This window comes from Thermosediminibacter litoriperuensis, from assembly GCF_008124715.1.
Taxonomy (GTDB): domain Bacteria; phylum Bacillota; class Thermosediminibacteria; order Thermosediminibacterales; family Thermosediminibacteraceae; genus Thermosediminibacter; species Thermosediminibacter litoriperuensis.
In genome coordinates this window covers 1-43,130 of record NZ_VNHO01000018.1, presented here as the reverse complement: position 1 = coordinate 43,130, position 43,130 = coordinate 1, and the positions used below count along the sequence as shown (strand labels likewise).

The 43,130-nt window shown below is 50.9% G+C and carries 42 protein-coding genes, 1 tRNA gene, 1 pseudogene and 1 riboswitch; of the genes and pseudogenes, 7 read left to right on the top strand and 37 right to left on the bottom strand.

Translation table 11 applies throughout. The features are described from left to right. Window positions 1–288, top strand: a 288-nt coding sequence (locus tag LZ11_RS08480; RefSeq protein WP_222927228.1) for a transposase, incomplete at its 5' end; no start/stop codon positions are given. A 49-nt stretch (window positions 289–337) separates the two neighbouring features. On the opposite strand, the gene LZ11_RS08475 is transcribed toward LZ11_RS08480, so the two are convergent. The 17 genes from LZ11_RS08475 to ligD all read right to left on the bottom strand — a co-directional run bounded on the left by LZ11_RS08475 (window position 338) and on the right by ligD (window position 15,211). Then, a complete protein-coding gene (locus LZ11_RS08475) occupies window positions 338–1,057 on the bottom strand; it encodes an ABC transporter ATP-binding protein (RefSeq protein ID WP_148867462.1) in 720 nt (239 codons plus the stop codon). Further along, window positions 1,050–1,826, bottom strand: coding sequence for an ABC transporter ATP-binding protein (locus tag LZ11_RS08470; RefSeq protein ID WP_148867461.1), 777 nt, complete (start codon window positions 1,824–1,826; stop codon window positions 1,050–1,052). The genes LZ11_RS08475 and LZ11_RS08470 overlap by 8 nt, the downstream gene beginning before the upstream one ends. Before the next feature lies 1 nt (window position 1,827). Further along, the gene (locus LZ11_RS08465) at window positions 1,828–2,715 is read right to left on the bottom strand and encodes a branched-chain amino acid ABC transporter permease (protein WP_148867460.1); all 888 of its coding nucleotides are present in this window, start codon (window positions 2,713–2,715) and stop codon (window positions 1,828–1,830) included. 12 nt (window positions 2,716–2,727) lie between these two features. Further along, entirely contained in the window at window positions 2,728–3,606 is an 879-nt protein-coding gene (locus LZ11_RS08460) for a branched-chain amino acid ABC transporter permease (RefSeq protein WP_148867459.1), read from the bottom strand. A 63-nt stretch (window positions 3,607–3,669) separates the two neighbouring features. Then, complete coding sequence (locus LZ11_RS08455) at window positions 3,670–4,836, bottom strand: ABC transporter substrate-binding protein (RefSeq protein ID WP_148867458.1); 1,167 nt, start codon at window positions 4,834–4,836, stop codon at window positions 3,670–3,672. A gap of 255 nt (window positions 4,837–5,091) precedes the next feature. Beyond that, on the bottom strand, window positions 5,092–5,586 hold the full coding sequence (locus tag LZ11_RS08450) for an ECF transporter S component (RefSeq protein ID WP_148867457.1): 495 nt from the start codon (window positions 5,584–5,586) through the stop codon (window positions 5,092–5,094). A gap of 95 nt (window positions 5,587–5,681) precedes the next feature. Then, window positions 5,682–6,710, bottom strand: a complete 1,029-nt coding sequence (gene trpS / locus LZ11_RS08445; protein WP_148867456.1) for a tryptophan--tRNA ligase — start codon at window positions 6,708–6,710, stop codon at window positions 5,682–5,684. Window positions 6,711–6,803: 93 nt separating this feature from the next. Then, the gene (locus LZ11_RS08440; protein WP_148867455.1) at window positions 6,804–7,460 is read right to left on the bottom strand and encodes a DNA-3-methyladenine glycosylase family protein; all 657 of its coding nucleotides are present in this window, start codon (window positions 7,458–7,460) and stop codon (window positions 6,804–6,806) included. Then, window positions 7,457–8,479 carry an NADPH dehydrogenase NamA gene (namA, locus tag LZ11_RS08435; protein ID WP_148867454.1) on the bottom strand — a complete coding sequence of 341 codons (1,023 nt, stop codon included), beginning with the start codon at window positions 8,477–8,479 and terminating at the stop codon, window positions 7,457–7,459. The genes LZ11_RS08440 and namA overlap by 4 nt, the downstream gene beginning before the upstream one ends. A gap of 28 nt (window positions 8,480–8,507) precedes the next feature. After that, window positions 8,508–8,840 (bottom strand): ABC transporter permease, encoded by a 333-nt coding sequence (locus tag LZ11_RS08430; RefSeq protein WP_148867453.1) that lies wholly within the window; start codon window positions 8,838–8,840, stop codon window positions 8,508–8,510. Window positions 8,841–8,851: 11 nt separating this feature from the next. Next, the gene (locus LZ11_RS08425) at window positions 8,852–9,076 is read right to left on the bottom strand and encodes an ATP-binding cassette domain-containing protein (RefSeq protein WP_148867452.1); all 225 of its coding nucleotides are present in this window, start codon (window positions 9,074–9,076) and stop codon (window positions 8,852–8,854) included. A gap of 74 nt (window positions 9,077–9,150) precedes the next feature. Further along, window positions 9,151–10,032 (bottom strand): DMT family transporter, encoded by an 882-nt coding sequence (locus LZ11_RS08420; protein WP_148867451.1) that lies wholly within the window; start codon window positions 10,030–10,032, stop codon window positions 9,151–9,153. A gap of 44 nt (window positions 10,033–10,076) precedes the next feature. After that, window positions 10,077–11,486, bottom strand: a complete 1,410-nt coding sequence (locus tag LZ11_RS08415; protein ID WP_148867450.1) for a peptidoglycan D,D-transpeptidase FtsI family protein — start codon at window positions 11,484–11,486, stop codon at window positions 10,077–10,079. Next, window positions 11,470–12,702, bottom strand: coding sequence for an FtsW/RodA/SpoVE family cell cycle protein (locus tag LZ11_RS08410; protein WP_148867449.1), 1,233 nt, complete (start codon window positions 12,700–12,702; stop codon window positions 11,470–11,472). Before LZ11_RS08410 ends, LZ11_RS08415 begins: the two co-directional genes overlap by 17 nt. Continuing rightward, window positions 12,674–13,015 (bottom strand): FHA domain-containing protein, encoded by a 342-nt coding sequence (locus LZ11_RS08405; RefSeq protein WP_246110770.1) that lies wholly within the window; start codon window positions 13,013–13,015, stop codon window positions 12,674–12,676. Before LZ11_RS08405 ends, LZ11_RS08410 begins: the two co-directional genes overlap by 29 nt. A gap of 180 nt (window positions 13,016–13,195) precedes the next feature. After that, complete coding sequence (locus tag LZ11_RS08400; RefSeq protein WP_148867447.1) at window positions 13,196–14,263, bottom strand: FAD-dependent oxidoreductase; 1,068 nt, start codon at window positions 14,261–14,263, stop codon at window positions 13,196–13,198. A 45-nt stretch (window positions 14,264–14,308) separates the two neighbouring features. Then, window positions 14,309–15,211: a non-homologous end-joining DNA ligase gene (gene ligD / locus LZ11_RS08395; protein ID WP_246110769.1), complete on the bottom strand. Its 903-nt coding sequence runs from the start codon at window positions 15,209–15,211 to the stop codon at window positions 14,309–14,311. A gap of 98 nt (window positions 15,212–15,309) precedes the next feature. On the opposite strand from ligD, the gene LZ11_RS08390 reads away from it, so the two are divergent. After that, window positions 15,310–16,236 (top strand): ATP-dependent DNA ligase, encoded by a 927-nt coding sequence (locus LZ11_RS08390; RefSeq protein WP_148867445.1) that lies wholly within the window; start codon window positions 15,310–15,312, stop codon window positions 16,234–16,236. Here LZ11_RS08390 and ku read toward each other — a convergent pair. Beyond that, entirely contained in the window at window positions 16,231–17,055 is an 825-nt protein-coding gene (gene ku, locus LZ11_RS08385; RefSeq protein ID WP_148867444.1) for a non-homologous end joining protein Ku, read from the bottom strand. The genes LZ11_RS08390 and ku overlap by 6 nt on opposite strands. Before the next feature lie 297 nt (window positions 17,056–17,352). Between ku and LZ11_RS08380 the strand changes: the two genes are divergently transcribed. Beyond that, complete coding sequence (locus LZ11_RS08380) at window positions 17,353–18,024, top strand: MtnX-like HAD-IB family phosphatase (RefSeq protein WP_148867443.1); 672 nt, start codon at window positions 17,353–17,355, stop codon at window positions 18,022–18,024. Here LZ11_RS08380 and LZ11_RS08375 read toward each other — a convergent pair. The 11 genes and pseudogenes from LZ11_RS08375 to LZ11_RS08325 form a co-directional block, all read right to left on the bottom strand. After that, a complete protein-coding gene (locus LZ11_RS08375; protein WP_148867442.1) occupies window positions 17,999–18,964 on the bottom strand; it encodes an acyl-CoA dehydratase activase in 966 nt (321 codons plus the stop codon). The genes LZ11_RS08380 and LZ11_RS08375 overlap by 26 nt on opposite strands. Further along, window positions 18,942–20,063 (bottom strand): 2-hydroxyacyl-CoA dehydratase, encoded by a 1,122-nt coding sequence (locus LZ11_RS08370; protein ID WP_148867441.1) that lies wholly within the window; start codon window positions 20,061–20,063, stop codon window positions 18,942–18,944. Before LZ11_RS08370 ends, LZ11_RS08375 begins: the two co-directional genes overlap by 23 nt. Further along, the gene (locus LZ11_RS08365; RefSeq protein ID WP_148867440.1) at window positions 20,060–21,019 is read right to left on the bottom strand and encodes an acyl-CoA dehydratase activase-related protein; all 960 of its coding nucleotides are present in this window, start codon (window positions 21,017–21,019) and stop codon (window positions 20,060–20,062) included. The genes LZ11_RS08370 and LZ11_RS08365 overlap by 4 nt, the downstream gene beginning before the upstream one ends. Before the next feature lie 260 nt (window positions 21,020–21,279). Continuing rightward, window positions 21,280–24,900, bottom strand: a complete 3,621-nt coding sequence (locus tag LZ11_RS12900) for an NAD(P)-binding protein (RefSeq protein WP_148867439.1) — start codon at window positions 24,898–24,900, stop codon at window positions 21,280–21,282. Between the two features lie 19 nt (window positions 24,901–24,919). Continuing rightward, the gene (nuoF, locus tag LZ11_RS08355) at window positions 24,920–26,671 is read right to left on the bottom strand and encodes an NADH-quinone oxidoreductase subunit NuoF (RefSeq protein ID WP_148867438.1); all 1,752 of its coding nucleotides are present in this window, start codon (window positions 26,669–26,671) and stop codon (window positions 24,920–24,922) included. Between the two features lie 18 nt (window positions 26,672–26,689). Beyond that, on the bottom strand, window positions 26,690–27,217 hold the full coding sequence (gene nuoE / locus LZ11_RS08350; protein ID WP_148867437.1) for an NADH-quinone oxidoreductase subunit NuoE: 528 nt from the start codon (window positions 27,215–27,217) through the stop codon (window positions 26,690–26,692). Between the two features lie 247 nt (window positions 27,218–27,464). Further along, window positions 27,465–28,670: pseudogene (locus LZ11_RS08345) on the bottom strand (IS110 family RNA-guided transposase). A gap of 469 nt (window positions 28,671–29,139) precedes the next feature. Continuing rightward, a complete protein-coding gene (locus LZ11_RS08340; protein ID WP_148867436.1) occupies window positions 29,140–30,198 on the bottom strand; it encodes an NADP-dependent isopropanol dehydrogenase in 1,059 nt (352 codons plus the stop codon). Window positions 30,199–30,669: 471 nt separating this feature from the next. Further along, on the bottom strand, window positions 30,670–31,488 hold the full coding sequence (locus LZ11_RS08335; RefSeq protein WP_148867435.1) for an Asp23/Gls24 family envelope stress response protein: 819 nt from the start codon (window positions 31,486–31,488) through the stop codon (window positions 30,670–30,672). Between the two features lie 193 nt (window positions 31,489–31,681). Then, complete coding sequence (locus LZ11_RS08330; protein WP_148867434.1) at window positions 31,682–33,094, bottom strand: stalk domain-containing protein; 1,413 nt, start codon at window positions 33,092–33,094, stop codon at window positions 31,682–31,684. 25 nt (window positions 33,095–33,119) lie between these two features. Then, the gene (locus LZ11_RS08325; RefSeq protein WP_148867433.1) at window positions 33,120–33,692 is read right to left on the bottom strand and encodes a DUF2284 domain-containing protein; all 573 of its coding nucleotides are present in this window, start codon (window positions 33,690–33,692) and stop codon (window positions 33,120–33,122) included. Window positions 33,693–33,875: 183 nt separating this feature from the next. Between LZ11_RS08325 and LZ11_RS08320 the strand changes: the two genes are divergently transcribed. Together LZ11_RS08320 and LZ11_RS08315 are read left to right on the top strand one after the other, a co-directional pair. Next, window positions 33,876–33,953: transfer RNA gene (locus LZ11_RS08320), tRNA-Arg, on the top strand. Window positions 33,954–34,027: 74 nt separating this feature from the next. Then, entirely contained in the window at window positions 34,028–34,678 is a 651-nt protein-coding gene (locus LZ11_RS08315; RefSeq protein ID WP_148867432.1) for a lactate utilization protein, read from the top strand. A 7-nt stretch (window positions 34,679–34,685) separates the two neighbouring features. Here the strand turns inward: LZ11_RS08315 and LZ11_RS08310 are convergent, their stop codons facing one another. Then, window positions 34,686–35,468 carry a prolipoprotein diacylglyceryl transferase gene (locus LZ11_RS08310; protein WP_170240338.1) on the bottom strand — a complete coding sequence of 261 codons (783 nt, stop codon included), beginning with the start codon at window positions 35,466–35,468 and terminating at the stop codon, window positions 34,686–34,688. 136 nt (window positions 35,469–35,604) lie between these two features. Here LZ11_RS08310 and LZ11_RS08305 point away from each other — a divergent pair, with 136 nt between their 5' ends. Next, entirely contained in the window at window positions 35,605–35,793 is a 189-nt protein-coding gene (locus LZ11_RS08305) for an H-type small acid-soluble spore protein (protein WP_170240337.1), read from the top strand. 15 nt (window positions 35,794–35,808) lie between these two features. After that, complete coding sequence (locus tag LZ11_RS08300; protein WP_170240336.1) at window positions 35,809–36,051, top strand: YkoF family thiamine/hydroxymethylpyrimidine-binding protein; 243 nt, start codon at window positions 35,809–35,811, stop codon at window positions 36,049–36,051. Between the two features lie 38 nt (window positions 36,052–36,089). Here the strand turns inward: LZ11_RS08300 and LZ11_RS08295 are convergent, their stop codons facing one another. From LZ11_RS08295 to LZ11_RS13035, 7 genes are all read right to left on the bottom strand, one after another. Next, window positions 36,090–37,736, bottom strand: a complete 1,647-nt coding sequence (locus LZ11_RS08295; protein WP_148867428.1) for a cobalamin B12-binding domain-containing protein — start codon at window positions 37,734–37,736, stop codon at window positions 36,090–36,092. Next, the gene (locus LZ11_RS08290) at window positions 37,736–38,869 is read right to left on the bottom strand and encodes an NAD/NADP-dependent octopine/nopaline dehydrogenase family protein (RefSeq protein WP_170240335.1); all 1,134 of its coding nucleotides are present in this window, start codon (window positions 38,867–38,869) and stop codon (window positions 37,736–37,738) included. The genes LZ11_RS08295 and LZ11_RS08290 overlap by 1 nt, the downstream gene beginning before the upstream one ends. Window positions 38,870–38,961: 92 nt before the next feature. Beyond that, a riboswitch (cyclic di-AMP (ydaO/yuaA leader) is annotated at window positions 38,962–39,133 on the bottom strand. 299 nt (window positions 39,134–39,432) lie between these two features. Continuing rightward, on the bottom strand, window positions 39,433–39,774 hold the full coding sequence (locus LZ11_RS08285) for a PAS domain-containing protein (RefSeq protein WP_148867427.1): 342 nt from the start codon (window positions 39,772–39,774) through the stop codon (window positions 39,433–39,435). 59 nt (window positions 39,775–39,833) lie between these two features. Then, a complete protein-coding gene (locus LZ11_RS08280) occupies window positions 39,834–40,466 on the bottom strand; it encodes a cyclodeaminase/cyclohydrolase family protein (protein ID WP_148867426.1) in 633 nt (210 codons plus the stop codon). Between the two features lie 23 nt (window positions 40,467–40,489). After that, entirely contained in the window at window positions 40,490–41,380 is an 891-nt protein-coding gene (ftcD, locus tag LZ11_RS08275) for a glutamate formimidoyltransferase (protein WP_148867425.1), read from the bottom strand. A 29-nt stretch (window positions 41,381–41,409) separates the two neighbouring features. Further along, window positions 41,410–42,654 (bottom strand): sodium/glutamate symporter, encoded by a 1,245-nt coding sequence (gltS, locus tag LZ11_RS08270; RefSeq protein WP_148867424.1) that lies wholly within the window; start codon window positions 42,652–42,654, stop codon window positions 41,410–41,412. Between the two features lie 214 nt (window positions 42,655–42,868). After that, a partial coding sequence (locus LZ11_RS13035) for a group II intron maturase-specific domain-containing protein (RefSeq protein ID WP_342782609.1) occupies window positions 42,869–43,130 on the bottom strand: 262 nt, incomplete at its 5' end.

Below are 43,130 nucleotides of genomic sequence, written 5' to 3'. Positions count from 1 at the left end.
AGACACACCCAATGGGGTAAAGAACTATACAAAATGCGCGGCCAGACCATCGAGCGGGTATTTGCCGATGCGAAGGAAAAGCATGGCATGCGCTATACAAATCTACGAGGCTTGAGGAAAGTCGGACATTACCTCACGCTTCTTTTCGCATGCATGAATTTAAAAAAGCTGGCTTTATGGAAGAAAAGACGGGGAACGTTTCCGCCAACAGTCCCCGCTTTACATTCGTTTTTCTTAAAAATTTTCTTCGCCTTCAACAAAAAGCCGCTTTTAGGATGCATAACCTAAAAGCGGCTTTGTCTACAAGCTGTAAAGCCCTCAAAGGAGGGCTTTAGTTTTAACTGCGGTTATTCACTTTCACTCCAAGGTAGGATTCCTTTACACCCGGGTCGTTGATGAGGTCGGCAGCTCTGCCGCTTTTCACTACCCTGCCCTGTTCCAGCATATATGCTGAGTCGGCGGTGGAAAGGGCTTTGTAAGCGTTCTGCTCCACCAGCAGGATGGTCTTGCCCAGGTTCTTTATATCTTTGATCACCCGAAATATGGTCTCCACCATTATGGGCGCCAGGCCCAGCGAAGGCTCGTCGAGGAGGATCAGCTCGGGGTTGCTCATCAGCCCCCTGCCTATGGCCAGCATCTGCTGCTCTCCGCCGGAAAGGGTCCCCGCCATCTGCTTTTCCCTTTCCTTCAGGCGCGGGAAGAGTTCGTACACCTTTTCCAGGTCACGCTTTATCCCTTCTTTATCACTCCTCAGGTAGGCTCCCAACATAAGGTTGTCCTTCACCGTAAGGTTCGCGAAGATCAGTCTTCCCTCGGGAACCTGCACTATGCCCCTCTTGACGATGAGGTGTGGCAACCTGGGCAGCGGTTTTCCCTTGAAAAATATGCTTCCTTCCCTGTACCTCACGATTCCCGAAACGGCGTTTAAAAGCGTGGATTTGCCCGCGCCGTTGGCGCCTATTATCGTAACTATTTCCCCTTCGCTCACCGATATGCCGACGCCTTTAAGGGCGTGTATGCCGCCGTAATAAGCGTGAAGGTTCTTGATTTCAAGCACCCGGCATCCCCCCTTCGCCCAGATACGCCTCAATGACCAACGGATCCTGCTGAATCTTTTCGGGAGGCCCTTCGGCCAGTTTTTTGCCGAAATTCAGCACAATTATGTTATCACAGATGCCCATTATCAGGTCCATGTGGTGCTCTATGACGAGTATGGTGCATCCGAACTCATCCCTTATCCGGCGGATTAAATTCATCAGCTGCCGCGTCTCATCGGGGTTCATGCCCGCGGCGGGCTCGTCGAGCAAAAGGAGTTTAGGCTTCAGCGCCAGGGCTCTGGCGATTTCCAGCCTCCGCTGGAGCCCGTAGGGGAGAGAATTGGCCACCTTATCCTTCCACCCGGAGAGCTCCATAAGCTCCAGGAGCCGGCCGGCGAATTCTTTTAGCTCCCTCTCCTGCCGCCTGAATTTTTTCAGCCTCAGAGCCGCGTCAAATATGCCGTAGTCGGCGTTGTGATGGCAGGCGGTCAGCACGTTTTGGTAAACCGTAAGGTTTTTAAAGAGCCTTATGTTCTGGAAGGTCCTGGTTATTCCCATTCCGGCTATTACGTGGGGCTCTTTGTCATGGATCGGGACATTTTGAAAATATATGGCGCCTCTCGTGACCTTGTAAATTCCCGTTATGAGGTTGAATATAGTTGTCTTCCCGGCCCCGTTGGGCCCTATAAGTCCCGATATTGAGCCTTCGTTGACGGTAAAATTCACATCTTTCACGGCGGTAAGGCCACCGAAAGTCTTGGTTAGGTTTTCAAGCCTCAAGAGCTCCATCTTATACCTCCCCGCTTCGGGCGGTCTTTCGATTTCTGCCCGGTATTCCTAAAATTCCGGCTATGCCTTTTAGTGTTATCTCCTTACCGCCCATCAGGCCCTGGGGCCTCGCTATCATGATAAATATAACGGCGGCGCCGTAAATCACGAACCTCCATACCGCAAAGGACCTCAGCATTTCGGGCAGCACCGTTAAAATAAAGGCCGCCAGTACGCTTCCGGAAATGCTGCCGATGCCCCCGAAGATGACCATTATGGTGTACTCGGTGGACTTCTGAAGGCCGAACAGCTTGGGCTGAAGGAAGGTGAGGTAATACCCCAGAAGCCCTCCGGCAATCCCCGCGTATACGGCACTGATAAAAAGGGAAATAACCTTATACCTGTAAGTGTCTATTCCGATGACCTTCGCCGCCAGCTCCTCTTCCCTGACGGCTATCATCGAGCGCCCGTGCCTGGAATTTATTAAAAACATTAAAAATAATATTCCGACGATGTTAAATATTGTTACCGTCACCAGGTCCACCTTCAGCGGTATCCCCGGCCAGCCCCTGGCACCTCCGAAGACCTGCACGTTGTCCAGCACAAGGCGTATGGCCTCCCCGAATCCCAGAGTAGCGATGCAGAAATAGTCGCCCTTCAGTTTCAGAGTCAGCCTGCCTATGAAAAGGCTCACCAGGCCGGCGACCAGGCCACCTGCAACTACGGAAACTGCAAAGGGGAGACCCATCCTTTCGCCGAAATATACGGCGGAGTAGGCACCGATCGCCATAAAGCCCGCGTGTCCGAAGGAAAACAGTCCTGTAAATCCGGTAAGGAGGGAAAGACCCAGGACGGCGATGATGTTTATTCCGGCAAGGATCAGTACACCTTCTATATAAAACCAGTTCAATGCTATCCCTCCTTATGCCTTGTCCTCGACGGATTTACCCATGAGGCCCATGGGTTTGAACACCAGGATCAGTATGAGCAGGCTGAAGGATATCAGGTCCCTGTACTGGGACATGATGTAACCCGACACCATCGTCTCCACTATCCCCAGGATGAAGGAACCTATAACCGCTCCGGGAAGGCTGCCCAGGCCTCCGAAAACGGCCGCGATAAAGGATTTTATCGTTATAAATCCGATCTGGGGGTACACCGTGTACTTCATACCGAAGAGCACGCCGGCAATACCCGCCAGGAATCCGCCGAGTCCGAAGACCGTGAGAATAACTGAATCCGTATTTATGCCCATAAGGGCGCTGGCCCTGGGGTTGAAGGCCGTGGCCTGGATTGCCTTGCCCAGTTTGGTACACTCTATAAAATAAACCAGGGCTATAAGGCTAACGGCAGAAATGAGGAACATCATCATATCGAGCCGGCCCACGTAAATCCCGCCCAGGCTGAAGGGTTCCGCCGGAAAGATCTGCGGGTAGGTTCTGAAAGTGGGGCCGATGGTGGCAATAACGAAGTTCTCTATAAACATGGAAGCTCCCATAGCGGAAATCATGAAGTACAAAAACGGAGCGTTTCTCGCCCTCAAGGGCTTGTAAGCCATCCGTTCCACGAGCACGGCAACGAGCATGGAACATATTCCAGCCCCAATGAACGCCACCCAGAACGGCATTTTAAATAGGGTTATGAAGAAAAAGCCGAAATACGCCCCCAGCATTATGACGCCCCCGTGGGCGAAATTGCTGAAGTTCATTATACTGTAGACCAGGGAATAGCCCACAGCCATGAGGGCGTATACGCTCCCAATAGAAAAGCCGTTAATCAGCTGCTGCAGAATCTGGTTCATAAAATCTCCCCTTATTAATGGAGGGTTCTGCGCATTTTAAGCGCAGAACCCGGATTTGAGTCTTTAATCCGTCACGGCGTACTTCTGCTGGAACTTGTACTTGCCGCCTTCGATCTTAATAATGGCTGCTTCCTTACCTTCAGGATTGTGGGTATCCTTACCTATTTTAATCTTACCGGTAATGCCCTCTATATCGACGGTCTCCAGGGCATCCCTTATGGCTACCGGATCGAAGCTGTTGGCGCGTTTTACAGCGTCGACCAGCACCATGAAAGCGTCATGGGCGAGATACCCGTTCAGCTCCGGCATCTTGCCGTACTTAGCGTTATACCTTTGCTTGAAGTCCTGGACCTCGGGGTCGTCGAAATCCAGGTGATTTACGAAATAGCTGCCCTCAACCGCATCGCCGGCCATCTCCAGCAGAGTATCCGAAGGCCAGCCGTCGCCGCCCATCAGCACGCTCTTTATGCCGAGGTCCCTGGCCTGCTTTGCACTGAGAGCTGCTTCCTTGAAGTAATAGGGCATGAAAATGACTTCGGGGTTCGTGGCCTTTATCTTGGCAAGCTGCGGCCTGAAATCGGTATCCCCGCTTTTGAAGGCTTCTTTGGCGACTATCTGGCCGCCCTTTTCCTCGAAAGTCTTTATGAAGAACTCGGCAAGACCCTGGGAGTACTCGTCAGCTACATCATACAGTACGGCCGCTTTCCGGAATCCCAGCACGTCAAAAGCGTAGCCTGCTGCCACGGCGCCCTGGTAGGGATCTATAAAGCATACCCGGAAATTGAAGGGTTTGACCTTCCCGTCCATAACGGTTACCTTCGGGTTGGTGGCAACCGTGGCTATGTCGGGTACCTTCATCTCTTCAAGGGTTCCCGATATGGCCATAGCTGAACTGCTGGCATTGGGACCTATGATAGCTACAACCTTATCCTGCGAGACCAGCCTTTTTACCGCATTTACGGCTTCCGTAGCGTCGCCGCGGGTGTCATAACCCACTATATGGATTTTTTTACCGAGCAGACCGCCGGAAGCGTTAAGCTCCCCTGCGAGCAACTCCAGGGTATTGAGCTCGCTCTGACCCCATACAGCCGTGTCACCGGTGAGTGAACCGATCCATCCGATCTTCACCACATCACCTCCGGCCGGCCCCTGGCCCTGGTTACTGCACCCGGCGGCAAATACGGTTGCTGTCAGGAGAAGTACAAGAAAAATTATTAACCTTTTCTGCACTGTCGCACCTCCAATAATATTGTTAAATGTTAAAAAATTTATATTTATACCCCGTCTTCCCCCTCCTTCGTTCCGGCAATTAATCGCCTTTGTATAAATATAAATAAATATTAATATTTATGTTTCTGTTTGATTCCGTTAAAGGTGCGTTACTAATATATTATAAATGCATCGCCCCTTACAGTCAACGAAATGTCAATTTTCTGCTAAATGTATTTTGTACACAAAAAGAGCCCTTGCGGGCTCTGTATAAATTTACATTTCTTTTTCCTTCGCAAAACTACGTTGGAGCAAAAAGATTACCGTCAAACCGATCGCCCCTCCCAGCAGGGCTGTGAAAAGCTGGGGGAGCGTAAACGCCTGAACGACCGGCGCGGGCACCCTGATGCCGAACCAATTAAGGATGTATACAACCGAAATCGAAAGCCACGCGTATTTCGCCACGGCGGCCAGCGGTACCCCTATCATGGCGTTCTTTTGGGAAGAATAAAGCCAGACGTATAGGGCGTTGCCCGCCATTATGAAGGGAACCATGGGCGGGAACTTCAGTATGCCCACTAAAAGCGCGATAACGGGAGTCAAAAGACCTATGGTTATACCCGAAAACACGCCCACGGCACCGGATGCGATCACCAGCATGGCGTTCACCAGCGAGCCGGTTATGAGCTGCGGCATCTTGAGGTACTGCACCATAAGAGTCACCGCCAGCAGAAGAGCCGTCCTGGTTAAAAATTTAGTGTCGAATTTCATAAAAATTCCCCCTTCGCTTCAGGTTTTCCCTCACGTCAGGATAGATAGTCCTCACTTTTTAATCTTACATCATTTTGACAGATATTTCTAACAGCCTAAAGACCAGAACCTTTAGGGCCGGTATTTGGGCAAGGAACTAGGCCTATTTTATCGTATACGTTTTTCAAGGTCTCCTGGGCGAGTTCGTTGGCTCTGGATGCTCCATTTTTCATGACTTTTTCCATGTAGTCTTTATTGGCCATCAGCTCGTCGTATTTCTCCCGTATAGGCCTGAGCCTGTCGATCACCGCTTCCGCCACAGCTTTTTTAAAGTAGCCGTAACCCTTTCCCTCAAACTCCCTCTCGATTTCTTTAAAAGACCTGCTGGTCACGGCGGCGTATATGTTCATGAGGTTGCTTATACCGGGTTTTCTCTCTACATCGTATCTTACCTCGGCTTCCGAGTCGGTGACGGCCCTCTTGAACTTTTTCATTATCACATCGGGAGGGTCCAGCACCAGAATATAGCTGTTCTCGTTTTCATCGCTTTTGGACATCTTTTTGGTGGGTTCCTGGAGGCTCATTATCCTGGCGCCGACTTTGGGGATATAGGCCTCGGGTATTTTAAAAATTTCTCCGTATAAATTGTTGAACCTGATTGCTATATCTCTGGTCAGTTCTACGTGCTGTTTCTGGTCTTCGCCCACAGGCACCAGGTCCGTCTGGAAAAGCAGTATGTCGGCGGCCATGAGCACCGGGTAGGTAAAAAGGCCGGCATTTATATTGTCCCGGTGTTTTTTAGCCTTTTCCTTAAACTGGGTCATCCTGCTCAGTTCGCCCATATAGGTGTAACAGTTCAGAATCCATGCAAGTTCCGCGTGGGCGCTGACGTGGGATTGAAAGTACACCACGTTTTTTTCGGGGTCCAGGCCGCAGGCCAGGTACTGGGCCAGGAAAGAATAACCCCTTTCCCGGAATACCTGCGGGTCTTGCCTTACGGTCAGCGCGTGAAGGTCCACGATACAGTATATACAGTCGTATTTATCCTGAAACTCCACCCAGTTTTTTATCGCTCCCAAAAAGTTTCCCAGGGTAACGGAACCGGAAGGCTGGGCACCGCTGAAAATTCTCTTTTTACCGCTCATCTTTACTTCCCATCCCATCCAATGCGTATTTTTATTTATTTTACATCGGAAAGACATATTATACAAGTGCATCCATATAAAGCCACCACTACTTTATTCTCTTACCCCATCTTTTCCATCCACAATCCCCCTGTTTATGGCTTCCCAGAGGTACAGCGACGCCGCCGTCCTGTAGGGCTTCCACCGCTGGCTGCATTCGATGAGAAATTTTTTATCGGGCCAATCGGAAAGCCCATAAAGCCATTTCACGGCCTTCTGAAGCCCCAGGTCCGCAACCGAAAAAACATCGGGCCTTCCCAGGGAAAATATAAGAAACATTTCGGCGGTCCACCGCCCGATCCCCTTTACCCGAACCAGGGCGTCGATCACCTTTTCATCGGTCATGGAGTCAATTTTATTAAGATCCAGAATCCCGGATAAAACCTTTTCCGACAGGTCTTTAATATATTCTATTTTTTTCTTCGACAATCCGGCACTCCTCAGTTCATCTTCTTTTAAACTCAGAATTCTGCCGGGCGTCACCTCGCCGCACAGTTCCTGCAGCCTTCTCCAGATAGTATCCGCGGCCTTCATGGAAAGCTGCTGCCCTACTATGGACTGGACCAGCGACTGGAAATATTCTTCTTCAAGTTCCAGTGAATAATCACCGATCAACTGCACAAGATAAGCCATTTTTTCGTCGGCTTTCGAAAGGGCTTTTAAAGCCGGGTCATCCTTTTTGAATCTTAAAATCTTTTTGTGTGGAATCATTTTTTACTCCTTTCATACTGCTCGGGCCACTCGATATCGTCGCCTAGCTGTTTTGCAGCGTTTAAAGGCCAGTAGGGGTTTCTAAGAAGCTCCCTGCCCAGGTATACCATGTCAGCCCTCTCGTTTTGAAGAATTTCTTCGGCCATTTCGGCCACCGTAATGAGCCCGCCGGCTATTACGGGGAGTCCTGTCACTTTTCTTATGGTCTCCGCAAACCTTACCTGGTATCCGGGGTAGGCGTTTATTTTCGCCGGTACCACCGCCCCGGAGCTGACATCGATTATATCCACTCCTTCACCCTTTACCAGGTTTATGATGTCCGCTAAATCTATATCATGATTCCCGCCCTCCGCATAGTCCTCGGCGGAAACCCTCACCATAAGCGGTTTTTCCTCGGGCCACACTTCCCTTACCGCTTTTATAACTTCTTTGAGAAATCTTGCCCTGTTTTCAATGCTTCCTCCGTATTCGTCGGTTCGCCTGTTGGTAAGCGGGGAGAGATATTCACTTATAAGATAGCCGTGGGCCCCGTGAATCTCTATGAGATCGAACCCGGCTCTGTACGCCCTCAGGGCGGCGGCTTTAAATGCACTTACCACCTCTTTTATGTCCTCTTCAGTCATCTCCCGGGGCACGCCGTAGGTTTCGTCAAAGGCTATGGGGCTCGGGGCTATCAGATCTTCGCCCGGCGCGCTGCACTTTCTTCCGGCATGAGCAAGCTGTATGCCTATCTTTGCTCCGTATTTTTTAACTTCGGCCGCTATCTTCGCGAGCCCTTCTATATGCGAGTCGTTCCATATGCCGAGATCCCTTGCGGATATCCTTCCTCTTCTTTCAACGGCGGTGGCCTCCATGATGATCAAGCCGACCCCGCCGATGGCCCTGGTGGCGTAGTGAATCAAATGCCAGGAGTTTGGAAAGCCCCTATCATCGGAGCTGTACATGCACATCGGCGGCATGACGATCCTGTTTCTCACTTCCATGTCTTTTATTTTTATTTTGGAAAAAAGTCTGGACATAAAATCCCCCTCCTTTTTTGGAAGTTCATCAATGGCTGCCGAGCAGGCCATTTTTCCGGACGAGCCTTGCAAAATACGAGAACACCAGAAGGCCGGCTGTAAGGTAAACCAAAGATGTAAAAGCCAGCATGAACCACAGCTCTGAGGGTACGGATAGCCCCACCATGCTCAACCTCGCGATATGCATGCCCTGGGTAATGGGAAGGCTTCGGGAAATCCAGCCCAGGATTTCCGGTATTGCTTCCGGAGGATACAGCATTCCCGAAATGAAGAATATCAGGGTCTGGAATACGGTCACAGCTCTGTTAACCCTCTTGACGTAAAGGGCAAATCCCGCAAATATGTAGCCGAGCCCGTACATCCCGACGAGGGTCAGCAGCAGTGCGACCAGTTTTTAACCGGCCGGCCGCCGATGAAAATTTCCCCGGAGTCCTGAAGGGTGATGCCGTTGATGATCTTTATCAGAGTGGTTTTGCCGGACCCGTTAGGCCCTAAAAGCCCCACCACCTCACCTTCCATCACCTCCAGGGAGACACCGGCGAGAGCCGTAACGGGCGGATTCTTATAAGTTTTGGTAATGTTGCATACTTTGAGCATCCTCCTCCCCCTCCGTTTAAACGTTTTATTTTACCTCCCTGTAACGGTTCCCCAGGGGTATTATCGACAGACCCTCAAAGGGATTCCGTTTTAACTCCGTAAGCAGGTGTAAGTTCGGTTATCAGTACCCCTGCCAGTATAAGCGCAAAGCCGGCCAGGGCCCTGAACGTTACGGGTTCACCCCAGAAGAGGAAGGAAAACACAGCGGCAAATACCGCCTCCTGGCACATGATGACCGCCGCGTGGGTCGAGGTGGTGTATTTCTGCGCAACGTTTTGGACGAGAAAAGCGCCTGCGGTGCAGCATATAACGGCATAGAGTATCGCAATCCACATTGATAAATCCAGCGTTACGGGCATGGGCTCGGTAACGGCGCCTACAAGGAGCGACAGGATTCCGGTTATACCCGTCTCGAGGATTGCAAGGTTAATTGGATTGCCCTGTCTGGCGTAGTATTCGATGGCCACTATCTGCATGGCAAAAAACAAGGCGCAGAGCAGCGTAAGAAAATCCCCTATATTTATCCTGAACCCGCCTTCCAGAGAAATGACACCCAGCCCGGCAAAAGTGACGGCGGCCCCCAGCACCTGGTACCAGCCGGGGAACTTTTTATTTACAAAGTACGCCAGAAACGGGACCATTACTACATTGCTTCCCGTTATGAAGCCGGACTTGGCCGGGGTGGTATATATCAACCCCACCATCTGGGTTGCAAAGCCGAGAAAGAGGAAAAGTCCTATGATACTCCCTCCGATTATATCCCTATTATCCACTTTTTTTATATTTTCGTTGAAGACAGCTGCAAGGACGAGAAAAGCCAGCAAAAACCTCACGGCAAGGTACATGAAAGGCGTTATCCTCTCAAGGGCGTTTTTCATTACGACAAAGTTGAGCCCCCAGGCCATGGCAGTCAGGAGCAGAGCCCCGTCCGCCAGAAGGCTCTTTTTGATCCTCATTTTTTGCTACCCCCCGGTATCCTGACACTTCTTTTTATATGCATCTACCGCAGACCTTTCAGGTACTGCAGAATTATGTCTCTGGCAATAGGGCCGGCGTTCCTGCCGCCGGAACCCGCGTTTTCCACCACAACCGCCACTGCTATCTTCGGGTCGTGCGCCGGAGCAAACCCTACGAACCAGGCATGGGGTTTGCCGTGAGGGTTTTCGGCACTGCCGGTCTTACCGGCTACCGGTATGCCCTGAATTTTCGCAGGGGTACCCGTCCCGTTTTCCACCACATCTACCATATATTCCCTTATTTTATTCGCCGTTACCCCGTCGATTACCTGTTTCGTAAAGCCCGTCTTTTGAAAATTTTTTACGTACCCTAGAGGAGTAACAGCCTTATGGACGATATACGGCTGTACCATCTTGCCGCCGTTGGCCACCGTGGAAGTTACCAGGGCCATCTGAAGCGGGGTCGCCAGGAGGCGGCCCTGGCCTATGGAATCCTCGGCCAGCTCTACATCGTCGCTCATAAGTGAAAACCCGGGGAATCTGCTCACGGTGACCGGCAGCTCAAAGGGAATTCTTGAATTGAACCCGAACTCCTGGGCTTTGGCAAAAAGCCTTTCTTTTCCCAGTTCAAGTCCTATTTTCACGAAAACCGAGTTGCTGGAGTGCCTGAAGGCCTTCTTAACGTCGTAATTGCCCGGTTCCATACCTTCGTAATCCCTTATGACTCTGCCGTTGACCTTCACGTATCCCGGCGTCTCGTAAGTCTTTTTCTCTATATCCGGTATGCCTTCCAGGGCCGCGGCCAGGGTCACTATTTTAAAGGACGAACCGGGAGGATACAATCCCTGGATGGCCCTGTTGAGCAGGGGGCTTGCCTCGTCCTTAGACAATGCTTCCCACTGCTGTTCGGCAAGACCGGGATTGTAACCCGGCGAGCTCACCATGGCCAGAACCGCGCCAGTATTCGGGTCCAGGGCCACCAGAGCCCCCCGCCTTCCCCGGAAAAGCTCGTACGCCTTTTTCTGAAGGTCGGAGTCTATTGTCAGGTAAACGTCGTTGCCCTTTGAAACTCCCAGAACCTTCTGGCGCAACACCAGCATGGGGTCCTGCTGGGAAATTCCTAAAAGTTCCCCGTTCAGCACTTCTTCCAGCCCGGCCCTCCCCAGCTTTCTGCTGGAATACCCGAGCAGCGGACCGAAAGCCGGGCCCTGGGGGTAAACCCGCCTTTTCACACCATTTTCCTCAACCGTAGCGGCGAGGACTCTTCCCTTAATGTCATACACGGTGCCCCTGGTGATGCTCTCCTCCTGTTCCCAGAGCCTCCGGTTATAAGAGCTTTCTATGAGCTTTTGCCGCTCGTAAACCTGGAAATAGGTGAGGTATCCTAAAAGGCACAGGAAGAGCCCGCAGAACACCGCAAATATCAGCTTGATGTTTCTATGCAGTTTCTCCATCGGTCTCTCCTTCCCTTGCCTGAAGCCACAGACCGTTCAGAATGCCCAGGGATGTAAAGCTCATAACCATAGAACTCCCCCCGTAGCTCATAAAAGGCAATGTAACACCGGTTACCGGTATCAGCTTTATAACACCGCCTATTATGGTAAATATCTGCATCCCGAACATTACCGTGTGCCCCAGGGCTATCAGAGCCGGGTAGCTATCTTTCAACCTGAGGGCTATCCTTATGCCCCTGTACACCAAAAGGAAATACATGAGGATGACGGCGGCGGCCCCGAGAAATCCAAACTCCTCCGTAAAGGCGGAAAAGATAAAGTCCGTCGCCACCGCCGGGATGAAGTCCGGCCGCCCCAGGCCCAGCCCGGTGCCGAAATAGCCGCCTTCCGCTATGGCAAAAAGGGACTGGGCGATCTGATAACCCCTGCCCGGAACATCCTGCCACGGGTTTAACCAGGCTTCAATCCTGACCCTGACGTGGTCGAAAAGGTTGTAGCTCAGAACACCCATGATTCCGGCGGCAAACAGCCCGGCCGCCGTCACATCCAGCCTGGAAGTAGCGGCGAAAATCACGGCCAGGGCCGTTAAGTAAAAAAGCATCGCCCCGCCCAGGTCCCTGGATAAAACCAGAAGACCGACAGCAGCCAGGATTTCGGCCGCGAGCCTGGGGAAATGATTTATTTTGTTTTGTTTCACAACACCGGCCAGATAAAACACGAAGGTGATCTTTGCAAGTTCCGAGGGCTGAAAAGTAAAGCCGCCGAAAGCCAGCCAGTTCCTGGCTCCCCCCTTTTCCACTCCGAACAAAAGGGGTAGTAAAAGCAGCGCTGTAGTAATGCCCCATAAGTAAACGGGGTTCAGTTCGAGCCTGACGAAATACCTTGTAAGAATGCTGCTCAAAATAAAAAATCCGACGCCAAGGGCGAAAAAGGCGACCTGTCTTTTAAAAAGTTCTATGTTGATCCTGCAGAGCATTATGAGGCCCAGCTCCACCAGAAATCCCGCCAGAATGAACAGAAATTTGTCCGAACTGGGGAAAATCCAGCCGGTGAAAAAATAACCGATGAATACTATGCTTAAAAATGTTACGGCACCGTAAAAGGGCACCGGCGATAGGGGCTTTCTGTAGATGGAGAGGAGTAAAAAAGATATAAAACCCACCAGAGCCATCGCGCTCAGCGCCCTGTTATAAGTCGCTTCCACTTTCGAGTCCACGGGCCTCCCTCCTTAAAAAGGTGAAGTTCCTGCCGCCCATCGTTATAACGTCCTTTTCTCTTAAAGCCACCGCCCTTTTTATACGCTTTCCGTTTAAAAATGTGCCGTTGGTGCTTTTAAGATCCTGTATAACCATCCTTCTGCCCTTTTTAAAGATCATGGCGTGCTTGCTGGAAAGATAAGGGTCGTTTATCACTATGTCGGAATCCCCGGCACGACCTATTGTAGTTACAGGCCGGAGGGGATATTCCCTGCCATCGTCGCTTCTGAGGTAATAACCGGTATCCCCTGACGTATTTTTTTCTTCACTCAAGTCAAGCACCATCAACTTTAAAAAATTATATAAAAAATAATATATTAGCCCGATTAATAGAAATTTCAAAATTTGAGCCAGTAGCTCATACACTAAAAACCACCTCTAGTATATTATAACACAATTGAAAAGCGGGCAATCTCATGTGGATAAAAATAACAGCATAAAAAAACCCCGCGGTTACACCGCAGGATTTTCCACCTTGAGGATTTTGGCAATCAGCACGGCCGTAAAGGTATTGAATAGGTTCGGGTTAAGAAACGGCCTGTAAAGCCCCGTTTTTACCAGTGTAGCTATTAGTCCGTCCATCTCTTCAAAACTGTGCTTTTTCCATACGCCCGCCGCCATAGCTTCAATCGTGAGCCTTGGAGACAGCAGCCGGCGGAGATTTTTCTCGTAGTCCGCCCCGCCGGAAGAAAGGCTCCTGGCGGCTTCCATGCCGCTGAGCACAGCCATGTCGATACCGCCGCCGTGCAGAGGGGAAGTGAGACCGGCGGCATCACCTACCAGCAATATATTGTCGTAGACCAGCCGCGGGGCCATCCTGATCGGGCAGATGCCTCCCAGTTCTCTGGTTATACCGTATGCCGAAAGTCCTTCCCTTTCCAGCACCTCGCGCAGCCGCTTCCACAGCGGCAAGGGCTCTCCGCCAAAGCTGCCCACCCCGACGTTGGCCGTCTGCCTGCCTTTGGGAAATATCCAGTAATATCCGTAGAGCCCCGGCAGCAGACCCACTTTCAGGTTATTCCCCAGGTAGGAAAAATCCCCCTCCAGGACGTACTGCACGGTCCTGCCGCAGTTTTGCTTGTAAAAGTCAGCAAATCCGTAAGCCCTGGAAGTAACCGGAGGCGCGCCGCTGGCGTCTATTACGTAGTCGTAATCCATCCTCAGCCCATCCAGATCTTTCGGAGAAACCGGGCTGTTTTCCTCAATGACCACACCCTTTTCCCTGGCAATGCGGGCCAGGTCTTCCTGCCATTCCCTCCTGTCAATCATCCACAGGTTCAGATCTTCGACGTCGATTTCGTAGGTGGCCACTGCTCTCACAATGAGCTTCTCTACCTTGAATCTCACGCCCGCGCCGGGCTTTCCCAATTTTTTCAGCACGTCAAAGAAACCTTCGGCGCACCGGATATCTTCGCCTATCCGGCCCTTCTCGAGGAGCCTTACGTCATGGCCCATGGATGCGGCCTCAGCAGCCGCTGTAAGGCCGCCGGGGCCCCCTCCTATCACCAGAACCCTTGCCAACGCTATCCCACCTTTACATCAAGGTGATGTTCACAAAGGTCCCTCCTACAGCCACCTGTCAATACGCTGTTTCACTTCCAGGACGTCTTTAAACAGGTCTCCCATCTTTTCCAGCCTGCCGGGCATGTTCTTGATGTTGAACATAGAAGGCCTGACCCCGCCTTCAAGTTCATCCCATGTAACCGGCGCCGAAACGGGCGCTCCCGCTATAGGCCTGGGGCTGTAAGGCGCGATCAGCGTTTTGCCCTTTATGTTTTGCAGGTAGTCGAGGTACACCTTGCCCCTGCGCTTTTTTATGCTTCTCTCGGTAGTGGCTTTCTCCGGAAAAGTCCTTTCCAGGACCCTGCAGAAGAATTCGGCAAAAACCCTGACCTCCCGGTAGGTGTACCTAGGCTCTATCGGTACGTATACCTGAATGCCGGTGGCGCCGGAAGTTTTGGGGAATCCCGTAAGCCCCTCAATCTCCAGCAGTTTTTTCAACGCCAGCGCCAGTTGCCGGGCATCTTCGAAATCGGTGTTTTCCATAGGGTCCAGGTCGAACACCACGAAGTCCGGGTATTCTATGGTCCCCACTCTGGAAAGCCAGGGGTGCATCTCAAGACTTGCTTGATTCGCGGCCCAGAGCAGGCTTTTCATATCGTCGATAAGTGCGTAGCGCACAACCTTCCTCCTGCCTCCGGCAAAACTTTCCTCGTCGTAGGTCCTGAGCCACTCGGGAGCGTAATCGGGAATATTTTTCTGGTAAAAAGCCTTGCCGTATATGCCGTCGGGGTACCGGGTGAAAACCATGGGGCGATCCTTGAGGTGGGGCAGCACGTAGGGAGCTATGCGGACATAGTAATCTATGAAATTAGCCTTTGTTATATTGTCCTCGGGCCACATCACTTTTGAAAGGTTGGTCAGCGCAAGTTTTTCGTTTTCTACTATGACAACAGGCAAGAATGCCACACCTACCCGATTATATTATTATATTCAGCTCTTATCCTGAATTTTCCTCCAATGAAAAAATATTTTTTAAACGGGCAGAATATGTACGGTGATGTAAAATGATAAAGCCCGGGATACCCTTCATACCCATGGAGCCGCTGCCTCACCCGAAGCCCTTCGACGACGAAAAATACGGCTTCCAGATAAAGTGGGACGGCACCAGGATAGTAGCCCACTTAAGCGGCGGCGTTGAGCTTTTCAACAGGAAAATGAAAAGGCGCACCGTCCAGTACCCGGAGGTGGCCGGCGCGCTATCGGATGCCCTCGGGGGCACCGAAGCGGTACTGGATGGAGAGATGATAACTTTGATCGGCGGAAAGCCCAACTTCCAACAGTTGATGAGGCGGGACTGGGCCACCGACACGGGCACCATAAACTACCTGGCCTCAAGGATACCGGTCACCTACGTGGTTTTCGATATCCTTTACTTGAAGGGAAAGAGCATCATCGACCTGCCCTTTTCCCGGCGGTACGACATATTAAAGTCCACCCTGAGGTCCTCGGACCCGGTGGTGGTAACCGATACATTCCCAGGCCGGGGAATCGCCCTTTTTGAGATCGCCAGGGAGAGGGGCCTTGAAGGTATAGTAGCCAAAAAGCTGGACAGCGTTTACGAAATCGGAAAAAAGAGCGACAAATGGCTTAAAATCAAAAACCGCCGCGTGATAACCGCCCTGGTGGGCGGCTTTCTGGCCGAAGGGAAACACGTGCGCTCCCTGTTTCTGGGCCAGCTCGTCGAGGGTGACCTCATTTATGTCGGCAGGGCATCCAGCGGTCTTGATGCCGGCACGAGCAGGGTTCTGTACGATTTTCTTTCAAAATCAGCAAAGGAGTCATGCCCCTTTGCCAACCCGCCGCACATCGGAAGGAGGGAAAAGCCCGTATGGGTCCGGCCTTCCGTCGCTGTGGAAGTGGAATTCTCCGATTACACCGAAGAGGGCTGCCTCAGGCATCCGGTCATAAGGCGGGTGGAATTGGGATCATGAGGTGGCCCTCTTTCTTCTGCCGCGGCCGGTAGCTTCCTTCTTGCCCTCCTTTTCCTTTTCCACCATGGCGAGGCTCGCCTTGAGGGCTTCCATGAGGTCCACCACCTTCTCCTCCCTGGGAGCGGGAATCCTGATCTCCTGGCCTTCGACCTTGGCCCTTATTATGTCGAGCAGGGCCTTCCTGTACTCGTCGGTGTATTTTTCGGGCTTGAATTCGGCGGCCAGGGAGTTTATGAGCTGCACCGCCATTTTAATCTCGTTCTCGTGGAGCTTTATGTCCGGCGAGACCGGTATTTCCCCGGCATCCCTCACCTCGTCGGGGTAGAACATGGTCTCCATCACCAGGCGGTTTTCGCCGTAAGGTCTGAGGCACGCCAGGCTCTGTTTCGCCCTTATCATCACTTTTGCTATGGCGATTTTCCCGGTTTCCTTCAAGGCTTTTAAAAGCAGCAGGTAAGCCTTCTGCCCGGTTTCTTCGGGTCCAAGAAAGTAGGAGTGGTCAAAATAAATGGGATCTATTTCCGACAGGTCTACAAAATCTATGATGTCTATAGTACGGGTTGTCTCGTCGGGTATGGCCTCCAGGTCTTTGTCTTCGATTATCACGAACCTTCCCTTTTCGTATTCGTAACCCCGGGCTATCTCATCATCCTCGACTTTCCGGTTGCACGCCGGGCATACCTTTTCGTAGCGTATAGGAGTGCCGCATTCTCTATGGATCTGCCGGAAGCTCACGTTCTTTCGCTCGGTAGCGGCGTACATCTTTACCGGCACGTTTACCAGGCCGAAGCTGATGGAGCCCCTCCACAGAGCGCGCACCGGCATCACCTCCTGTACTAATATCTCTCATTTAGAAATTGATTATCCCTGGAAATCCTTCCAGTAACATATAGTAATATCGCATGTTTTTCGGGAAAAAATAAGAATACCTGCCGATGGTTAGCGAGGTACCGTATCCCAATGGGTATCGATAGTTAGCCGTCGGCAGGCTTTTTTTGATTCTAGGTATGTGGTATAATTCTGATAACGATTTTTATGCGGGCCGGCATTATTTACGGCACAGCAGCCGGCAAGATACCGCCCGAACTGTTAGCTTCCATAAAAAGGAGAATACCTATGAAGATCACCTTTTTTATAGACTTCGACGGGACTATAACCAAAAAGGACACATGCGTAGCGATGACTCAGGCCTTCGCCAGGGGTAACTGGGAAGAGATAGAGCTCCGGTGGCAGAGGGGGGAAATTTCCACCGAAGAGTGCGCCAGGGAAACGTTTAAACTTTTTGACGCAAGCGAAGAAGATCTCAGGAATTTTTTGATTGAAAACATGGAGGTTGATGATTACTTCATACCTTTTTTAGAATTCTGCCGGAAAAGGGGACATGACATTTACATACTAAGCGACGGGTACGATTTTAATATAAAAACAATATTAAAAAAATACGGGATCAAGGATATTCCTTATTTTTCCAACAAACTCATAATCGACGGCCGGAAATTCGATATTGAATGCCAGCACTCTTCCGGGTGGTGCCCGCAGTGCGGCACCTGCAAGGCCGAACTCATCGACAAATTAAAGCCGAGAGACGGGATTTCGGTTTATATAGGCGACGGCTATTCGGATGTATGTGCGGCAAAAAAAGCGGATGTCATTTTTGCAAAAGGGGTTCTGCTTTCCCACTGCCGCAAAAATGACATCCCCGCCATCGCTTATAAAGATTTTTCCGATATAGTAGACTGGGCCCGCTCCGCCGACAGCCCTGTCAAGCCACGTCAAAATCCTCTATAGTCTTCCACCTGTTGCACCTGTCTCCCCAGCGCGCAATTACCTTCCCTTCCATTTTTATGTTTACCACCTCGCAGTGGTTGGAACAGCCCTGACATTCGAAACTGTCCGCGGTGAACTCTATATCGCTGGCCTGAAAGCCCCTGAATTTCGTGTTTTTCACCCCCGCATCTCTGGCCAGCAAGGCGGCGCCGAGGGCCCCCATGACGTGATGGTATTTGGGGACGTATACCTCCATCCCCAGCGCTTCCTCGAAGGCGGCCTTCATGCCGATATTCGCCGCCACCCCGCCCTGGAATACTACCCGGGGCAGTATTTCCTTGCCTTTGCCCACGTTGTTCAGATAGTTCCTGACCAGGGCCTGACACAGCCCCCTTATTATATCCTCAATTTTGTAACCCAGCTGCTGCTTATGGATCATGTCTGATTCAGCAAATACCGCACATCTCCCCGCAATGCGCACCGGATTTTTCGACCTGAGGGCGTATGCGCCGAATTCTTCAATGGGTATCCCCAGCCTGTTGGCCTGCTGGTCCAGGAACGACCCAGTACCGGCGGCGCAGACGGTGTTCATGGCAAAGTCGGTTACGACGCCGTCCCTCAGAATTATTATTTTTGAATCCTGGCCGCCTATCTCTATCACCGTTCGCACGTCGGGAACTTCCTTCTGGGCGGCGATCGCATGGGCGGTTATCTCGTTTTTTACAATGTCGGCGCCCGCTATCACCGCTGCCAGCTGTCGGCCGCTGCCGGTGGTGCCTACACCTCTAATATCCCACTTTCCATTACTTCTGGAATTAAGCAACCGCAGCCCTTCCTGGACCGCCTTTATGGGCTGGCCCTGGGTGCGGATGTAAACCGCATCCTCCACGTCACCATTTTCGTCAAGAATGATCAGGTTTGTGCTGACGGATCCCACGTCAATACCCAGGTAATGTGCCATATACTACATCTCCTTTTCTCTTCTTTCGCTTGGCTGCCAGTAGGTCTACAAAGGCTTCCACGCGGGTCCTCAATCCTTCCTTGCCCGTCTGCTCGTCCAGGGTTACCGGCAGAAACCCTATATCGTATTCGGCGCAGACCTTGGGCAGTATGCTCTTGGCCACGATTTCGGGGATGCAGGTAAAAGGCGAAAGTTGTATCACCCCGTCAAATCCCCTTTTTGCAAAGAGTATGGCGTTTCCCACCGATTCCCGCCCGTGGCCGCCGCACATTTCCTTGAAGTATGGAGCAGCCAGTTTTTTCACATCCCTTTCACCTGGCATTCTAAAAAGGTCCATAACGGCGTTGTAGAAAGTGTAAGATGCCAGAAACATGGATCTTTCCGCATAAACCCCCAGATCTCCCAGCATCTCTTCTATTTCCAGGTTGGCCGCCGGTTCGATGACCACGTATATTTCCCCTACGATGCCTATTTTTATGGGATCTACGTCTTTTTTTTCGATTTTTTCATAGAGAAGCTCGATCTCCCTTTCGATTTCCACAAGATCGCGGTAATTCTGCGCCTTTGCTATCAGTTCAGCGCACTTTTTATACGTCCTGGTGGTTTCCCCTTTTTTAACTTCTAAAGGTCTTATCTTATGAGAGAGTTTTTCCGCCTTATCCAGCAGCTGAAGCTCTTTCCATACAAAGCGGCCCAGCCTGAAGTAATCGGCGATGGACAGCTTCCGGTTTACCAGTTTTTTTATACTGGCGACCAGGTCCCTCAGATGCCTGCCGGGAGGTTCCAGGGTTATCATCTCGAATTCGTAGCCCAGGCTCTTCAATATCTTCTCGTGAAGGGTAGTGTAGAGTCCTGCCCTGCAGGGCCCCACACCTCCGGTGGAAACCAGGGTGTCGGCTCCTGCTTCCAGGGCCTCGATATAGGTGCCCAGTACTATCTTGAAGGGCAGGCACGCGAACTCCGGTGCATATTTGGTGCCCAGGCTCAGCGTTTCCTCAGTAGGCCGTTTGGGCAGCACCACATCGTTGCCCAGTGCCTTCATGAGCTTTTGAAAGGTTATAGTGGCATTCCCTACGTAAGGAAAGGACACTTTTCTCATAACATAGCCGCCTCTTTTACCTTTCTTTTTCTCCTCAACATATCTACAAAGGCTTCCAGCCTGGTGTTAAGGCCTTCCTGCCCGGTGTGCTCGTCGAGGGCGATGGTCAGGTAGGGTATGTTCCTGTCCCTGGCCTCCAGTTCCATTATTTTGTCCACTATAAAGTCAGGGCCGCAGCCGAAAGCGGTTACGTGAATGATGCCGTCGACGCAGCCGGTCTCCAAGAAATGAAAAGCGGTCCGCAAGACGCTGTTGCTGAAGGTCCAAAAAAGCGTCTTTTTAAGCTTCCCCGCGTATTTCTGCTTTACCTTTTCCGGCACCATCTCGGGAGTAATCACATAAGTTCCCATGCCTATCAGCTTCTTTATAAGGTCCAGGCTCAGGTACGGGTCATAGAGCATATACGGGTAACCGACGACCCCCAGTTTGATATCGGCGCTTTTTTTCTGGGTCAGTACGCCCAGGGGCGGAATACCTCCCTGCAGGAACTGGTGTGTGTAGTTTTTCAAACTCATGAGGGCTTTTAGGTAAGCGTTGTAAGCCGTAAAGAACCCCTTCCGGAATTTTCTGCCTACCCTGAGGCAGGTTAAAAAAAGCTCCCTTTTTCTCTTTCCGATATCTATTCTAACTTCCAGCATATTATTCAGGTTTGTTATCGAGCAGGCGACCATGTCGGGCAGTCCCAGAAATTTAGGGCAGAAGGTGGCTTCCCGGTTCACACTCACCAGCCTCGGGACGAAGACGTAATCCACCCGACCCAGCAGATTCCTGACGTGTCCGTGAAAAAGTTTTATGGGCACGCAGGCGTCCGCCACGGCGTCTTCAACGCCGGCATCCATTATCTCTTTCGACGTGGGGTCCGAGACGACCACTTCCAGGCCCAGTTTTTCAAAAAAAGTGTTTACGAAAGGATAGTAAGCGTAGTAGGCCAGGGCTCTCGGTATGCCGATTTTCAATTCAGGTCTCTCCTCGTATGAAAAATTGAATAATATATAATTCAACGACCGGCAGAAAATTCCTTCCGGTATATCCTCTGCCCAATTGTTAAATATTGATGAGTGGAACAATGATTTCTACAAAAGTTATAGCGGCCGTTGATATAAAATATTAACGGGAGCGGGAAGATATTCGCACAAAATAGTATATTCAGCCGGGTTTGCAATTGCTAATTAAGAGCCCGCATCTTAAAGATGCGGGCTCTCAATTATCTTACATATTACCTCGCTATACCGGTCTCCCTCATTTTCCGGGCAAAGGCCCTCTCGACGACATCGGTCGGACCCATGCACCTGAACGCGGGTCCCCCGGCGGACACGGCCAATTTCGCCCTGCCACCTTCGAAATTAAAACCTTCCCTGTATAGCACCGGCGTGCCGAAGGCATCTTTCGTCCCCGCAGGCCAGAATATGCCGCACCTCGTTAATGCCGGCTTTTTTATTCCCCGGTACTCGGGTATCTGCCGTGAGATCGCATCCAGCGCCTCCTCCGGCGATTTGAAGCTGAAAGCACATCCGGTGGCGCTGGCCAGGTCCTGTATCACCTGCCAGTTCTCGCGGCCCGTAACGGCCGGCAGGGCCCTCTCAAACCACTGCACCCTGCGCTCGGCACTGGTGTAGGAGCCCCGGGACTCGGAAAAGGCCGCTGCCGGCAACACTACATCCGCCAGGCGGGCAGTGTCGGTGAGGAACAGGTCCTGGACCGCCAGGAATTCCAGTTTCTCCAGTATGCCGGTTACGGCGGCGTCAGAACCGGCCGGATCTTCACCGAAAATAAACGCTCCTTTTATCCTGCCCTGTTCGATGAGCTTCAGAATCTCTCCGGCGTCCGCCGTCACTCCCATGTCCACGAGGCCCTGGGCGTTGCTCTTCGCCCTGAGCATAATGATACCGTTGCGGGGCCTTCCAATGTGGCCCGTTACGACGGCTATGGAAGCTATAAGCCTTTCGGCGTCGCGAGTAAGCCTCTCGTGGTCGAAAACAACCATGGCGTTCCTAGCCCGGCCGTAGAGGCGCGCTATTTCCCTGATATCGTCGGGCACCGCAGTGTCGGCCAGGGAGGCCTTCAGTTCCTCGAACCCCTCGGCTCTTGCCGCACCGGATGTAAAGCCTTCCTCAATAAGACCCTTCAGCAGGGCTTTAAGGAAGTCCACGCTGTTTTCCGGCCTTACTACTCTGTGGGCCCACTCGTCGGTGATGGAAGGTTCGGGGTTTATGACGACCAGTTGAGTCCCCCTCTTCAACGCCTCTCTTATCTTCAACCCCGCTACGGCGTAATCCTCCATCACCCGACATCCGATCAGCAGCAACAGATCGGTGGAAGTCAGCTCTTCCAGCGAATTGGTGGACGCATCGCAGCCCAGGATATCCTTCAGGCCGCCGGGGGAATTGCCGAAGGAAGCCACATGGGGTGTACCCAGACCCTTTCTTGCAAACTCCACCGCCATAAAAATCTCCTCGTTGGTGAGCCCGGGCGATACGAATACCGCCAGACTTTCCCCGCCGTTCATAGCCCTGATCCCTTGGGCCTTCCTGCCGGCATAGAGCAGGGCTTCTTCCCAGGCAGTCTCAGCAAATTTCCCGTTCTCCCTAACCAGCGGTGATGTCAGCCTTTCTCCGGCGGTAATCGCGCTGAACCCGAAGCGACCCTTCACGCACAGGTGTCCGGCGTCCACAGGGCTCTCCCTGTCGGGAAGCGCTCTCAGAATCATATCTCCCCTTATATCCAGCTTTATGCTGCAGCCGACGCCGCAGAAGGAGCATACCGTATGCTTTTTCTCCGTTGCCACCGGCACGGGCTTTGCCACCGGCGGCTTTTCCTGCAGTGCTCCCGTGGGGCATACGGCCACGCACTGGCCGCAGGATATACAGGAACTGTCCTTTAAGGGCAGCTCGAACTCGGGCCTTATAACCGTGTCGAACCCCCTGTTCACAAATCCCAGGGCGGTAATACCAATGACCTCGTCGCACACCCTCACGCACAGCCCGCACAGGATGCACTTATTAGGATCTCTTACGATAAACGGATGATCTTCCCGGTATTCGTACCTGTTTACTTCACCTTCGAGCTTTTCGGGGTTTACTCCGTACTCGTTGGCGTATTTTATGAGTTTACACTCGAAGAAGTCCTTGCAGCCGCACTCCAGGCAGCGCATGGCTTCTTTCTTTGCGTCTTCCTCGCTGTAGCCCAGTACGAATTCCCTGAAGTTGGTCTTCCTCTCTTCGGGAGACATGTGAGGCATGGGGGCCCGGGGAATCCTTTCCCTGTCGGCGAAATCGGCTTCGGTCAGGTCATCGCGCTTCACTACATAGGGCTCCCTGTACGGGATGACGTTTCCTTCCAGATGGCTCATAATCACTTCCGCGGCTTTCTTGCCGTCGGCCACGGCCTCGATGGCTATCCCGGGGCCTTCGTTGACGGCGTCGCCGCCGGCGAATACCCCCGGTATACTGGTGGCAAACGTGCCTTCGTCGGCGGAAATGGTCCTCTTTCTGGTGAGGTCGACGCCTTCCAGGCCTTCGGGGTTTACCTCCTGCCCTATTGCAGCTATAACCGTATCAACCTCCAGTATCTCCTCCTCGCCGGGGATAGGTTCCGGCTTTCTCCTGCCGGTGGCGTCGGGTTCTCCCAGCCTCATCTTCTGCAGCCTCACAGCGGCAACCCTGCCGTCCCTGCCCATGATCTCTATCGGGGCCACGAGGAAGACAAACTTCACGCCCTCTTCCTCGGCCTCTTTTATTTCAACTTCGTTGGCAGGCATCTCGTTTCTCGTGCGTCTGTACAGCACGTACACTTCTTCGGCCCCCAGGCGAACCGCAGTGCGGCATGCGTCCATGGCGGTGTTGCCGCCGCCCACCACCGCGACCCTGCGGCCCATATTCACCGGCTCGCCCTTTGCCACAGCCCTTAAAAAGTCGATGCCTCCCATTACGCCGTCCAGATCCTCGCCGGGACAGCCTATCCTGGAGCTCCTCCACGCGCCGATTGCTAGAAATACAGCATCAAAGCTGGACCTCAGGTAGTCTGAAGTCACGTCCCTGCCTACTCTGCAGCCGGTTATAAACTCGACGCCCATTTTCTTGATCAGGTCTATTTCCCTGTCCAACACCTCTTTAGGAAGGCGGTACTGGGGTATGCCGTATCTCAGCATGCCGCCGGGTTTTTCCATAGCTTCGTAGACCACAACCCTGTGGCCTTCTTTTGCAAGGTAGTACGCGGCGCTCAGCCCTGCCGGGCCGCCGCCGACCACCGCCACGGATTTGCCGGTCGGGGGCTTTATTTCAGGCATATAGGGATATTCCGACGCCAGGTCCACATCACCCACGAACCTTTTGAGCCAGGCGATGGCGATGGGCTCCTCCACCAGCCGCCTCCTGCAGGCATCCTCGCACGGGTGTGGACAGATCCTCCCTATGCTTGCGGGAAGCGGCAGCTGTTCCTTAATCAGCTTAACGGCCTCGCGGTACTGGCCGTTGGCTATGAGCCCCACGTATCCCTGACAGTCGGTATGGGCGGGACACGCCTGGCGGCAGGGCGGGCGGCAGTCGCCGGTGTGGTTGGACAGCAGGAGTTCCAGGGCCACTTTTCTGGATGCCCGTACTTTCTTCGTATCGGTGTAGACCACCATACCGTTGGAAATCTCGGTGGCGCAGGCCCGGAGCAGCTTGGGAGCGCCCTCGACCTCCACCAGGCACAGACCGCAGGAACCGTATATCTTAACTCTCTCGTCGTAGCACAGGGTGGGAATGTCTATCCCGTTTTCCCTGGCAACTTCGAGGATGGTCTGCCCTTTTAACCCTCTGACTTCGCGTCCGTTTATATTCAGCCTTATTTCCTCCATGTTTCCCCCTCCATTATCTTTATTCTACTGCGACCGCGCCGAAGCGGCAGACCTCTAGACACGTACCGCACTTGGTGCAGTTTTCCCGGATGATCTCGTAAGGCTGCCCCTTCGAACCCCTTATAGTGTTTACCGGACACTTGCGCGCGCAGAGGCCGCAGCTCCTGCATTTTTCTGCATCTATCCTGTAAGCGATGAGGGCCTTACACTGTTTCGCCGGGCACTTTTTATCCTTTATATGCGCCTCGTACTCGTCTCTGAAGTACCTGAGGGTGGTGAGTACGGGGTTAGGTGCCGTCTGGCCGAGGCCGCACAGAGAGCCTCCTTTCACGTTCACGGCCAGCTCCTCCAGCAGCTCCAGATCCGACTCCTCACCCCTGCCCTCGCAAATCCTTTCCAGGATCTCCAGCATCCTCTTGGTGCCGAGGCGGCAGTGGGTGCACTTACCGCAGGACTCCTTCCGAGTGAAATCCAGGAAAAATCTTGCCATATCCACCATACAGGTGGTCTCGTCCATAACTATCATACCGCCCGAGCCCATAATGGCTCCGGTCTTCACGATAGACTCGTAGTCCACCGGGGTGTCCAGCAGGGACTCGGGTATGCAGCCGCCCGACGGCCCGCCCAGCTGGACGGCTTTTATCTTCTTATCGTTCTTTATCCCGCCGCCTATCTTGAAGATGACATCTTTCAGCGATAAGCCCATGGGCACTTCCACAAGGCCGCCCTTTTTCACCTTGCCCGCCAGGGCAAACACCTTCGTGCCCTTGCTCTTTTCGGTCCCTATGGCCGCAAAGGCTTTGCCGCCCTTCAGTATAATCCACGGTACGTTGGCGAAGGTCTCCACGTTGTTGATATTGGTGGGTTTGCCCATATACCCCTTCTGGGCGGGGAACGGCGGTTTAAGCCTGGGCATTCCCCTTTCTCCTTCCAGCGACGCGATGAGGGCGGTTTCCTCGCCGCACACGAAGGCCCCCGCCCCGGCCTTTATTTTTACGTCGAAACAAAAGCCGGCGCCCATTATATCTTTGCCGAGGAAGCCCTTTTGTCGGGCCTGCTCAATGGCTATTTCAAGTCTCTTTATGGCGAGCGGGTATTCAGCCCTGACATAGATAAACCCCTGTTCCGCCCCGATAGCATAGCCGGCGATGGCCATGCCTTCCAGCACCGAGTGGGGGTCGCCCTCCAGCACGCTCCTGTCCATGAAGGCTCCCGGGTCCCCTTCGTCGGCGTTGCACACCACATACTTGGGAGACCCCTGGGCGCTCCTGGCAGCGTTCCACTTGAACCAGGTGGGGAAGCCGGCGCCGCCCCTGCCCCGGAGGCCTGATATCTTCATTTCTTCGATGACCTGCTCCGGAGTCATCTCCTTAAGCACTTTTTCCAGGGCTCTGTAGCCATCCCTTTCGATGTACTCGTCTATCGATTCGGGGTCAATCACCCCGCAGTTCCTCAATGCGATTCTCATCTGGCCGTCGATGTAAGACCGGTCATCCTCCGCGATTGTGTACTCGCTCAGCACCTTTCCTTTTTCGATGTGATTGTCGAAAATTTCCTTTACAATTTCCGGAGTTACCCTGACGTAAGTGGTCCTGTTGCCCTCGTCGTCTACTACGTCGATAATGGGCTCCAGGTAGCACATCCCAATACATCCGGCCTTTTGTACATCAACAGAAATCCCCCTGCTTCTCACTTCGTCCTGGATAGCCTCTAGTACCTTGTTTCCCCCTGCGGCTATTCCGCAGCTTCCAAGGCCAACGACTACTTTCACTTTCTACACCTCCAGTTTTTATTTCCCCGTCTCTCGTCTATAGATATCCCTTATCACGTCCCTGGCCTTATCGGGCGTGAGTTTGCCGTACGCTTCCCCGTCGATCATCATGACCGGGGCCAGACTGCAGCAACCCAGGCACGCTACGTTTTGAAGGGTAAAAAGCCCGTCGGCGGTAGTCTCCCCATCCTTTATATTCAGTTCATCGCACAGGGCGCTGGTTATTAGTTCCGCCCCGTTAACGTGGCAGGCCGTGCCATGGCAGACCATTATGAGGTGTTTGCCTACGGGCTTTAACCTGAACTGGGCATAAAAGGTGGCCACTCCGAACACTTTGGCGGGTTTTACACCGATTTCCCTGGCGATATGGTATAGGGCCCTTCTGGGCAGATACCCGTATACATCCTGGGCTTTCTGCAGCACAGTGATCAGGCTGCCGGGAATACCGCGGTACTCCTTCAAAACCGGCTCCAAAACCGCAAGGTCCACCTCTTCATCGGGAAAATTTTTTTCTATTCCGTGTTCTTCACCGATGCAGCAAAACATCTAATTTTCACCCTTTCATTTTAATTACTGATCTATAAGAATTATAACACAATATACAACATAAAAAATAATCTTTAACCAATCGTGTGGTTATTTTATGATATTGTGTAAAAAGACCCTCTATGTCAAGATAGAATATAAACTTTTTTGATAAAAACATAAAATGAACCTTTTTATGTAAATGATGGTAAATTCATTCTAAGCTTATTCTTTACTTAAAAAGCAATGCTTTAAAAGACTGTAACTTTCAAGCAGCTAAACCATGCTTTGTCCTGGCTGCAAGAAAAATTGCCTCATCATAAGGTTTAAAGTTTTTCCACATTGCTAAGATAATTCTTACCCAAATATTAGCTAAAGCCCGGATGGCTTCATGGTGAGACTTGCCTTCGGAACGCTTTTTATCGTAATATTCACGAGGCCAAACAACCCACCGTACTTTTTGATAAGCAAATTGGTGCATAGCATTGCGGAAAGGTTTGACACAAGATTTTCGCTGTTTAGCGAAGCTGTATTTGCCGCTTTGGTAAAGCACGGGGGAAGTTCCAGCCACTGCTTGGACTACAGAAGCATGCAGAAAGCGTTCTCTATCGTCTCACCACTCCGCCAGCAGTCTTGGAGCCAGCCGCGAACCCGCTCCAGGCAAACTGGCGAATAACTTGCTGTCGAAGTGGAGATTAAAAAGGCGCTCTATCTCCCTGTCATACTCTTTGATTTGCTCGAGGAGCGGTTCGAGCTGAGAAAGTATAGCCAGCATCAGGCGGGCTTTAGTTCTGGTAACTACAGGACTTGCTTTCAGCTGAGGAGAATGTAGCTTTTGATAGATTGTTATAGCTGTCTGATTAGGTTTTGGGTGTTTATGAGATTTTAAGAAAGCCGCCAATTCCAGTACAGAAGCTTGTTGTGCTGCTTCCAATGTAGGGTAGAGCTTTAAGAAATCCAGAGCAACGGGCAAAGTTGGCCTGGAAAAAAGCTCGAGGGCTACGGGGAAATATTCTTTCAAGCAAGAAATCAAGCGGTTGGTTAAGCGAGTAGATTCCCGAATTAAAGTATCCTGGTCACGAGTTAAAGCTTTTAGCTCCTGAATCAGCTCGGAGTCTGGCTCAAGTTTGCGCAAGCGGTTAATATCCGTTGTGCCCAATTCTGCCAAGATACGAGCATCCAGGGGGTCGCTTTTGGAGCCGGAAGGCTTACGGCGACGATCAAAGGCCTTGGGATTAACAGGATATACGGCAAACCCGGCTTCCAGCAAGAATTGGATTAGAAGTCCATGCTTGGTTTCTATGATACAGGCTATTGACTGAGGGTTTTGAACTAATTTAAGTAGTTTTTTCTTTAGATATTCTAAGCCTTCTCTGGTATGAGGTATAGTGAAATTAGCCTTTTCATACCCTTGGGAGTCAATGATGAATACGCGATGTTGAGTATCAGCCCAATCAATGCCTACGTAAAGCAATTTCAAAGCCTCCTTGATTTAGAGATTAAGACTACAGCCTTGCGGTCAGCCTTATCTAACAGCGGTGCTCGAAGCACGACCCCTCTATCTACCGTGACTGGCCATAGCATTATTTCGGGAAAGACGACTCTTTTTAAAGCAGTCGAACTGACCGGGAGTTTATGGTCTTTCCCCAAAAAAAATTCGTTTTCTAATTTTAATTTACGATAGCATGAAGGATTCTTCCTTCTTGCTATAAATTACTTTAACAGATAAGGGAGTTTTAAAAAAGGGTTGAGCCACCCTCACACCTCCGGTTAGAATTAAATTGAACAAACCCAAAAACCTAACTGGAGGGATGAGAAATGGCCCAATATAATATTACCATTGATTCTGAAATTTGCACCACCTCTTTTTAAAAAGAGCTAAAGATGAAGGGGAAAACCTATATTTTAAATAAAAAGGGCTCATTCAAACCTCTTTGTTCCAGCTACTCAACTATTACAACCGGTTTTATAAGGTCGCTTTGTTTTTCTTTCATCATCAAAAGAGCTTTTTCTATATTGTCAAAGCCGCGGAATATATGGGTTGCCATCTTGCCAGGATCTATTCTGTTGTATCTTACTAAGTCGATAAGCTTTTCCATTCTCAATCGACCGCCCGGACAAAGGCCACCCTTTATAAATTTATGAGCCATTCCGCATCCCCAATCCAGCCTGCCAACAGGCAATATCTCTCCTTCACCGAAATAATTCACGTTGGCGACTGTTCCCCCCGGCTTTACCATCTTTACAGCCTGTGAGAGGGCTTCGGTCTTGGCGCCGGCAATGATGACTGCATCGACGCCTTTGTTGCCGGTGAGTTTCATTATTTGCTCTACAATGTCGCCGTGTTTATAATTTACTATGTCCGTGGCCCCGTAATACTTGGCAGCTTCGACCAATGCTGGCCTGCTGCCTACGGCAATAATCCTAGCTGCACCCCGTAACCTTGCCCCGGCTACTGCCATGAGTCCCACAGGGCCGATACCTATAACTGCCACCGTATCGCCGAGCCCAATTTCTGCGAGTTCAACCCCGTGGAATCCGGTTGTCATCATATCGGGAATCATAACAGCCTTTTCTAATGGTATTTCTTCAGGGAGGTGAGCCAGGTTCATATCGGCATCGTTTACATGAAAATATTCAGCAAAGACTCCGTCTTTTATATTTGAGAACTTCCAACCGTTAAGCATACCGCCCGAGTGCTGGTGGAATCCCCGTTGGACATCTAGGGTCCTCCAGTCGGGCGTAATAGCCGGTACAACCACCCGGTCGCCGGGCTTAAAGTCCCTGACCTCGGAGCCCACTTCCACCACTTCACCTACGGCTTCATGGCCCAAAATCATGTTATGTCTTTCGCCGATAGCTCCTTCGAACACAGTGTGAATATCAGAAGTACATGGCGCTACTGCCAGCGGCCTTACGATGGCATCATAAGGGCCGGCTTTTGGTTTCTCTTTTTCTATCCATCCAATATGACCGATTTTAAGCATTGCAAACCCCTTCATATAAAAACACCCTTTCTTGTAATATTATAAAAACAACGGAAAGCAAACCGTTAAACTTTAGTCTTAGCCTCTCACTCCCTTCCATTGCTGGTGGTCCATCCTTTTAATATGTAATATTCAAAAATTTCTTTAAAATATTATCTTATTGCTTCTTTTCTACAAATTTTTTTACTAATTTTTCTATTCATAAATCAAACTCCCTGTCGACATCCTTGATTATTCCAAAATCGTTTACATGAAACTGTTTCACTTGGTGACGGTGCTTTCTTATAACTTCCCGAGCTCCATTATCTTCCGGAAATCTCTATAAATTCATTCTTAAATTTTGTGGATATTATCGGAGGATGGACCATTTTCCCCTTTAAAACATTAGGTTTGGGGGCAAAGTGACATTTTCGTACAATAATTAAATACGTTTTGGCCCATTTTTAGATAACATTTTTAAAAGAATTGACATATTCTACAACCAATCTATTTTTCCTTCTTAAAGTAAAGCCTTTTCGCGGTAACGTCGACCCTTAAAACGTTGAGGGCCGTCATGTGTTCCACCTGCTTGGCCACTTCCGCCTGCACCTTTTCCAGCAGCGGCACGAGCGGCACCCCGTACTCCACCGAAAGCTCCAGCACGATCGCCACGCCCGTCCCGTGGTTTTCGATTATCGCCCTGCCCCCCGGGCCTACGCCTCCGACGCTTCGGGCGGAGTAAAGGGCTATCTGGCTGACGACCGTGTCGGCTATGGTGTACCGTCCCAGATAGCTGTAATTGGGCCTGACTACCGACTTTTCCGTTATGATCTCCTGTTTTCCGCGCCGGTAGAAGATCTTAAGCGGATCCAGCAGGTAACCCGAAAAATATTTTTTTATTTCCAGTGTAGGTACAGGGATAACGTGTTTGCCATCCAATTTCCTAATCCGCTGGGCTCTTTCTATCTCCTTCGGGGTGGACACATCCTCTATGTGCACCACCGTTTCCGGCGCGGGCAGTTCCAGAGCCCTGCATATGGCGCGGACCATTTTTTCCGAAGTGCCGATTACCAGGACCTTACCGGCATTGACCTCGGCCAGCTTGTCCCTCACTTCCCTGGCGTGGGCCGGATCCTGAAAGATAGCACGCCGGATTGCACCGATCATGGTCTCCTCCCTTTTGGCCGAAAATCCGGCCACCACCCGGTTGCCGTGTATCAAAAGCCCGTCGTCGATTATAAGCTCTGCACCGTACTGCCTGGCTACTATGTGGGCCTTGTGGCTTTTGCCGGTGCCGCTTTTACCCACGAGAGCGATTACTTTCAAACTATCAACTCCTGAACGAAATATGCTCATAGTTTTATACTACCATAACAATACGTGACTATAAAGATGTAATGGTACCAATATTCTTTAAGTTTTCTTCAGTTTCGCAGAGTTTGTTAATTTTTTATCATAATTTGTATTCACACAAAAACCCCCGGGAGCGGATGCTCACAGGGGTCGATTCCGGAAAAGATTATTTCGCTGCTATGAAACTATCGTTCACCGCCTGCCAGAAGGAAGGTGTGGTATACCCAAGCCTCCATACGGCTATGCCTTTAAGCCCTTTCTTTATAGCCAGCCTGGACTTAGCATCTACGGATTCCCGGCTCTCCATCCATATCTGATAGGTCTTGCCTTTTTCATCGGTAAAGCTGCCGTAGGCCATCAGGGAAGCACTATCTATGGTCAGCTTCAGGCCGTGCTTCTGAGTAAGCTCGTCCAGGAACCATATTTTGCTGTAAGTCATCCCGTTTTTTGCTTCCAGCACGGTGTATTTTTCGCTCCCCGACCAGGCATAACCGTAGTAACCTATCCCCAGCACTATCTTTCCGGCGGGTATCCTGGCCAGAGCGTAGTCCACGATCTCTTCCACCCAGTCTATCCCTGCCTGGGGTCCCGGGGAAGCCGGGTTTTTGTCGTAGGCCATCAGCACCACGTAATCGCTGTATTTGCCCAGAGTCTCGTAGTCGTAGCCCGGCCACCAGTCCTTCTTCTCGGTCTTGGCTGGCAACGACAGGCTCAGAGTCTTTTTCTTCGATTTTAGGGTTGTGTAAAGCTGCTTTATGAATTCGTTGTAATTTTCTTTATCCTCCAGTCTGAGATACTCGAAGTCAATGTTGACCCCGTCGTAATTTTCCTTCTCCACTTCCGCTATGATCTGGCTGACCAGCGCACTCCTTTTTTCTGCAGTGGCCAGAGCCTGCTGCAGCCGGGCCCGGTCGCTTTCGAACACCAGGGCGTGGACCTTCACTCCCCTTTCTCTGGCGGTCCGGAGGACGGAGTCGTACCCTTCGGGTTTCATTATCCACCGGGAGTTGTCACGGCTTGTCAGGTTACAATTGCTGTCCAAGGTGTACCATTTGGCAGCTATTGAAGACAGCTTGTCCACATTGTTCATGAAGTCGTCGTAGGACTGTGAATAATAATACCCCAGTATGTATTTGCTCAGCTTGTCAGCTGTCTTTATAAACACCGTATTCTGCTTGCCGTCCCAGTGCACAGCCGCCCCGAAAGCCTCGCTGTAAAACCGGAGCGGTACCAGGGTGCGCCCCTGTATCAGCATAGCCGGCACATCCAGCTTAACGGGTTTCTCATTTACGTAAGCGGTCGAACTCCCCACCCTGAGGACCACCCGGGTTTCACCCCTGTGAGCGGTGACCGTTTTTGTCCTGCCGTCCCAGTGAACGCCAGCGCCCAAATTTTCACTTAAAAGCCTGAAAGGGACCAGAACCCGGTTGTTCTTCAAGACGGGTGTAACATCGAATTTCAAATCCTGGCCGTTCAGCATAACTCTGATGGAAGCCGCCGCACTGGCGGGCAAAGGTGTGATAATCGTTAACATGATCGCAACTAGTAAAACGGATACGGCAAACCTGCGTTTCAACATCTCTTTATTGTAAACCCCCCTTTTTTCAGTCTAACAGCACCATCCCCGTCCAGATCACCTTTCCCGGAGTAAAGGCCATCTCCAGACCGGCGTTTTTGCAGGTCTTAAAAACGTCTATCCCCATGGCTTCCATGGGCGGCCTTGCCCTATCTCTTTTCACGCAGGAAGCGCTGGGATTTTTCACTATAGAACATTCCGCACACAGCCTGCAGGGGCCTCCTGTCAGGCCCGCCGCAAAGGCAAACCCTAACGAAAAAGCTCGTTTTTCCGTCCGGTACACGGCATCGTGTAAAAGCAGGGCAAGTCTGGTCGCCTCCTGATCCGCACCTTCCCCTTCTGCAGAACCCTGCACCTGGAGGAGCAGAGCCATAATGTAATTCGAAAGCACTTTTTGGAATTCGTCGACGCCGGGTACATGAGGAGGGCACATAAATCTCTTTCCGTATTCCCTGCAGCCCGAATGACTGCACTGGAACCTCACCCGCTCGTCCACCACCACATCGCGGACAGCGATCAGTTTGGCTTCAGAGACGCCCTCGCAGCTCAGGGCAAATTCCAGGAGTTTTTCGGCATCTTTGAATTTTCTCAATAGATCCATAGCTCACCTCGCGAGGATAAACCTTTCCCACCTTAAATAATACCAGACATGTTATCCACAGTCTACCCTGTTACAAAAATGTAATATTCGTTATTGTTTTATGCGCCCCCGTATGTTATAATTAAATGCGTGAAGTCACCTTTAGTGGAGGTGGCTTAAAAAGCGAAAATAAACTTTCAGCGTGCGCCTATAGCTCAGGGGATAGAGCACCGGCCTCCGGAGCCGGGTTTTGCGGGGGTTCGAATCCTCCTAGGCGCACCATTATTTTTTTAAGCGAAGGCGGCTACAGCCGCTCTGATTTAATTTAACAAATAGAGCTGGAGGGGGTTTTACATATGAGTTTTACACAGGATCTTTTGAGCTGGACTCATGAACAAAAGTGCCAGAAAGCAGTGGAATCTCTGAAAAAGAGGGGTTTTACCGCCGTCTACTGCAAGACAAAACAGGAGGCCGTCGATTATATAATTAAAGAAGCAGGGGAGGCCTCCACTATAGGTTTCGGCGGTTCCATGTCGGTGACAGACTTAAAAATAGCCGACACCTTGAGGGAAATGGGGAAAGAATTACTCATTCACGGAGCACCCGGCCTTTCCCCGGAAGAAAGACTGGCTGTAATGCGCCGGCAGCTTACCTGCGACCTTTTTTTGACGGGCACTAACGCTCTCACCCTGACGGGTTGTCTTGTCAACACCGATGGTACCGGCAACCGCGCTGCTTCCATGTTTTTCGGTCCTAAAAAGGTTATCGTTGTGGCCGGCCGCAACAAGTTAGTCAGCGACACGGAGGAAGCACTGAGGCGCATCAAGATGTATGCCGCCCCTACCAATGCAAAACGCCTCCAGTGCGAAACACCGTGCGCCAGGACCGGCTTTTGCGCGGACTGCGATTCTCCAGACCGCATTTGCCGCATCACCACCATCCTTGAGCGCAAGCCAAGACTCACCGACATCCACGTGCTGGTGGTAAACGAGGACCTGGGATTTTAACGGCGGCTCAATACCATCCCCGCCTGTATCCACCGTAGCCGTAACCGCCGGTGGATTTATACATGTAATAGGCGAAAGCCACCACGAAGGGCGTGATGAGCTGGGTTAGGGTGAAAAAACCTATGCCCCAACGGTCGTTCACGTAATGGACCAGGAAAAGAGGATTGTCCCTTACCGTCTCTTCGATGAGAGCTCTGAGTATTTGATGGTACCATATAAAGGACCAGAACTGGTATCCGGGCGGCAAATTTTTGGTCTGGAGGTACAGGAATCTTATTAAAAGCACCAGGCCGATAAACGAGCCGATGAGCTGCGCCGGCCACCTGCCGAAGGAAAATTCGGTCATGCGGCCCAGAACCTCCTGGTTGAAGATATTCCCTATCCTGACTATTATATAACCGAAGGAAAGCCCCAGCACCGTCCAGTCGGCTATGATGTTGGGATTAACGCCGTGCCTTCGGCAGTAGGGCCATCCTGCGAGAAACCCGCCGAGAAGGGCGCCGTGCCAGGAAAGTCCCCCTTCCCATATCTTTACCACCTGAACCGGATCCTTTAGAAACCATTCGGGATAATTGGTGAGCACGAACATAAGGCGTGCTCCTATAACCCCTGATATTATGACGATCATTGCCAGGTTCAGAAGGAAATCCTCGTCCAGGCGCAGCTTCCTGCCCATAGTGTAAAGGTAATATGAACCCACCAGAAACGAAACAGCCATGAATATTCCGTACCAGTGAACCGCGATGGAGCCTATTTTAAAAGCATACGGGCTTACGTCGATCAGCATAATTTCAGATTATCCTCCTTTTATTTTCCTGCGGCGCTGCAGGTTTATTTTTATTTTATCACCAAAACCGTCTTCTTGTATATAGATTTAAGCTGGAGCAAATCCTAATTTTAGGAGCAAAATGAAAGGGGTTTTTTTTATGGATTTTCAGCGTGCGCAGGAAATCCTGAATTCATCCGATACTTACGAGGTTTTTTATAAGGGAAAGCTGGTCTGGATTAAAGGGCTCAAGCCCGAGGATAACACCGCTGACGTAGAAATCCTCAGCGAAAAAATTCGAACCAGCGTTCCCGTGGAGGAGCTGACAGAAGGCGAGAATTTACATTAAACGGGAGGTGATATATTGATCAGCTGCGAGGTATCCATTTATCCCCTGGAGACACAGAACTCCGATCAGGTCGTAAATCAGGCACTGGCGTCCATTAAGGATATGGGCGTCACCTGCCAGGTGGGAACCATAAGCACATATATAACCGGGTCCCCCGAGAAAGTATGGGAGTGTATACGCACCCTCTACGACACGGCTTCCACCCGGGCAAAAGAGCTGTCCATGGTGGTAACCATTTCGAACTCTCAGAAATCCTAAAAGTAAAAGCCGGCCTCGCTAAAGGCCGGTTTTTTAATTCAGCTTACGGTCATCTCGACCCTCTTTAAAATTTTCTCAATCCTTTCCTTTTCGGTAAGTACCCTGTTTTCCTCGGGGTCATAGGCGTAAAGGGCTCCGTCCACCAGCCTGGTGACCAGTTTGCCGCAGGCCGCCGGGTTGCCCTTCAGGTGCGGTGCGTCCAGGATGCCCAATTCGATAGCTCTTGCAATGGTATCCGGATCGGTCCAGGGATCTTCCACCCCCGAATTAAGCTGTTTTATGGCTTCCAGAGTGATCATGGCCTCTTCTATGAGCTGCTTTTTGCGCTCCTGAACCACCGGATCGTTTACCATGTCCGGAAGGCCCAGGAAGGCATTGCGTATAACGCCGCGCACTATCCTGCAGCTCTCGATTATGTCTTCGGCGGTGGCTGCATGATGGGCCTCGCAGAAACCAACTACGTGGTATATGTGAGGCTTTATCGCCATAGCAAGATACGCTGACGACGCCAGCTGCCCTTTCGCCTGGGCCAGATCCCCCGGGAAGCTGGCAAGGCCCGCCCTTGCCTGACGGTAAACCCTGAAGTTTTCATCCTGCAGCGATTCTATCAGCTCGATCTTTGCCAGCATCTTGGCCAGGTCCATCCGCGGCGAAAGGGACGGCGGCACGTTGAACATGTACTGGGCAATGTAGTGCTTTACACCCATCTTTTTGGCATTGTATGCTGCCAGAAAGGCGGTGGCGACGCCTACGGTATCGTGGGCGTCCCTGAGGCTCCAGTGGTGGGATTCGTTCACTTCCACCGGAATGCCCCTTTCTCCGTGCCACTTCATCACCTGCTGGTTTTCCCTTATTGAATCCCTGAGAGGTCTGGGCCCCCGCTTATCCAGCACGTTGTACCAGCAGAGCGGCACGGCGCACCAGGCGTTTTTTATGGTATCCTGCAGCATTTCGGCGAACTCTATCAGATGGCTGGTACCGCTGTAGCAGCGAAGCAGCGGGTAATTTCCGCGGCGGGAGGCCCGGTAAAGCGAAAGGAAGTCCTCCCTGGAACGGACCGGCACACCCCCGGCTCCATCGAGCCTCCGGTCCATTTTGTCCTGCTCGAAGAAGTACTCCTGGGCGTTCTGGTCCGGTGCTATGGAAATCACGTCAAGTACTTTTGCCTCCGCGACCTTTTCGATGGCCTCTATCGTCGCCTCCAATGAAGGCAAGCCCAGGTGGTGTCTCAGGATCGGGTAAGGGTACTTGGATTCAATGCGCGATATCAGGTCCGCGGGGTAAGTCTCCTCGGCGGAACGCCTGTAACCCTTAAGGAATCCGATAACCTCGTCTATATCCTCCAGGCCGTTGAAAATCTTCGTGAAAATGCCGCTTTCTTCCGCAACCTTCGCTGTGGGTTCAGTGCCTCCGAAAATCCACTTAATCCCCGAATCAAGACCATTGGCTTTAATTTTTTCCTTCAGTTCCTTCAGCACTTCCCTCAGGGGCTCCGGGGTAAGCCGGTAACCTACACCCACGTAATCGGGCATTCTTTCCTTAACCGCAGCGATTAATTCATCTATGGAAACGGCCGCACCTAAAAACTCGACCTCATATCCTTCCCGTTCGGCCAGTGAGAGGAAGTTCATAACACCCGCCACGTGTACGCAGCTGCCGATGGTCGCCCCAAGAATCCTTTTCATTACGCCACCACCTCCTCTTCAGGACGCTTAATCTCGAGGTAACCGTTTTGGACAAATTCGTGGATTTCCGCCGGGCTCAGGCCCGCCAACCCGAGCTTGTCGACGGTCCTGCCCTGTTCCCAGAAATTCACTCCGGTCATCATATTGGCAAGGCGAATTATCGTATCTATAGCCGGGGTCTCGATGCCCAGATTTTTGGCCAGTGATGAAATGGGAACTAGGCTAAAGGGCACGTCTTCGTAAATGTACCGGGTTTTAAGATCCTTCGGCGCCGTAAGGCCCTTGTACGCGGGGTTGTTCTGTATGGCTTCGTATATGGAGTTCCCGCAGGCGCCGTAGGAATCCTCCAACCACTGCATAGCCGATATCGCCTTTACACCCAGAACTCTTGCTACCTTCATTCTTTCGGCATCGAGCCTTTCCAGCATCTGACCTATACTGGGGGTTATTCCCTCCAGGTAATACTCAAAGGTCTGGCCCCTTTCTATATGTCCGCTGTTCAGCAGCGTAGGAGCAGGGTGGAATATCGCACCGAAATTGTTGAGGCTGGTCTCCATAACGTCCCTGGCGGGTTTGAACTGCGGATATGCGGCCGATAAAAGCCTTATGACCAGCTCCGTCTTCTCCGCCGGAATAGCCGCCAGCTTGACTTCGTTCTTCACGCTGAATATCCTGGCACTGGTGGGACCCGTAGCCCTGCAGGCGTATATGAAAGTCTGCGCCTCGGCAACTATCACATTTTTCGTGCACCCTGACTTTCGCAGCGTCTCGTAAACTTCCAGCGCTCCGCAGGTACGGCCGGGGTTTAACACGATAATCTGATTGTCCTTAATGTAAGGCGCCATCTGCTCCGCCAGCTCCCTATGGGCAGTGGCGGGAGTGGTTACCATTATGATATCCGAGCCCTCTATAGTTTCTCTTATATCGGTAGTGACCATGGAAAGCTTGCCCTCGCCTTCCACGGCGCCGGTCAAATGTATTTTCGGGTCTTTTATCAGGTCCTTTATCTTTTCTTCGGACCTGTTGTAAAGGTTAACCGTAAAGCCCATCAACCCCAAATATCCTGCCATGGCAAGGCCGCCGTTACCCGCCCCTATTACGGTGTAACGCACCTCTTCCGGCCCCTTTATCATCGATATTCCCCCTTTCTTTCGGCTTTTAAGGCAAAATAAAAGCTATGGAGGACCATAGCTTTGATCGGGCAAATAATACCCTCATGCTACAAACCTCCTCTTTCCACGCTTACGAGGTTAGCTGACGGGTTCGGGTTGAAGAGGTAACCCTACTCCTCATAATAGGGTTTTATTCCCTATTATGAAGGAGATTCACCCCAAAAGTTGGGTCCCCCGCTTCTTTCTATGGGGTAGGCCATAGAAAGAACTCAGCGTTCAAGATTATAGCATCCTTTTTTATTGTGCAAAATATTATATCAAATGTAGATTCCCGTGTCAACCGGTTTGCATAATATATGTAATATATATTGAATCAATCTTTGAGGTTATTAAGGTTGATGTGATTCGGATAGGGAATTCCAGAGGCTTTATATATAGCTCAAGGCTGGCCTGGAAGTAAGATTTCTTATGGCTAAAGACAGGCCATTACCTGCCGTATTCAAAGATTCTTACATGATGTCCCAATGTAAAGCCATATTTATCCCTGCAACGTCCCATCCCCCTCGCCTAACGCGGGACGCTTATTATGCTCTTATATAATGCGGCATTTCAAACGGAATCTCTATGGAAAATTCAACGAATCCTGCATAATTGTTATTTTCATCGTACCAGGGCGTTTGATAGATTAATTTTTTTATGCCATTTTTTTCGATCGTATAGCAGTTTTTGGTTTGGGTTTCAAGCATGTATTTTAATTTACTCCTGGCCGGTTCGGGGTGGCAATCCAGAACGTTCCTGCCGATGAGTCCAGCGCCGCCGTCTTTTTCGAACGTCTTGCAGGCTTTCTCATTCATGTAGAGTATTTTCCCCTCTGCGTCACATATGGTAACGGCAACGGGGAGCTTTTGGGCCCAATTTTTTTCCATATTTAACCCCTCTCTTCGCCGATTTCCTTTCAAGTGAGATACTATTATATATTCTTTTTTTATCTTATAAATTCCTCCAGTACTTTCCGGTAAATATTGTCCGCTATCTTTGTCCCTTCCTCCAGCATCTTTCGGGCTCTCGCCTCAATTTCGGCCGCAAATCCGGCGTCCTTGATGCCGTTAAGGTTTATCTTCACATTGAGCCATGCGCCCTGGAGAGCAGTTTTGAGGCATAATGCACCGACTCCCAGGTCGCTAACGGCGGAGGTATTTGAGTTGCCAAGGGCTTTATTGTGAAGCTCTAAGGCAAACATGCACATTTCCATTACTGTAAACGGCACCAGTGTGGCCTCTTTTAAAGCTTTCTGCATGGCTTCACTTCTTGCTGCTTTTTGTTCTTCCGTATCTTTCGGCATCTTAAAGACTTCGGCCACCCTGTTAAAGGCCCCCGTATCCTTATCAATCATCGAAATCAGCGAATCCTGAAGCTCTTTCCCTTCCTTCAAAATTTCCAGCATGAGGGGTTCTTTGTCTTTATATTTTTCCTTTCCCAGAGTAAGATTTGCCACCATGGAAGAAAGTGCGCTTCCCACGGCTCCCACGAGGGCTGACGCTGAGCCGCCCCCAGGGGCCGGTTCTTTTGATGCCAGTATAGATACAAAGTCTTTGATGTTGAACTCAGATAAAGTCATGTCTATCTGCCCCTTTTTAAAAGCTAAATATTTAATTCAAGCACCTGTTTTCTATCAAAGTTTTCCAACCGCAGGTAAAAATCGGCCACATCCAGCAAAGCCTGTACCGGCACCAGACCGACGATTTCGCTTCCTATTACGTTTACCCCGTATCTCGCGGCTTCGGATTTTACCGTTTCAAAAACCCTGAATAGTGGCGTGCCGGTGTAGTTTAACATATTTATTGTTACCTGCGCCACATTCCTTCCTTCGATCATGACGCCCATAGCCCGCACATATTTATAACCGCCCTTCGCTTCCCTTATGCTGTTGGCAATTTTTTTGGCGATTTTCACATCATCAGTATCGAGATTTATATTATACGCTATGAGGAACTGCCTTGCACCAACAACCGTAGCACCAGCGGTAAGGTGCATGCGCGGCGGACCGTAGTCGGGTCTTCTCTCGGGTTTCGTAATTTCCTGCTTTAATCCTTCATATTCTCCTTTTCTTATATTCGGCAGGCTTTTCCTCTCGGGAATTTTAGCTGCTTCCTCATACATATAGACGGGGATTCCCAGCTTTTCAGCAATTTCCTGCCCTAGTTCGTTCGCCAGTTCCACACATTCTTCCATGGTTACATTGCTAACGGGTATAAAAGGTATCACGTCGGTAGCGCCGATGCGCGGATGTTCGCCTTTATGTTTTTCCATATCTATCAGTTCCGCTGCTTTTGCGCACAGGGCAAAAGCAGCCTTTTTTACTGCTTCCGGCTCGCCGACAAAAGTGATGACCGTTCTGTTGTGGCTTTCATCAGGGTTGACATCCAGAAGTTTCACCCCTTCCACTTTCCGGACTTCGTCAACAATCGTTTCAATAACTTCCGTCCTTCTGCCCTCGCTGATATTCGGAACACACTCGACTATTTTTTTCAACTTGCACACTCCTTTTTTTCAAATTTTAACTATTTAATAAAATAATTTATAAACCACACAATATTGGGGATTCCCACAAGGTCAATAAGCACCGCTCCGCACAGGGGAACAATCAAAAACGCCTTTCGCGAAACCACCCCGTATCTCTCCGATACGGCATTCATGTTGGCTATGGCATTCGGGGTGGCTCCCAGGCCGTGACCTACTAAACCGGCACATATAACGGCGGCATCGTAATCTCTGCCGAGCAAGGGAAACATGAAGTAAATGGAGTACGCCAATATAAATATGGTCTGCACCACTAGTATAATAATAAGCGGCAATGCCAGAGAAGCCAGTTCCCATATCTTCAACGACATCATGGCCATCGATAGAAATAACCCGAGAGATACATCCGCGATAAGGTTAACGGATTCGTCATGAACCTTTACAAATTTAACCGAATCATTGATATTTCTGAATACGACCGCTACAAACATGGCGGTGATATAACCCGGAAGTACAAAACCCGTGGCGGTTTTAATATATCCGGCTATTAATTCTCCGAGGACCATGATAACAAGCAATAATCCCATCATATAAAGCATGCTGTTGCTGGTGACAAGGGATCTTTCTTTACCCGTCTCCTGCGTAATAACCTCTTCGTATAACGGGGTTTCTCTTTCATCGGTCTTTATCTCCAGGCGATTTTTCTCTATAAGCCATTTCGCCACCGGTCCGCCTAGGAGGCCCCCTGAAATCAAACCATAAGTCGCCGAGGCGACAGCGACAACAAACGCACCCTGAACACCCATCTGTTCAGCTGTTGGGCCGAAAGCCGACGCAGCCCCCATGCCGCCTTCCAGTGAAACCGCTCCGGCCATAACGCCCAGAACCGGATGGATTCCGGTCAGCATCGCTGTAGCGGCGCCCACCACATTTTGCATTATTGCCAGTACCCAGCATCCCACCAGATATACAAGCAGCAATCTCCCGCCTTTTTTTATAAGCCCCAGGCTGCCTCCAAGACCCACGGTAGTAAAAAACGCTATCATTAAAGGCATCTGTAATGTCGTATCCAGATTAAAAGCCATTATATCTAATTCCTTAAAAAGCCACGCCAGTAGCGAAAAACTAAAACCTCCTATTACCGGAGCGGGTATGCAGAATCTAGTGAAGAAAGGAAAAATCTTTCGGATCCAATTTCCATAAATCAATAAAAGAACTGCAACGGCCAGAGTACCCACCAGACTTAATTTTAGCGTCAGAAGACCTTCAACTATCTCAAAACTCATGTTCTCTCACCCTTCTTATCAGGCATTTTCATGTCCTAACAATATTTTAAATATATATCCGGTTCATAACATTTGTCCTCCCCTCCATCCATCACAAATTTACATTCAAACTTTAACATATAGTAAAAGCAAATCTCATACCAAATAGAGTAGGAGGGGGCGGCTAACCCCCGTCCTCTCACACCACCGGACATGCGGGTCCGCATCCGGCGGTTCACCAAGCTTGACGAAGAGTTTGGTAGCGTTCGGTTAAGCTCAGCAGGCCCTGGGTTTGCCAGTAGGCGTTGCCCAGGGCTCTATTCATTGGCCCGTGGGCCATCCGCCACGGCCCTTTACGAGCGTTGGCGAGTTCATTTACTGCCCACTCTGGTAGCCCCAGTGCACGCAGCTCGCGGTATCTTGTCCGTACCCGCTTCCACTGCTTCCAGAGGCACATACGCAGCCTCCTCCGCATCCAGCCTTCCAGGTCCTTGAAT

Excerpts from the sequence above, each read along its gene's own strand:
- LZ11_RS08470 (WP_148867461.1), bottom strand. The coding sequence starts at position 1,826 with ATGGAGCTCTTGAGGCTTGAAAACCTAACCAAGACTTTCGGTGGCCTT.
- LZ11_RS08460 (WP_148867459.1), bottom strand. The coding sequence starts at position 3,606 with ATGAACCAGATTCTGCAGCAGCTGATTAACGGCTTTTCTATTGGGAGC.
- LZ11_RS08450 (WP_148867457.1), bottom strand. The coding sequence starts at position 5,586 with ATGAAATTCGACACTAAATTTTTAACCAGGACGGCTCTTCTGCTGGCG.
- trpS (WP_148867456.1), bottom strand. The coding sequence starts at position 6,710 with ATGAGCGGTAAAAAGAGAATTTTCAGCGGTGCCCAGCCTTCCGGTTCC.
- LZ11_RS08440 (WP_148867455.1), bottom strand. The coding sequence starts at position 7,460 with ATGATTCCACACAAAAAGATTTTAAGATTCAAAAAGGATGACCCGGCT.
- namA (WP_148867454.1), bottom strand. The coding sequence starts at position 8,479 with ATGTCCAGACTTTTTTCCAAAATAAAAATAAAAGACATGGAAGTGAGA.
- LZ11_RS08430 (WP_148867453.1), bottom strand. The coding sequence starts at position 8,840 with ATGTACGGGCTCGGCTACATATTTGCGGGATTTGCCCTTTACGTCAAG.
- LZ11_RS08425 (WP_148867452.1), bottom strand. The coding sequence starts at position 9,076 with ATGCTCAAAGTATGCAACATTACCAAAACTTATAAGAATCCGCCCGTT.
- LZ11_RS08420 (WP_148867451.1), bottom strand. The coding sequence starts at position 10,032 with ATGAGGATCAAAAAGAGCCTTCTGGCGGACGGGGCTCTGCTCCTGACT.
- LZ11_RS08415 (WP_148867450.1), bottom strand. The coding sequence starts at position 11,486 with ATGGAGAAACTGCATAGAAACATCAAGCTGATATTTGCGGTGTTCTGC.
- LZ11_RS08390 (WP_148867445.1), top strand. The coding sequence starts at position 15,310 with ATGATAAAGCCCGGGATACCCTTCATACCCATGGAGCCGCTGCCTCAC.
- LZ11_RS08380 (WP_148867443.1), top strand. The coding sequence starts at position 17,353 with ATGAAGATCACCTTTTTTATAGACTTCGACGGGACTATAACCAAAAAG.
- LZ11_RS08375 (WP_148867442.1), bottom strand. The coding sequence starts at position 18,964 with ATGGCACATTACCTGGGTATTGACGTGGGATCCGTCAGCACAAACCTG.
- LZ11_RS08370 (WP_148867441.1), bottom strand. The coding sequence starts at position 20,063 with ATGAGAAAAGTGTCCTTTCCTTACGTAGGGAATGCCACTATAACCTTT.
- LZ11_RS12900 (WP_148867439.1), bottom strand. The coding sequence starts at position 24,900 with ATGGAGGAAATAAGGCTGAATATAAACGGACGCGAAGTCAGAGGGTTA.
- nuoE (WP_148867437.1), bottom strand. The coding sequence starts at position 27,217 with ATGTTTTGCTGCATCGGTGAAGAACACGGAATAGAAAAAAATTTTCCC.
- LZ11_RS08340 (WP_148867436.1), bottom strand. The coding sequence starts at position 30,198 with ATGAAGGGGTTTGCAATGCTTAAAATCGGTCATATTGGATGGATAGAA.
- LZ11_RS08330 (WP_148867434.1), bottom strand. The coding sequence starts at position 33,094 with ATGTTGAAACGCAGGTTTGCCGTATCCGTTTTACTAGTTGCGATCATG.
- LZ11_RS08325 (WP_148867433.1), bottom strand. The coding sequence starts at position 33,692 with ATGGATCTATTGAGAAAATTCAAAGATGCCGAAAAACTCCTGGAATTT.
- LZ11_RS08315 (WP_148867432.1), top strand. The coding sequence starts at position 34,028 with ATGAGTTTTACACAGGATCTTTTGAGCTGGACTCATGAACAAAAGTGC.
- LZ11_RS08305 (WP_170240337.1), top strand. The coding sequence starts at position 35,605 with ATGGATTTTCAGCGTGCGCAGGAAATCCTGAATTCATCCGATACTTAC.
- LZ11_RS08295 (WP_148867428.1), bottom strand. The coding sequence starts at position 37,736 with ATGAAAAGGATTCTTGGGGCGACCATCGGCAGCTGCGTACACGTGGCG.
- LZ11_RS08290 (WP_170240335.1), bottom strand. The coding sequence starts at position 38,869 with ATGATAAAGGGGCCGGAAGAGGTGCGTTACACCGTAATAGGGGCGGGT.
- LZ11_RS08285 (WP_148867427.1), bottom strand. The coding sequence starts at position 39,774 with ATGGAAAAAAATTGGGCCCAAAAGCTCCCCGTTGCCGTTACCATATGT.
- LZ11_RS08280 (WP_148867426.1), bottom strand. The coding sequence starts at position 40,466 with ATGACTTTATCTGAGTTCAACATCAAAGACTTTGTATCTATACTGGCA.
- gltS (WP_148867424.1), bottom strand. The coding sequence starts at position 42,654 with ATGAGTTTTGAGATAGTTGAAGGTCTTCTGACGCTAAAATTAAGTCTG.